Genomic DNA, 57,671 nt, shown 5'->3' on the forward strand with positions numbered 1-57,671 from the left:
AATGATTTCGCGGGAGCGATTGGGGCGATCGACCGGTGAGGAGTCGATATTCATGCCGTCACTGAGAATGCCGTCGGCGCTGCGAAAGAGGACGTTGCTTCGCCAGTCACCCACAACGCCGCCGCACGTCGGGTCCGAATTCAATCCGACCGTATCGCCGAAGACCGTCAGAACCTGGCCTGCGCCGTTGTCCCACATGATCCCGAGATCGGTGCCGAGCACATTGAACCGTTCGACCGTCTGATTGGGGCTGAGCGCTCCGGTGATGTATTCGACCGCAGACGTGCGGCCTTGCATGTCGGGGAGATTCCCGTCGGTTCCGTTGAGCCACGGAATCGGGTTGGTCGGCCCACCTGACTTGTCGAAGATCGCCGAGATATTGCAACCCCACGGCGAGGCCTGGGCTGTTGTTGTGACAACGCCGGCGGGCACAAAGGCACAGGCCAATGCGACTACCGGCAATTTCCATGACTGTCTCATCGCTCCCCTTTCGCGGGGAGGATGCCCCGAAGAGAGGCGAACGTAACTTCGCTTCTATTCCGCGGCCTCTACTCGGGCACCGACGGCGTGAAGTATCACGATGTGCGGACCCCAGGGCACCAACGCGTCGACCGCACGCTCGAGGTCGTCGACAGGCGGCAGATCCTGCGGTCCCAGTACTTCGATCACCGCGGTGTGCGCCTGCCACGTGACGGACCCGACTTGAACGCCCGGAACTCCGGCCAGCCACTCTTCGGCGGCATCATGGATCTGGCTCGCCCACAACGAAGCCAGAGAATTCACCACCATCGGGATGGCAACAACAACCAAGGCCGACGCCAACACCAGGTAGACCCGTCGATGTCCCGCGGCAGCTGCCCCTGATTCGCGCGCATAACCGGCGATCACCAGCACCACCGTCGCCGTGATCACCATGGCAACGACATTCGACGCAAACAGGATCAGCGCACCCAACGCAAGCGACGGTGCACCCGAACCGAGACACACACCCACAACGGCAAGGGGCGGAACCAGTGAAATCGCGATCGCCACGCCGGGGAGCACGTCACCGACATCGCGCCGGGTAATCGCGATCGACCCGGCAAACCCTGTGGCGATGGCCGCCGCGAGATCCGTCAACGTCGGGGTGGTTCGTCCGGTCACCTGAGAGTTGGACAGCACACTCGTCGGGTTGAGCAGAACAAGGGAAAACAGAAAACCGAGAGCAACGACAACAACGAGCCCACCCGCGACGTACACAACACTGCGGGCAATGAGCGCGCCCCGACCGGTAACGATGCCGAGGCCGATCCCCAGAATCGGCGTGGACAACGGAGCGACGATCATCGCCCCGATCACAGTGGCCGTCGAGTCACCCACAACCCCGGCGCTCGCGATCATCCCGGAGAGAACGAGCATTATCCAGAACGCGGAACGTTTGGCCGCCTTGTCTCCGGTGGAGAGATCCAGCCGATCATCGAGTTCTTCGAGGCTGCGACGCTGGCTGTCCGGAATCAGAAATGAGCGCATAGCCGATCCTTTCGGACAAGAACCCGGACATTCTCCACACCGTAAGCCTTGCGCGGCTGCTCCGGGCCTACCTGGCCGAAATCGACTTCAGCCACCTGTCCATGACCGTCGCGGCAAACTCGAGTCCTTCGGTTTCCGCGGATGCCAACTGCTCGATGAAGATCCGAGGTCCGTCGGCGCCCAGCGAAGTCAGCAGCGACTCGCGATACTCGTCCAACTCCATCCAATCGCGTGCCACCTCACACGACGCTTCGAGGTGAAACTGCACGCCGTAACTCTCCTTGTATCGGAAGAGCTGGTTCGGGTACTTGGAAGAACCTGCAAGATGCACGCCACCCTCCGGGATCTCGAAAGTATCCGAATGCCATTGCATGGCAGGAAAAGTGACGGGCAGACTCCCCCAGATAGGATCCAGTGTGCCGGCCTCGGTCAACGTGATGTCCTCGACGCCCACCTCCGGGACTGCCCCCGTGTACACGCGAGCACCAAGCGCTGCCGCCAACAATTGCGAACCGAGGCACACTCCCCAAACCGGAACATCTGCGTCGACGAGCGCACGAATGTACGCGATCTCGGAAGCCAACCACTCGATGTCGTCTTGATCGCCGACGCCCATCGGACCACCCATGACGATCACCGCGTCGAACTCGACATGTGTGGGAAGCGGGTCGGTTCCCAACAGGACGGTCTGCACATCGCCATACGTGTCCAAGACCGGAGAGTACGCAGCCGGGGGCTCGCATTGTGCGTGTCGAAGTTCCAAGAATCGCATGTCGCTGATTATTCCTCGCATTCCTCCCGGATGAGTTCCAGCGCCGATTTGTCGGCTGCGCACCAATTATGCGGAAAACCTCACGCCGAACTCGATTGCTTTGTAGTGTGACCGAGCTGGACGTATGTCCAGCGCATTCGGAGTGCCCCGCCGTCCACTCCGGTTCACGAGAAACGAGCCGTTCATGGTGTCCACATCCGCTCACGACGCTTCGCCCCGGCGTGCACACGTCATTCGCACGATCCTCGCGGTACTGGTGATCGCGCCACTCTCGATTGCCGCCTTCTACATGTGGGCTTTGTGGGACCCGGGCGACACTGTGAACCGTCTGCCCGTGGCCATCGTCAACGCCGACAAGGGCACCGATCTCGACGGCACCCACATCGTTGCGGGAGACGACGTGGTGGCCGCACTGGTCGACAGTGGCGACGTCGCCTGGAAGGTCGTCACGGCTCAGGAAGCGCAGACGGGCGTCGACGACGGCACGTACTACTTCTCCGTCGTCATACCCGAGTCGTTCAGCGCCGATGTGGCAAGTGCGGCTTCCGGTTCAGGACGGAAAGCCCAATTGCAGGTGGTCTACAACGACTACAACAGCCTCGTCGCAGGACCCGTGGGTGAGAGCATCATCGCGCAGGTACGTTCGGCCGTCTCCGAATCCATCGGCGAGCAGTCCATCGACCAGGTTCTGGTGGGACTCGGCGAACTCGGAACCGGCTTCGGAGACGCAGCCGCTGGTGCACAACAGCTTTCCGACGGCTCCGCCGCCGCACTGGCCGGCACCAACCAGCTCTACGCCGGCAGTACGGAACTCGCGGCCGGTCTCGGCGAGGCGAACCAGGGCGGACAGGAACTTGCGACGGGAGCGGACGAACTCGCCGCGGGCACAGACGAAGCCGCAGCCGGGTCTAGAGAACTCGCGACTGGAATGCAGCAATTGGTCGGCGGCGCTGACGAACTGGGCGCCGGGGCACGCCAGATCAGTGAAGTGGTCGACATGGTGACCACGCCCATCCTTGATGTCGCCGACTCGGCAAGTGCTGTGGTCGGTCAGATCGACACGTTGACGAATTCGCTTCGGCTCGCAGGGGATCCCGTGTCCGCAGGACTTGTCGACGCGCTCTCCACGTTACGAGCCTCCCTCACCGCACAACCTGCAGATGACGATGTGATGGGCCAACTCAGCCAACTACGAGACGGCGCCCGGGAAATCACACGCCAACTCACGGATCCGGCTAGTGACTATCGCGGCGGATTGAACGCCGCTGCCGCCGGTGCCGGCGAATTGAGCACCGGCCTCGGGCAACTGTCCGATGGTGCGCACCAACTTGATGCGGGAGCAAACGAACTGTCGTCCGGCCTCGGCCAACTGGCAGCAGGCAGTGTCGAACTCCGCGACGGTCTTGGCGAGTTGAATGTCGGCATGGGTGAACTGAATGCAGGCTCGGGCGAGCTGGCCCAGGGACTCACCGACGGCGCCGCTCAGGTACCACAGTTCACCGACGAGGAACGCGCCACCACCGCCAACCTGTTGTCGGCACCGGTCGCAGTTGACGCTCGAAACAACTACCCGGCGGCCGGATTCGGACCTGGCGCTGTGCCGGCAGTGATGTCGGTGGCCCTGTTCCTCTGCGGAATTCTCACCTGGTTCGTAGTTCGCCCACGTCGCGGACGCTCACAGCAAGTGCATGGCTCGATGCTGCGTGAAGGTCTGCGCCGCTACCGCATTCCGGCACTCGTCACCCTCGTCACGGCTTTGATACTGTCCGTGATTGCGCTGACCGTCGCGGATGTGGACCCACCCAGCGTGGTGGCGATGGTCTCCGTGATGATCCTTGTCGGTGCAGCTGCAGTTGCCTGCGGACGCCTGTTCACCGTTGTATTCGGCGCCGTCAACGGAACGTTCATCGCACTGAGCGCCTTGATGATTCAGATCTTTGCATTCGGCGCGGTGTATCCCATCGAACAGATGCCTGCCCCGCTGCGGTGGTTGCACGCCCTGATGCCACTGACCTGGGCGCGCAACGCGATGCGCATGGTCCTGGTCGGCTACTACGGGCCGAGGTTCTGGCTGGCCGTCGCTGCCTTGGCAGCTCTGGTGATCGGAGCCGTCGTGTTCACCATCTGGTGGCGGCGTCGACAAGAGCCGCCGTTTGACGACGCGCCGATCACAGAGGAGATCGTCTATCTGCAACCGGCGCAGACCTAACCGGCGTCAGCGAACGAGTGTCGTGCGCATCAGCATCACGTTGTAGTCGGCCCAGGTGGTGGCAAGGAAATACAGATCCGAGCCGTTGGACCACGGGTGGATGTATGCGGCGTAGATACCGGGAACCTCGACCAGATTGACCAGCGTCTCCGGTGCGGTCCACGGTCCAGCGGGACTGGACGCGGTTCGCATCACGATCGAACTGAACACGTCGGTGTACATCGCCACGAACTTGCCGAGGAACTCGTTGTACTGAACGGAGATCTCGCCGATACGGCCATCCATGACGGGGACGGCCGCAGCGGGATCGGCGCGGATCCATCCATTTCCGTTCCAGTATTCGTACGAGGCGAGGTCGAGTATCGATCCCTCGGAAACCCGAGACAGTCGAACCTCGCCGGCCCGTCCGGCAGGCGTGCCGTAGTTGTAGACGAACCCACCGTCTTTCACCATCGAGTTCATCTGAAAGTTCTCATTGCCCGCGGCGGGGCCAACCCCGACGGGGAGAACACCACCGATATTGGGGCGCAGCGTTTCCGGGCGCGTAGCCCACGTCTCGCCGTTGTCGGACGACGTTGCGATCTGTGAGTAGTTAGTACTCCATTGGCCGGCGTCGCCCCAATTCCGCACCGACATGTAGCTCAGATATTGCACACCGTTCACCGCAATGCCGCCGGTGGGGATACTGGACGCTTCGACGCCTGGAATCTTCATCGCAGCAATGATCTCGCGTGCTTGACCTGAACCGTCCATCGGCCCGCTGTCGAAACGCATTCCGTCCGCGAGCACGCGGTCGGCGCTACGGAAAAGGACATTGCTTCGCCACTCACCGACAAGACCGTCACAAATAGGATTGCGACTGTGCCCGGTGGTATCGCCGAAAGCCGTCAGAATCTGACCGGCGCCGTTGTCCCACATTATGCCCAGATCAGTCCCCAGAACGTTGAAGCGTTCAACGGTGTTGTTGGGACTGTATGTCCCCGTCACCTTTTCGATCGCGGCGGTTCGCCCGGAGAGACCAGGTAATCCTCCCGTATTGCCGTTGAGCCACGGCACAGCATTGCCTGGTCCCCCAGTACTGCCGACACCACTGACCCCGGCACATCCCGGCGCCGCGACTGCCGTCGGCGCCACCATGGTCACGGCCGCACTTGCAACGGCAGCACCTGCCGTGAACACTCCCAACGATCTTCCCGTGCGAAACATGACTCCCCCACGCCGGGGATTGTTGGTGTTGTCATCGATCCCCCCGAACCCCCGACAATCTAGCAATTGAAGTAACAGATAATACAATCGGACAAAACGCGAGTTTGCCTGAAAGTCTTAGTATTTCAGACTTTCAGGCCAACCCGGACAGTTCGGTATCGTCTACCGATCAGCGCGCTCCGCTGGTTCCACCATCGAGGGGAATTACCGTCCCCGTCAAGTAGGCGCCGCCGCGTGAGGACAAGAAGATTGCAAGACCCGCCGCATCCTGTGGCGTTCCGATCCGGCCCAGCGGAACCGAATCCGCCACCGCCTGCGCGCTCTCCTCGTTCTCGAGCAAGAAGGCCATCATCTTCGACGGAAAGGGTCCAGGCGCAATGGCATTGACCGTGATCCGTTCGCCGGCAAGCGTCGCCGCCAACTTGCGGGTCAACATGTGCACTGCGGCCTTACTCGCTCCGTAGGAGAAGTTTTCCGAGCCTGACACCACAAGACCGTCGATCGATCCGATGTTGATCACTCGGGCGGGATCGTCTGCCGTCGCCGCAGAACGCAACTGTGGCAACAACTTCTGCGTCAACAGGAAGATCGCCTTGACGTTGATGTCGAAGATCTTGTCGAAGCCGGCCGCCGGGAAATCGTCGACGGGGGCGCCCCACGTTGCGCCGGCATTGTTCACCAGCACGTCGAGTGTCGGCGAAATCTCGGCGACCTTCGCAGCGAGGCTCTCGATTCCCTCGTCCGTGGACAAGTCCGCCGGGTGCGAGATGCAGGTGCCGAACTCGGAAAGCTCTCGCGCTGCTTCATCGCACGCTTCCGCTTTACGGGCCGAGATGACTACCGTCGCACCGCCTTCGACAAATCCTCGAGCGATCATGTAGCCGATTCCGCGCGAACCACCCGTCACGACGACAGTCTTGCCACTGACGTCGAACAATCCCTCCAGCAAGCTCATGCGACCTCGAAAAGCCCGGCAGCACCCATGCCGCCGCCGATGCACATGGTGACAACAACCAGCTTGGCGCCGCGGCGCTTCCCTTCCAGGAGAGCATGGCCGACCAACCGCGCACCCGTCATCCCGTACGGATGTCCGACGGAAATTCCGCCACCGTCGACGTTGTACTTGTCGGGGTCGATGCCGAGCTTGTCGCGGCAGTACAGCGCCTGAGAAGCAAATGCCTCGTTCAATTCCCACAGATCGATGTCGTCGATCTTCAGTCCGTGCAGGTCGAGCAGACGCGGAATCGCGAATACCGGACCGATTCCCATCTCGTCCGGTGCGCAACCGGCAACAGTCATTCCGCGGTAGATGCCAAGAGGAGCCAGGCCGCGACGTTCCGCCTCACCAGCCTCCATCAACACCGATGCCGACGCGCCGTCGGACAGTTGTGACGAATTTCCGGCGGTGATGGACGAATGCGCGCTGACGGTACCGTCGGCCAGCACCGGACGCAGGCTCGCGAGGCCCTCCAACGTGGTGGACGCACGATTACCTTCGTCGCGAGTGAGTGTGACCGACTCGGTGCCGATCTCGCCGGTCTCCTTGTTCTGAACCTGCTTGACCGACGTCAGCGGCACGATCTCGAGATCGAAACGGCCTGCTTCCTGAGCTGCTGCAGTGCGCTGCTGAGACACCAGTGCAAACTCGTCCTGCTGCTCACGCGTGACGCCGTAGCGTTCGGCCACGATCTCGGCCGTATGCAGCATCGGCATGTAGATCGACGGCTTGTTCTCCTTCAGCCACGGATCTGCCGCACGGAAGTTGTTCATGTGATCGTTCTGGACCAACGAGATCGATTCGACGCCACCACCGATCGCGATCTGCATACCGTCGTCGACGATCTGCTTTGCCGCCGTCGCAATGGCCATCAGTCCGGACGAGCACTGACGGTCGATCGTCATTCCGGACACCGAGTCCGGAAGCCCGGCCCGCAGCACCGCTTGCCGTGCGACGTTTCCACCCGTCGATCCCTGCTGCAACGCTGCGCCGAGGATGACATCCTCAACTTCGCCGCCCTCGAGCCCGGCGCGCGCAACGGCATTCGAAATAGCATGTGCAGCAAGCTCTTGAGCCTGTGTGTTGTTGAACGCGCCGCGGTACGCCTTGCCGATCGGAGTGCGGGCGGTGGACACGATGACAGCTTGTCTCATGAGGACCTTTCCAGTGTTGTGCGATTCAGGGTTGGAACACGACTCGGCCGACCGTGGTGCCGTCGCCGAGGCGACCGATACCGTCGGCAACGTCCGTCAACGACAACCGCTCACTGATCAGGGGTTTGACCAAGCCTGCGTCGGCGAGCCTGGTGAGCTCGACGTGGCAATCGTCGATGGCCTGCTGGTTGTACGCCTTGTAGAGGCCCCAGTGCAGACCGATGATCGAATAGTTCTTGATGAGAGCATGATTGAGAGCCGGTTGCGGAATCGTGCCACCGGCAAATCCGATGATGACGATCCGACCTTCGAACGCGATGCACTTGGTCGACTTTGCGTACGCATCGCCGCCAACCGGGTCGAAGACCACGTCGGCGCCCTTGCCGCCGGTGAACTCCTTCACCGCGGCAACAAAGTCCTCACTGTGACGGTCCACTACGAGGTCCGCCCCGAGTTTGCGCGCGTACTCGGCCTTCTCCGGTCCGCCGACAACACCGATCACCTTGGCACCGGCAGCTTTGCCGAGTTGCACTGCGGCACTGCCCACGCCACCTGCGGCGGCATGAACCAGCAGGGTCTCACCTTCGAGCAGTTGTGTGCGACGGTGCAGCGCGAACCACGCCGTCTGATAGCCGATGCTCAGCGCGGAGGCTTCGGCGTCGTCCAGGGCCGATGGCGCCGGAAAGGTGTTGTTCTGGTCCAGCACCGAGAGTTCGGCAAAGCCACCCGACGGCAAGCTCGGATTGCCGATCACGCGATCACCTACCGCAAACTTCGTGACCGAATCACCCACGGAGACAACCTCACCACACAATTCCACACCGGGAGTGAAGGGCAGCGGCGGCTTGATCTGGTACTCACCACGGCACATGAGTACGTCGGGGAAGTTCGCCGGTGCTGCGAGCACCTTCACCAGCATTTCCGTGGCACCAGCTGTGGGCTCCGGCACCTCCTCCAACGAGAGGACATCGCGGGGTTCACCGAGTTGATTGACGCGCCAAGCCTTCACAGTGTTTTCTCCAGTTTCGGTAGTGAGGGTGGTTCAGGACGAGATGGGGAGGTCGACGAGCTCGGCAAGCCGCGCCCGGTGCTGATATGCAGTTCCCAGCGTCAATTGGTCACTCTTGGCTCTCTTGAGATACAGGTGCGCCGGATACTCCCACGTCATACCGATCCCGCCGTGAAGCTGTACACATTCCTCCGCCGCATGAACCGCGACTCCGCTGCAGTACGCCTGAGCGAGCGTCGCAGCAACTGCCGCGTCGGAGTCACCGCGTGCATAGGTATCAGCCGCATAACGCGCGGCCGCACCCGCAGAGCTGACTTCGAGCCACAGGTCCGCCAGACGATGCTTGATCGCCTGATACGAACCGATTGCGCGGCCGAACTGCTTGCGTTCCTTCACATAAGCCAGCGTGGTCTCGAGGCACCACTGCGCCACGGCGAACTGCTCCGAGGCCAGAAGTGCACTTCCGCAGAGCAATGCCTCCTCGACAGCCTCAGCGGCATTGCCACTGTCGACGCGGATCGATGGCGCCTCCGTGAACTCGACGTCCGCCAATCGGCGCGTCATGTCCAGGGACAGGATCGGTGTCACAGTAGCGTCAGCGATCCGCACGATGTGCAGCTCCACACCACTCTCACCGGCAACCGGAACAACAAGAACATCGGACTCGACGACGCCGGCAACCGTGGTGACGCTGCCGACGAGTCCGCTTACCGTCGCTCTGACCGTGGGCGCGAAAGTACCTGGTGCAGTGGATAACGGGACGATCAGAGCAGCCGTCGAATCCCCGGCTGCCAATCGACCGAGCACCTCGGTTTCGCCGGCTTTCAACAGCGCCGTCGTCGCCAGCACCGCACTCGTGAAGAACGGAACGGGAGCGACCGCGCGGCCGATCTCCTCCATCACGACCGCCGCCTCACGCGTCGACGCGCCGGCCCCGCCCAGCTCCTCAGGTACCAGCAGTCCCGCCAAACCGAGTTCCGACGCCAGGGACTTCCACAGCCCGGTGAAGTCGGCGGACACGTCGTCGTAGGCAGTGACCACGGTGTCGGCACCTGAGCGCGCACTCAGCAAACGTCGGACACTGGCACGCAGGTCTTGTTCGGTCTCGGAGTACAGCAGATCGGCGCTCATCGGGGCAGGTCCTTCCAGGCGATGTCCTTGTCGACGCGATGCTCGGGCGGCAACCCGAGTACACGTTCTGCGATGACGTTGCGCAGGATCTCGGACGTTCCGCCCTCGATCGAATTGCCCTTGGCTCGCAGATACCGGTAGCCGGGTTCACGCCCGGTGAAGTCGACAAAATCCGGACGACGCAGCGTCCAGTCGTCGTACCGCAGCCCGTCTTCGCCGTGCATTTCCAGCTCGAAACCTGAAATCTGCTGGGCCAAACCGGCAAACGCGAGCTTCATACCCGAGCCTTCGGGGCCTGGTTGTCCGGCAGCCAGCTGTTGGCGCAGTCGCTCACCGGTCAGACGCGCAACTTCGGATTCGGTCCAGAGCCGCATCAACTCGTCGTGCATCGCCGGGTTACGCAGCTCAGGCTCGTCGCGCCAGGCCTGCGCGACCTTTCCGATCATGCCGCCCTCACGAGGGGCACCGGAACCGATGGCCACCCGTTCGTTGTTCAGGGTGGTGGTTGCAACCTTCCATCCCTGGCCTTCGCCGCCCAGCCGGTTGGCATCCGGAATCCTGACGTCCGTGAGGAATACCTCGTTGAACTCAGCCTCACCGGTGATCTGGCGGAGCGGCCTGACATCAACTCCGGGATCGGTCATGTCGCAGACGAAGTAGCTCAATCCTGCGTGTTTGGACCGCTCCGGATCAGTCCGGGCAACAAGAATCGCCAACTGAGCGTTCTGAGCCCCCGACGTCCAGACCTTCTGCCCGTTCACTATCCAGTCGTCGCCGTCGCGGACAGCCCGGGTGGCGACGGCAGCCAGGTCCGATCCTGCGCCCGGCTCACTGAAGAGCTGGCAGTACACTGTTTCGGATGTCCACAACGGCCGCAGGAATTTTCGTTTCTGCTCTTCGGTGCCGAACGCTGCGATGGTGGGCGCAGCCATGCCGAGGCCGATACCGTTCTTGCCGGTGTCCGGCCCGGGGGCTCCCGCTGCCGCCAATTGCGCGTTGATCTGTCGCTGAAAGCTCTGTGGCAGATCAAGACCGCCGTGGCCTTCGGGAAAGTGAACCCACGCCAGTCCGGCGTCGAATCGTGCGCCGAGGAAATCCGATACCGATACAGCATTCGGATCATTTTCCGCGAGAAGCGTGTTCACCTTTTCGGTGAGGTCACGCGATACTGCCTCTTCGTCGAAAGCCATGCCCATTCCTTCGGTTCGAGCGGTGAGCGGACAGTCAGTCCTTGGGTCCACCGGCGACGTAGACGACCTGACCGGAAACGAAGCCTGCGCCTTCGCTGACGAAGAACGACGCGGTGTGCGCGATGTCCTCGGGCTGTCCGACGCGGTTGACCGGAATCTGCGAAGCGGCAGCGGTCTTGAAGTCCTCGAAGCCGACTCCCATGCGCTCGGCCGTTGCGGCGGTCATTTCGGTTTCGATGAATCCGGGGGCAATGGCGTTGGCGGTGACACCGAACTTGCCCAGTTCGAAGGCCAGTGTCTTGGTGAATCCCTGCATTCCGGCCTTCGCTGCGGAGTAGTTGACCTGTCCGCGGTTGCCGAGGGCCGACGTGCTCGAGAGGTTGACGATACGGCCGAACTTCGCTTCCACCATGTACTTCTGCACCGCGCGCGACATGAGGAACGCTCCGCGAAGGTGGACGTTCATCACCGAGTCCCACTCGGCAACGCTCATCTTGAACAGAAGGTTGTCGCGGGTGATGCCTGCATTGTTGATCAGTACGGTCGGCGAACCGAGTTCTGCTGCCACCCGCTCCACTGCTGCGGCGACCGACTCTTCGTCGGAAACGTCAGCGCCGACGGCCAGGGCTTGCCCGCCTGCGGCCTTGATCGCGTCGACGGTTCCGGCACACGCTGCTTCGTCGAGGTCGAGCACGGCAACGGCAAAGCCGTCTTCCGACAGTCGCTTGGCCACTGCCGCACCGATTCCGCGTGCTGCACCCGTGACAATTGCGGTTCTACGTTCCTGGCTCACTGGCCCTCCATAATTTTCGTGATTCGACGGACACCGGACGATCTCGTCAGATCCCGGCTTGATCTGCAATTTCCCTGGCCTTGGCCACCAAGGCGTCAATACGTTCCACGGTGGGAGTTCCGCTCTCGGCGGCATTCTGCGGTTCGTCGCGGGCACGACGCATCACGCCTTCGGCGATCACCGCAATCTTCCACAGGCCCAAGGTATGCCAGAACTTCAGCGCAGCAGGATCTCTCCCGGTAGCGTCGAGGTAGATTTGAGAGATCTCGTCTCGCGACGGGAATCCGGGGAGCGCCGACGCCGGGAAGTCACCGCCCGTGTTCTCCCCCGCCGCCGGCCAGTACGCCAACAAGCTTCCGACGTCTGCCAATGGATCGCCGAGTGTGCAGAGTTCCCAGTCGAGGGCCGCGACCACTTCGCCGTTGCTCGCCGAGGTGATCACATTGCGTAGGTGAAAGTCGCCGTGCACCAACGTGGTTTCGGTGTGAGCCGGCTGAGCTGCAATCAGACGTTGCGTAAGATCGTCCAGATCAGGGCATTCTCGTGTCTTCGACTGTTCCCACTGTCCACCCCAACGCTTCAGTTGTCTTGCAGCGTAGGGCTTGTGGCTTGCCAGATCATCGAGCCCGGCCTGCTTCAGGTCGACGGCATGTATCTTCGCCAGCGTCCGAGCGAGCGAGATGCCGATTGCCCGGCGACGATCCTCCGACAACGCCTCGGCAAGTGGCATCCGGTCGACAACTTCGCCGTCCACGAACTCCATGAGCAGCAACGGAACTTCGGTGACAGCCGGGTCCTCGGTCAACCCGAACACGCGCGGCGACGGTACATCCGTGGATTCGAGAGCTCTCAGGATTCGAGCTTCGCGCGCTACGTCGTGAGCCGAAGCCAGCAGGTAACCGAGAGGTGGGCGTCGTAGCACCCAGCGGTTGCCGTCCTGATCGCGTACCAGGTACGTGAGGTTGGACTGCCCCAGGCCGATTCGATCGAAGGACAGCGGCCCGGTGGAGTCGATCCCCAGGCCTGCTATCCAGCCGGTGACCGCTTCGGTATCGAGTCCCACGACGTCGACGCTAGCCACCGAAGGACGCTCCTTGCCTGAACGACGTGACGTCGCCGAGCAGCTGGCCTCCGTCGATTGTCATAATCTCACCGGTAATCCACTGGGCTGCATCCGAAACCAGGAAGGCGATGGCAGCAGCGATGTCTTCCGGTTCACCGATGCGTCCGAGTGCAGTCGACGCGGATACCGCTTCTTCATGCTCTTTCCACAGCGCTTCGGCGAGTTTGGTTCTCACTACTCCCGGCGCCACTGCGTTGACACGAATCTTCGGTGACAGTTCGAGCGCAAGCTGTTTGGTGATGTGTATCAGCGCGGCCTTCGACGCGTTGTACGTGCCGATTCCGGCCTCGAACGCCATGCCGCCGATCGAGGCGGTGTTGACCACGGATCCACCGTGCTCGCCCATCCAAGCCCTCGCTGCCAGGCCGGTCCACAGGACTGGAGCCCACACGTTGACGTCGAAGGTCTTGGCGAAGCGCGAGTGATCCTGACTGATGATCGGCCCGAACGACGGGTTGGTGCCCGCGTTGTTCACCAAGATGTCGAGACTGCCGAAACGCTCGATTGTCTGCTCGACGCACTTGCGGGCAGCATCCTCGTCCGTCGCGTGAGCGCCGACGCCGATCGCGTTGCCGTTCACCTGTGCGGCAGCGGCATCTGCGGATTCCTGTGAGCGCGAGGTCAGTACGACGTTTCCGCCCGACGCCGCAATCGCCTGCGCGGTCGCGAGGCCGATGCCACGCGATGCGCCGGTGACGATCGCAGTCTTGCCTGTGAGGTCCAGCCCTGCCATGTCAGTTCGCCTTGACTTCGCGGTACTTGCTCAGCTCCTGCTTGGCGATGGCGCGCTTGTGTACCTCGTCCGGGCCGTCGGCGAGCCGAAGGGTGCGCATGTGGGCGTATGCCATTGCGAGCGGGAAGTCGTCCGTCACGCCGCCGCCGCCGTGAACCTGGATGGCGCGGTCGATGATCTTGAGCGCGATGTTCGGGGCCGCAACCTTGATGGCCGCGATCTCGGTACGTGCTTCCTTGTTGCCCACCGTGTCCATCATGTGTGCGGCCTTGAGCGTGAGTAGTCGAACCATTTCGATGTCGATGCGCGCCTCGGCGATCCAGTCCTGGATGTTGGCGTTGTCGCTGACGGGCTTTCCGAAGGTGATGCGGGTAGATGCGCGCTTGCACATCAGTTCCAGTGCGCGCTCGGCCATTCCGATGGCACGCATGCAGTGGTGGATGCGGCCGGGGCCGAGGCGGGCCTGGCTGATCGCGAAACCTTCACCCTCGCCGGCGAGGATGTCCTTGGCCGGGACGCGTACGTCCTCGAAGGTGATCTCGCCGTGTCCCTCGCGGTCCTGGTAACCGAAGACGGGCAGGTTACGCACGATGGTGACGCCGGGAGCGTCGATCGGCACGACCATCATCGACTGCTGGCGGTGCGTCGCGGCATTGAAGTCCGTCTTGCCCATGACGATCAGAACCTTGCAGTTCTGGTGCAAAGCGTTGGAAGCGAACCACTTACGGCCGTTCAGTACGTACTCGTCGCCATCTCGATCCATGCGGAGCTGGATGTTGGTGGCGTCGGAGCTGGCAACTTCGGGTTCGGTCATGGCAAAGGCAGACCGGATTTCACCATTGAGCAGCGGCTTGAGGTACTTCTCCTTGTGCTCGTCGGTGCCGAAGAGCGTGAGCACCTCCATGTTTCCCGTATCCGGAGCGGCGCAGTTGGTGGCTTCGGAAGCCAGGTGACTGCGGCCCATGATCTCCGCGAGCGGTGCGTATTCCAGGTTGGTCAGGCCAGGGCCCCATTCGGGGTGCGGGTGAAAGAGGTTCCACAGCCCACGCGCCTTGGCTTCCTTCTTCAAGTCGTCGATGATCGGCGGCTGGAAGTGCGGGTTACCGGACTCACGCATCTGCGCTTCGTAGACCGCTTCGGCCGGATAGACGTGCTTGTCCATGAAGTCGAGCAGTTCGGCCTGGTACTTCTTCGTGCGATCCGAGAACTCAAAGACTGACATGTGAACTCCTGACAGAGAGGGAAGGAAAATTAGGTGGCCGACGCTCCAGATGACTCGCGACACCTTCGACAACGTCCGGTCCGCGAAATGCGTTGACCATGAGCGTTTCCGCGCGCTGCGTGGATTCGTCGAACGTGCCGGTCTCGTCGGCGCTCAGCTGGGATTTCATGACGGACAACGAGGTCGGCGAGCAGTTGGCCGCGATTTCTGCGGCGTAGGCAACCGCTGCTTCTACGACATCACCGTCGACCAGGTGGTCGATCAGTCCGATGCGGTAGGCCTCGTCGGCTCCGACCATTCGACTCGACAGCAGTAAATCGGTGGCCCGACTCCGGCCGACAAGTCTAGGCAACATCCATGAGATGCCGTACTCGGCGATCAGCCCGCGCTTGGCAAATGCGGTGGTGAATCGTGTTGCAGACGAACCGAATCGAACGTCGCAGTACAGCGCTTCCACGAAACCAAGTCCGGCCGCTACTCCGTTGATGGCGCCGATCAACGGCTTACGTAGCGACGTGGGAAACTCGCGAGGCCGAGGCCTCACCAGATCCTCGTCGGAAACGTCGCCGACGTTCTTCAGGTTGCTCAGATCTGCACCCGAGCAGAATCCGCGACCCGCACCCGTGATCACGATTGCCCGGACGTCGGGATCGTCGTCCGCGGCGGCCAGTAGATCGAAGTACACGTCCTCGAGTTCGTTTGTCCAGGCGTTCAGGACATCCGGACGATTGAAGGTCAGCAGTAGGACGGGCCCACGCTGCTGCGAAAGTACAAGTTCCGGAATCATCGCGTTCCGGCGAGCAACGACGCCTGGTAACGGCGCATTCCGCTGAGCCAGCGATCGTAGTCAGCGCCCTTCTGCCGGTACATGTCCAGTACCTTCGGGTGCGGGAGGATGAGGAAGTGCTCGGCGTCCATTGCAGCCAAGACGATTTCGGCGCACTGGTCGGGCTCGATCACCTCGCCGGCCGCAAGGACAGCTCCCGTCGCAGCGACTCCGAGAGGATCACCGGTCTCTTTCCCTTCGTAGAGGAGCTTGGTGTTGACACCCATCGGACACAGACAGCTGACTCGGACGCCCTTGTCTCCGTATGTCATCGACAGCCACTCGGCAAAACCCACTGCCGCATGCTTGGTGACCGCGTACACCGCCGAACCGACCTGCGTGAGCAGGCCGGCAGCCGAAGCGGTGCTGACGAAGTACCCTTCGCCGCGCTCGACCCATCCGGGAACCAACAAACGAGCAGCGCGAATGTGGGCCCGCACATTGATGTCGAAGGCTACGTCCCAGCCGTCCTCGTCGACGTCGAGACCGAGGCCGCCGGTGATACCGGCATTCGCGAAGTAGAGATCAACGGGACCGAAAGCCTCCTCGGCCTGCGCGATCAACCCCTCGATCACACCGGCGTCGGACACGTCGCCACCGGCGGAGACCGCCGATCCTGGGTGCCCTGCGTTGACCGCGTCGGCCACAGCGGCAGCTGCATCGGCATTGAGATCGGCCACAACTACGCGGGCGCCCTCCGCCGCCAACTTCCTGGCGAGCGCTCCCCCGATACCGCCGCCACCTCCGGTGACAATTGCAACCTTCTGGGCGACCTTCATTGGCGATTCCTCTCGCTTGCATTCACCGAAAGCTTTTACCGTGATCCACGTCTCTTGTCATGTATAGTTGAATCCGGCGTCAACTTCAACCGTCGCCAGTGGAATCTATTTTCCAACCTCCTGAACTGCGAGTAAAGGACCACGATGACTGAAGAGCAATTGCCCGTCCGCCCGTCCACGTTTGCCGAGCTCGAGAAGTTGATCGGCCAGGAACTGGGCCCCACCGAGTGGTACGAGATCACGCAGGATCGCATCGACGCTTTTGCCGCGGTCACCAACGATCACCAGTGGATTCACGTCGACCCAGAGCGTGCGGCGGCGAGCGCATTCGGCACCACCATCGCGCACGGACTTTTCAGTCTCTCACTGGGTCCACAGTTCTCCTCCCAACTCCTGGCCTTCGACGGCTTTGCGCACAGCCTCAACTACGGATACGACAAAGTGCGCTTCCCCGCACCGGTCCCCGTGGGCTCGCGACTGCGGATGCGCTCAACCGTGGTGTCCGCCGAGCAGTTGCCTGGCGGTATCCAGGTAAAGACGCGCCAGGTGCTCGAGCGCGAAGGTTCCGACAAGCCTGTGGCCGTCGCGGAAGCGGTAGCTCGCGTCGTCGAGAAGAGCTGAGACGATTCTCGAGGCGCGCCCTGAGCACTCTCGACCAGGGCGCGCTTCGTCAGCTCCGCCTCGGGAACTTCAGCGCATTGGCCCACAGATCCGTCACGGTGCCGACAATCTCGTCGAATTCGACCGGCCTTCCATCCACTCGCCCGTCACTCAACGTGAATACACTGTGGGCAAATCGACTCACCATGCCGGACAATGCCATTGACGTAAGCAGCGGATTCAAGCCGGGATCAACGACACCACGTTCTTGCAGTTCGGCGATACCTCGCGCGTTGCGCAGAATAAATGCGTCTGCCCGCTCGTTGCGAATCCTGCGGAACTCCGGGTCGATACTGGCAACTTGCTCCATCAATCCCATCAACTTTGCATTCCGTTGATATGCCGCAAGATACGCCCGATTACTTGCCTCCAGAACGGCATATGGATCGTCAGTGTCCGCAACCCTACCGATGCCCGGATGCATCATTTCTTCACGAGCTACCTCGAGGACGGCCGCAAAAACTTCTTCCTTGTTGGCAAAATAGGTGTAGAAGGAACCGGTAGCACACCCAGCTTCCTTCGCTATATCTATCAATCGCGCATCCAAATAGCCGGCCCGCTCGAAAACCACACGTGCAGAGGCGATCAGAGCAGCCCTGGTGCGAGCACCCCGTTCGGTGCTCGGCGGATCACGATGCCCCGCCGGCGGGGCAAGAGGCAGTTCGGATATCCGCGAGTCGTCATCCACCACGCTACTCACCTTTCCGAAGTTCACTGCTACTGAGGGATATTCGCGACAAACTCAATGTTGACACCGAGTTCAAGTGTACGCTCGGCAAGGACATCAGGACACACAATCGGTCGATTCTCCTGAAAGGCATATCCATGGTCAGCGTTCTCGATCCGGTAACCCGTTACGCCGCAGCCACACCGGACAACATCGCGATTCGCGGTTCCGGCCGGGACTGGACATACCGACAACTCCACGACGCCTCCCTCTCGTTTGGCGGCCGAATCCGTGCTGCCGGATTGAGCGAAGGAGATCGGGTGTTGCTCGCCGCTCCGTCGGTTGCGGAATTCATCGTGGCGTACATGGGAATTCAGGCTGCCGGTTGCGTTGTCGTCCCGGTCAATACAATGTCGGCACAGCCCGAGATCGAGTACGTGCTCGACGACGCCGATATCTCACTCGCCATCGCATGGCATCAACTCGGGCCGGCGACCCATGACGCCGGCGCCGCCCGCGGCGTTCCGGTCTGGACCCTCACCGAAGAATCGGCGAGAACCGACCAGGAACCGACAGCCATTGCCGACCGAGATGTACACGACACCACTGCGATTCTCTACACCTCCGGCACCACCGGGCGCCCGAAGGGTGCTCAGCTAACCGTGGGAAACCTGTTGTCGGCCGGCGAAATCGGAGCCGAGAGTAGCCGCGGAAACTCTTCGGACCGAACGGGAACGGGTCTACCGCTGTTCCACATCTTCGGGCAGGGCTCCGTGATGATGGCAACCTTCACCGGCGGTGGATCGCTCTCCCTGCTTCCGCGTTTCGATCCGACCGCCATGCTCGATCTGGTCCGCAAGGACAAACTCACCATAATGGCCGGTGTTCCGACAATGTGGAATGCCATGCTCCACGCAGCAGCCGACGTGGACAGCTCCGACTTCGAGCAACTCAGAATCGCAATCTCCGGCGGAGCCTCCCTTCCAGGTGAGGTAGCCCGCGCCTTCGAAACTCGGTTCGCCTGCACGATCCTCGAAGGGTACGGCCTCACCGAGACAAGCGCGTTCGGAACGTTCAACAGCATCGACCGTCCGCCGAAAATCGGCTACACCGGCCGGGCCGTCCCGAGAACCGAAGTCGAGGTTCGCGATCACGACGGAAATCCTTGCTCCGCAGGCACAGTCGGAGAGGTCTTCATCAAGGGCCCCACTGTCATGAAGGGCTATTGGAAACGCCCGGACGATACCTCGGCGGTACTCTCCCCAGACGGGTGGTTCCGCACCGGCGACCTCGGTGAAACCGATGCGGACGGCGACCTTCGCATAGTCGATCGGGTCAAGGATCTGATCATCCGCGGCGGTTACAACGTGTACCCCGGCGAAGTAGAGGAGGTGCTGTATCAGCACCCCGACATCATCGAAGCTGCAGTGATAGGTATCCCGGACGACTACTACGGCGAGGAAGTCGCGGCAGTCGTAGCGGTGCGATCGGGTAGCGTCGTCGATGCTGCCGGCGTGACTGCATGGGCACGGGAGCGCCTGTCGGCGTACAAAATTCCTCGGGTTGTGCAGTTCATCGACGCACTGCCCAAGGGTTCCACCGGCAAGATCCTCAAACGCTCGATCGACCGCACCGGACTGGTCACTCTGAAACAGAGCTGAGTTCGCAGGAGAGCCCCGGCAGAATTGTCTGCCGGGGCTTACCTGTCTAGCTACGACGCATACAGATGCGCACCGGGGATCGCCTCCGGATCGTCGCGGACTTCCTTCGGATTGGTCTCGGCAAGCGCCCACGCACTGAAGAAGGTCACCAATCCCATGAGTGCGACGAACACGGCAACCAGGGTCGTGGTTCCCGTCTTCGCGATCAGCGCCGTCATGATGAACGGTGTGCCACCGCTGACAGTGATCGCTGCCAGTTGATAGGCAAGAGACGCGGCGGAGTAGCGGACATTCGGGGCGAACAACTCGCCCATGTATGCCGCGATGGGCCCGTATGTCATCGACTGGAAAACGCTGCCGACGGTGACAGCAACAAAGAAGAGCGGTAGCGACTTGGTGTTGATCAGCCAGAAGTACGGAAAGGCCCAGACAACGATCGCGGCCGCACCGATCAAGATCATCGGACGACGCCCGATCCTGTCCGACATCTTTCCCGACCACAGCACCACTCCGACGGTCAGGAGCGCGCTGAGGAGAGAGATGATCAGAAGAGAATTCCTCTTTAGGCCGAGTTCCGTTGTGCCGTAGCTCAAAACACCGGCAATGCTGATATAGAAGAGCGAGTTGGTAGCAGCCAGAAGACCACAGCCGAGAAGAATCTTGCGCCAATGAGTTTTGATCGCTTTTGTCAGCGGCGCCTGCACCACTGCATCCTTCTTGTTGCGAGCCGCTTCTTTCTGCAACTCCAGAAATTCCGGAGTGTCTTCAACCTTGGTCTGGATGTACAGGACGACTGGGAAGAGTAATGCGCTGGCGAAGAAGGGAATTCGCCATCCCCAGCTCAGGAATGCTTCGTTCGAGATCGTCGCGGTGGCGATCAGAAATACGACGTTGCCGAGAACCACGCCGAACGAAACACCCATCTGTCCAAAGGTTCCGGAGAATCCCCGCTTCTTCGGACTAGCCGACTCCGTGAGAAGCAAGACTATGCCGCCCCACTGCCCGCCGCAGGCGAGACCTTGAATGAATCGCAAGGTGACCAACAGAATTGGAGCAGCGACGCCGATTGCCGATGCACTCGGAATCGCGCCGATCAGGAACGTCGCCAATGCCATCAGGAGCAGGCAGGTAACCACGGCAGGCTTACGTCCGTACTTGTCCCCGAAATGGCCGGCAACGATCCCACCGATCGGCCGAGCTACGAATCCCGCCCAGAACGTACTGAACGAGAGCAACGTACCCATGAGGGCGGACGAGTTCGGAAAGAATACATGCGGAAAGACAAGCGCTGCAGCCGTTCCATAGAGAAAGAAGTCGTACCATTCGATCGAGCTGCCCAGAAGTCCGGCGCCGAGAAGCTTGCGATGTGCACGCTTCCTGGTGCGCTCTTGATCGGATACGCGCCCTGCGGGCCCTCCCGAATTCACTACCGATCTAGTCATGCCTACTCCTCGATGGGTCGTAGCGATTGCACCCGAACGAAGCGCCGCCCCGACAGTAGAAACTGACGCCAACTTCAAGTTCGGATGATGTGACCAGTGTGCGGCACCCACGGAGTGATGTCAATCACTGAATAGCATTGTTGCGCACAATATTTGATGCAGTTCAGTCAAACACGACAACTGCCGGCCCATCACGATTCGATGAGCCGGCAGTCATTGGAGTGTGGAATTAGCGCGGAACCCTCAATTCACGGCGAAGAATCTTGCCGCTCACGGTCTTCGGAAGGTCACTCATGACCTCGATGATGCGCGGGTACTTGTACGCGGCCAGACGGACCTTGCAGAATTCCACCAGTTCATCCGGCGTCGCCTCCAGCCCCTCCTTGAGTGAAACGAAGGCTTTCACGGTCTCTCCGCGATAGGGGTCCATGACACCCACTACTGCAGCCTCACGAACGGAAGGATGTTCGTAGAGAACATCTTCCACTTCGCGCGGCCATACCTTGAATCCCGAGGCATTGATCTGATCCTTCATCCGATCGACCACGTAGAACCATCCGTCGGCGTCCATGAAACCTACATCGCCGGTGTGAAAACGGCCGTTGGGCATGGCGTGGGTGGTCTCTTCCGGCTTGTTCCAGTATCCGAGCGCGACCTGCGGGCCGCTGACAACTATCTCCCCGTACTCCCCGACCGGTACCGGATTGTCGTTTTCGTCCACCACCTCGGCATGCGTACTCGAGACAGGCACGCCAACCGCTACCGCACCCGACGCAGGGTCGACCGGCGCTTCTCGTGAATGCGGCACAACGATTGCAGGACTGTTGGTTTCGGTCAAACCGTAGCCGTTGTGGATGTAGTGACCGAACTTCGCCCGAAACGACTCGAGCGCTGCATGCGGAATGGGCGCGCCACCCGAGTAGACCGATTCGAGACTACTGAGCAACTCTTTCGATACCGCCGCATTATCCGTCCAGGCGATGAAAACGGTAATTGCACCGATGATCGCTGTGGCGCGATGCTCCGAAATAGACTCCGCCGCAACAACGGGGTGGAATCTACACGTGAGAATTGTAGCGGCCCCCGATAGCAGTGGCGCCGCGACGTGTCCGATCAAACCAGTGATGTGAAACAACGGGGCTACGGCAAACATCGCGCCACCCGGGCGCAGGCCCACCCAGTCCCGATAGATCTGCGCTGCGAACACCACACTGGAGTGCGTGTTCATAGACCCCTTGGGCGGACCCGTCGTACCGGACGTGTACGGCAGATACGCAAGATCGCCCGGCTCGAGGTCAACGGGATCGGGTGCGGCGCCGCGGTTCTCCTCGATCAACTCCAGCAGGTCGTGGCAACCCTCGTACCTCATTCGGCTGACAGACCCGAAAATCCTTTGATCACTTCGTGATTGAAAATCGAGTTCCGACGTAGTGATAACACATCCAACATCCGTACCCACAGACGCCGTCACCACCGTCTCGGCCGAGGACTCGAGGCAGATCGCCGCAACGGCACCGCTGTCGAGCAGGACCGTCGCCAACTCACGGTCGCGGTACATCGGATTGACCGGAACCACAACGGCTCCCAACTTCCAGACAGCCAGAGTCGCGACAAAGAACTGAGGCACATTCTGCAGGACAAATGCCACCCGATCGCCGAAGCCGATACCGTCGCCGGCGAGAGCCACTGCCAAAGCGTCCGACATCGTGTCGAGCTCGCCGAACGTGAGAGTCGCGTCGAAGTATCTGATTGCGGGAGCATCAGCGTCGCGGGCCACCGACGCACGGAACATCTCCAGGGCATTGGTGTATTCGATGTCAACGGTTGGCGCAGTACCACTGTCGTAGCGCGCAAGCCAAGGACGTGGCACCGACAGCTTGCCCGCATACCCGTCGTCCATGATCAGCTCTCGAAATATCGACGCGGATTGTCGACCAGCATCGTCGTGATCTGGTCTTCGGTGACGCCTCGCTCCAACAAGGTCGGGATGACGTGATCGCTGATGTGCGTGTAGTTCCAGTTCGGCACAGCGGCAGCCTTCGCCTCGCTGGAGAACCAGTCGATGAAGCACGACGCGTCGTGGGCGAGAACCATTTTCTCCGCGTAGCCGCGACGAGCCATCTCCACCACGGTGTTCACGCGCTCCTCGAACGGCAAGAGCACATCCAGACCGAAGCGGTCCATGCCCAGTAGGGAGCCGGCGTCTGCGAGCGCACACAGATAGTCGAGATCCGTCGAGTCACCCGAATGACCGATCACGACCTTGGTCAGATCTGCGCCCTCGTCGGCCAGGACTTTCTGTGCAACGAGCCCGGATTCGGTGTGCGGGTCGGTGTGGACGGTTATGGGAACACCGGTTTCGACCTGCGCAGCTCCAACTGCGCGCATCACTCGCTCGACTCCGGGAGTCAGCCCCGGCTCTTCGATGGCGCACTTGAGGAATGCCGCGCGAATACCAGTGCCGGCGATGCCTTCTCGAATGTCTTTGACAAACAGATCGACCATCGGCTCTCGCACATCGAAGAGTAATCCCGGTCCTGTGTGATGGAATTGGAACGGAATGTCGTTGTAGGTGTAGATGCCCGTGGCGACGATGATGTTGAGATCGACCTGCTCGTTGATTCGCGCGATGCGCGGAATGTATCGGCCGAGTCCGATCACGGTGGGATCGACGATTGTGTTGATCCCGCGGGACTTCAGTTCGGTCAGCTTGGCAACTGCGTCCGCCACCCGCGCCTCTTCGTCCCAAGGCTCCGGGTAGTCGGGATAGTTCTGGCGCATCTCCTCTCCGAGAACAAAGACGTGCTCGTGCATCAACACCTTCCCCAGATCGGCGCTGTCCACCGACCCGCGAACGGTCTGTACTGAACTCATCGACAAAACCCCTGACTGTGATCGGCATCACTTAGCTGAGACAATGAGCTAGTGTGTCTCACCTAGGCGGGTTCGTCAATAGATAGCCAGAGCCGTACACAGACCCGAAAATCGACACACCGGCCCACCGGAGAGAATGCCTGTATGCCATCCGACCGCGACCGCCGGCGCGCCATCGACACCGCCGCGAGCATGTATCTCGCCGAAGAGGCGCTCGACATGTCACTACTTGCCGAGCGCCTCGGAGTAGGCCGCGCGACGCTCTACCGATGGGTCGGAAACCGCGACGAACTACTGGGGACGGTGTTGGCGGAAGCCACCGAGCGCACGTACCGCAAGGCGATGTCGCAAGCTTCAGGCAAGGGCCCGGAATACGTCATCGACGTATTCGATCGAGTTATGCGCTCGGTAGAGGCGTCGACAGAACTTCGCGCGCTCACCAAGAGGGAACCGATGGTGTTCATCAAGCTCGCGTTGATGCCCGGTGCCATTGAGTCAATCTCCGCATCCATTGCCGCCGAAATCCTGCAGTCACAGGTCGATGCCGGCCAGTTGACCCTCAGCTTGTCGCCACAAGTGCTGGGCCAGGCACTTGTTCGTATCTGCGACATCCACCTTTACGCACCTCTACTAGGTCGAGAGAAGGCAGAGATCGAGACAGCTCTCGATTTGATCGCACTTCTGCTCGGGGTCCCGCGCGTGTGAGTGCCCATCGAACACACCCGCTAAGGGTTAGTCCTCAGACGTCTGATGACTTGTTACGCTAGGCGAATTCGATTCGAAAGGTAGCAATGACCGACGACCACGGTGGTTTCGTTCTGCGCAGCGGTCCCCTGGTGCCGCAGATCGAACAGATCTTCCGGTCGAAGATCCGCCAATCGGTATGGCTGCCGAAGCAGCGGATCCCGAGCGAAGCCGCACTCGCCGTAGAACTGGGAGTCGGGCGTTCGTCCATCCGCGAAGCGATCCGGCTTCTAAATCATGCCGGGTTGCTGGAGGTACGGCACGGGGTCGGAACGTTTGTTGTCGCGGCGGAGGATCTGGAACACGCTGACGAATTCACCCGGCTACTACGACGCTCACAGATGCTCGAGGTTTTCGAGGTGCGCCGGGCGTTGGAGGTCGAGGCCGCCAGACTTGCGGCGGAGCGCGCACAACCGGAAGATCTCGAGCGTCTCCGACGGCGACTTACGCTCCGCCACAGCCACTTCGAAAGGGATGTCGAGAAGTTTGTCGACACCGACCTCGATTTCCATACAGAAGTCGTTCGGCTCTCGGGAAACGCTGTCCTGCTGTCACTGTTCGAATCGGTGCGTCCGCTTCTCCGCAAGACTCTCATCGACATGGTGGACATCGAAGAGGGAGTTCCCGATACTTCACAGGCCCACGACAGACTGCTCGACGCGCTATGGGATTCGGATCCCGACGCCGCAGTAGCTGCAACACGCGAAAACATCGACACCGTCCTCCGTCAGCTACGCATTCTCGATTCATAGAGAGGCTTCATCCGTGGAACACTCCAGCGGCACAGTGCTGTCGACCGAACATGTCGACTTGGTCCGAGACGGCCGGTACTTGTTGCAGGACATCAACATTTCGATCGAGCCCGGCCAGCATTGGGTATTGCTGGGGGCTAACGGTGCGGGAAAGAGCACTCTGCTGAGCCTGTTCGGGGCAACCGCACACCCCACCCGCGGCTCCGTCTTCGTTCTGGGCCACAAGTTGGGCCGTGTCGACATGCGTGAGTTGCGGATGGACATCGGGCATGTCAATCCGCGTCATACGATCGGTATTCCGATCACCGTCCGGAACGTCGTGATCACCGGACTCACCAACACCACTGAGTTGATGCCTCGCTGGTCACCCACTCCGGAGCAGGAAGCACACGCCGACGCCTTGATCGACCTGCTTGGCATGAGCCAACGATCGAATGCACTGTGGCCCAATTTGTCTCAGGGAGAGCGCGGGCGCGCACTGATCGCCAGAGCGCTCATGGTCGAGCCACGATTGCTTCTTCTCGACGAGCCCGCCACCGGTCTCGACTTGGCAGCCCGCGAACAGCTGTTGAGCGCGCTGGATGACCTACGTAGTCAAAACCCTTCCCTGGCAAGCATTCTTGTCACCCATCACATCGAAGAAATTCCGACTACTACAACACATGCGCTACTGATCAAGGACGGCGTTGTCACGGCAACCGGACTTGCCGACGATGTGATCACGTCGGAGAACATCAGCGACTGCTTCTCACATCCCATCGAGATCGAACGACGCAATGGACGTTGGAATGCCAGGTCCCACCCTCGCCAACGGAACCAACTGAGCCAACTGATCTGACAGTTCGTCAGATCCGGCGAGCGCCCTGCCCGCCCAGACCGAGTTCGTCTCCCGGATTGAGCAGGTTGCAGGTTTGCAGTGACAAGCACCCGCACCCGATACACCCGGTCAACTCCTCCTGGAGGCGCGCGATCGCCTGTTTACGATCCTCTAGCCGCTGATTCCAGGCTGTCGAGATCTTTGCCCAGTCCTTCTTGTTGGGTGTGCGGCCCTCTGGCAGGGAGGCGAACACTTCCCCGACCTCCGACAACGGAATGCCGAAGCGGACGGCCAACTGGATCAACGTCACTCGCCGTATGGCATGCCGCGGAAACTTTCGCATATTGCCGGCAGTGCGAACGGCAGGAACCAGACCCAGGGTTTCGTAGTACCGCACGGCCGACACCGCAACGCCTGTGCGGGCCGACACCTCGCCGATAGAGAGGAGTTCGTCGCTCTTGCGAATCATCCTCGCCTCCCGTCTGGCACCCGAAGTTGACCTCAAGCGCACTTGAGACTCTACCTTCATCGACATGCATTCCCCTACTGATGTCTCCGCCGGCACGTGGCGCCAGTTACTGAGCGGGCGGCATCTCGGGACCGCTACCGTCCTGGCGGGAGGAGTGGCGCTGTATGCCACGAACGTCTATCTCACGACCAGCTTGCTTCCGACGGCAATCGACGACATCGGCGGGCAACGGTATTACGCCTGGACTGCAACAGTTTTCCTCATTGCCTCAGTCATCTCCTCGATGCTGGTCACCCGGATCCTCGGCGCGAAAGGGCCTAGAGGCGCGTATCTGATTGCGCTTGCGATCTTCGCGATCGGCACGATCGTCTGTGCGCTCAGTCCTACGATGGAAATGCTTCTGGTCGGCCGTGCTGTTCAAGGAGCAGGCGGCGGACTGCTGGCGGGTCTCGGTTATGCCGTGATCAACGCCGCCCTACCCAAGCAGTTGTGGACGCGCGCATCGGCACTCGTATCAGCAATGTGGGGTGTCGGCACGTTCGCCGGGCCGGCCATCGGTGGAGTGTTCGCTCAATTCGGCGCTTGGCGCTGGGCATTCGGTGTCTTGGTGGTCGCGACAATCGCGGTTGCCGCGCTCGTCCCCAGCGCGCTGCCGGCACATACTGCAGGCAGCACCACCAGCAGTCCGGTTCCGATTCTCTCGCTGGCCCTGCTGACCGCAGCAGCGCTGTTGGTCAGCGTCGCGGGAATTCTGTCCAACCTTGCGGTGACCGCCACACTGGTTCTTGCGGCAGTGATACTACTGATTGCTTTTGTCGCAGCAGACCGTCGCGCGAGCCATGGAGTACTCCCGCCGTCGACCTTCACCGCGTCGTCCCTCAAATGGGTGTACCTGACCATCGTCGCCTTGGCCCTGAGCTCGACGGTCGAAACGTTCATTCCGCTGTTCGGTCAGCTCCTTGCCGGTATGACACCGTTGGCCGCCGGTTTCCTCGGCGCCGCCCTCGCCCTCGGCTGGACCCTCGGCGAAATTCCGAGTGCCTCGGCAACGTCACCTCGCGCTGTCCGCACAATCGTTGTCGGCGGACCTGTTCTGGTCGCATTCGGGCTTGCTCTGACGGCCGCGTTCCTCACCGATCAGGCCGGCGCCGGCGCAATCGCAGCGTGGATCGTCGGACTGGTCATTGCCGGGGCGGGTATCGGCATCGCCTGGCCACACCTGGCTGTCGGTGCGATGAACTCGGTCTCGGAACCAGGCGAAGGAGCAAAAGCCGCCGCGGCGATCAATACCGTGCAATTGATCGCCAACGCGTTCGGCGCCGCTCTCGCCGGAGTTCTGGTGAATCTCGGCGCACCCTCGACTTTGCGTTCCGCACAATTACTCCTGATCACATTTGCCGTCGTAGCCTGTATCGGTGTGGCGATCGCAGCGCGCGCCTTCCCGTCGTCTCGAGGAGATCAACCGTGACCGAATCTCAGTCAGCACAGCCCGGCGACGGTTTCCCGAAAACCAGCGCGCCTGCAACGCGGGCTCTCCTTGCCGCCGGTTACACCGAGTTGTCGCAGCTCGCATCGGTATCTGAATCGGAATTGGCAAAGCTTCACGGAATGGGCCCAAAAGCCCTTCGCATTCTGGGTGAGGCACTCGCCGAACGAGGGTTGTCGTTCGGCGACTGAAGAAGCCTTCACACGATGCTGGCACGCACCTGATTTCCACCCTCACGTTTGGCTTGATACATAGCCGAATCGGCCACCCTGAACAGTGCGGAAACAATCTCGTCCACGGTTTCGTCCACTTCTCGGGGCGCCGTACGAATCGCGATTCCGATACTCGAACTGATTGCCGGTACGTCATTGTCACCACTCATGAATGTGGTGATCCGCGTCGACAGTTTTGCCACCGAATTGAAGGGCGCCCGCTCGAGCACTACAAATTCGTCACCGCCGACTCGAGCGATCAGAGCCGACTGCGACGTCCAGAGCCTGATGCGCAAACCGGTCCTGATAATTGTGTTGTCGCCGATATCGTGTCCGTGGAGATCATTGATCTCTTTGAATCGGTCGAGATCGATCACCACAACCAGAAGCGCATTGTGTTCGTCTATCTGCTCGCCCACGATGTCCGTCGCCCGACGTGAAAGCCCCCGTCGATTGAGAAGCCCGGTCAGCGGATCGAATTCCGATGTGGTTGCATCGGAACTAAGCATCGCCAACATGATCTGTGAGACGACGGGAATCACATAGACGGTCGCGAGAGTGACACCTATTTTGGCAATTCCCAATCCTGGATCCGTGTTGTCACCAAACAGCAGCGGCCACCCCGCCATAATCGTGACCAGGGTGGCGAATACCAGGTGCCCGAGCTGCAACGTGGGGTTGTGGAAAAACGCGATGTAGCCACCGATCGAGGCAAAAACCACACAGCACAACAATCGTGCCAGCGGATCGACGTCCGAGAACGACGCCGCCGCGATAGCAATATCGGAGCCGACAACAAAGGTGTAGGACCACAGCCGGGTTGGCGGAAACAGCCACCAAATGAGGGCAGCGATCAGGCAGGCTGCGACCACAATCAGGTTGACGGATCGCCAGAACGAACCTTGCGGTCCCACAGCACTCCACCTCATGAGGACGAGGATCACCCCCATCCCGAACGCAGTTCCGCCGACCAGGATTCGGCAAGCCGACACAAGACCACGGTCTTCGAGGTAACGCATGAAACTCTGATACTGATCGGGCAGACGCCACCACTGCGCGATCAGGTCGATCAACGCTTTCACGACGGAGCCTCGATCATTCGAGGGCAAATCTCTCGCTTCCCCCAGGGTGGCCCACACTTGCCTGATTTCCCCGAAAATTCGGCCATAGCGTGCAGCATAGCCAAAACGGACGGTCCGACCAACACGTTGCGCTTGCAATATCGCCTGGTCAGGCAACTATCCAGCTACGGACCGTCCCGAATCAGACAATAGATCAGTCACCGCATCAAACCGTTAGGAGATTCTCAGGGCAATGACTAATTTGCATTCGGGTGACAATGAATCCGGAACTCGCATCCCGCGCCCCTTCTGGTTGGATGAACACCGGAAGTCGACGCACCTAAGGGGTAGCAACAGTGGTTTCAGATCCCATCTCGGGCCTGCAGATGGAACTCGCCGATATGTGGCAGCGCGGGCGCGCTCGCGCCCGTAAGTACGCGCGGGCCATCCACCCCAAACTCGATCCGGCGCTCTACTCCGTCCTGGTTCTACTGAACCGTTCGAATGCGGTTCCGATGTCGGATCTCATTGCTGCGCTCGATATCGAGAAGTCGACATTGACCAGACAAATCGATTCGGCCGAGCGCCTCGGACTGGTACAGCGGATCCCCGATCCCGATGACGCCCGGGCAAAGTTGGTTGCCCTGACACCCGAGGCCCGGGAACGTGTGACCACCGTCCAGAATCGTCAGGCCGACGAGTGGCGTGCACGATTGGCGACGTGGGATCCCGAGGACGTCATCGCGCTGACGTCGCTTCTGCATCGACTGGGCAGCATGGAAAACTAATCGCAAAACCGTTGCGTTCTACAACCAACTTAGCCTAATGTTGCATGTGTCAACTAACTAAGTGGGGTCGCCGTGGTCACGCATGAAGAAGTCGGATCGATCCGCCTGCAGGAGGCCCCCGCCGCTCCGATGTCGCACCGGCAGAAGATCGAGGCGCTTGTCGGACTTCTCCTCGGAATGTTCGTGGCCTTCCTATCCTCGACCATTGTCTCGAATGCCCTGCCGACCATCATCACCGAACTACACGGAACCCAAGATCAGTACACCTGGGTCGTGACGGCAACTCTTCTGGCTTCCACAGCCACAACGCCCATCTGGGGCAAGTTCTCGGATCTCGTGAGCAAAAAACTGCTGGTTCAACTCTCCATCCTGATCTTCACCATCGGATCCATCCTGGCCGGACTCGCACAATCCGTCGGCATATTGATCGCCTTCCGAGTAGTGCAGGGCCTGGGACTCGGTGGCTTGCAGGCACTGGTCATCATCGTGATCGCAGCCATGTTCAGTCCTCGCGAACGTGGCCGATACCAAGGTCCGATCGCAGCCGTCATGTCGATTGCCACCATCGCCGGTCCACTCATCGGCGGCGTCATCGTAGATACCAGTTGGCTAGGGTGGCGCTGGACCTTCTTCGTCTGCGTCCCGTTGGCAGTGATCGCACTGATAGTCGTACAGCGCACCCTCAATCTTCCCGTAGTACGCAGAAAGGTCAAGATCGACTACGCCGGTGCGACTCTCATCGCCGGCGGCGTAAGCACCCTCCTCATCTGGGTGACTTTGGCGGGCAAGAACTTCGAGTGGTCCTCCGGTATGTCGTTCTTCCTGTGCGGTCTCGGAATCGTGCTTATCGCCGCGGCAGTCTGGGTCGAGAGCGTGGTGGAGGAACCCATCATTCCCCTGCGGCTTTTCCGTGACCGCACCACCTCGCTCGCGACCTTCGCCAGCATCACCGTCGGTGTTGCCATCTTCGGCGGCGCGGTATTCCTCGGACAGTACTTTCAGATCGCACGCGGTTACTCACCCACTGTCGCAGGGCTTCTGACACTTCCGATGGTGATCGGATCCACCCTGTCGTCCGGCATCTCCGGCTCACTCATCACCAAGTTCGGTCGATGGAAGATCTTCCTCGTTGCCGGCGCGAGCACGATGACACTCGGATTCTTCCTGCTCGCCACCATCGACCACGCCACCTCAGTCGTCTGGATCGGCGTGTTTTTGTTCATCGCAGGCACCGGCATGGGCATGGTGATGCAAAATCTTGTTCTCGCAGTGCAGAATACGGTCGATGCGAGCGATCTCGGAGCGGCCAGTTCAACCATCACATTCTTCCGCTCGCTCGGCGGGGCAGCCGGAGTCTCGATCCTCGGCGCCGTTCTGTCGACACACGTGGCACATCTGACTGCTCAGGGCTTGAGCGCAATCGGCGTCGACGCAACGGGAGGCGCCGGGCTGTCCAATCTCAATGAACTGCCCGACGCCCTTGCCGACGTCGTCCGCATCGCGTACGGCGACGCCACCGCACGCCTGTTTCTGATTGCCGGAATTCTGGGACTGCTCAGCCTTGTTGCCGTCGCCTTCATCAAGGAACGTGCTCTGCGCACCCAGAGCGGTGACGAGCAACTGCTGGCCGAAGCAGAGTTGATCAAGTCGCAGCAATAACGCCGGCGACAAGCATTCTGCCTGCCACCGCAACCCTGAAGTCGATCATCGCCCGCTCGACATGGTTGGCGCTCGACACCACGACAACGCCGGTTGCTCCGCGGTCGGCCAAGATCTGCGAGGTGAACTGCGCGTTCTGCACTGTCGAACCCGATCGGCCTTCCTCGGTTATGCGGCCCGGGTGAACGCCATTGGCCACCAGCCAATCCCGCATAGCCCTGGCTTCGGTGACACCCGACTTGGGCGCACCGCCGCTGGTGATGATCGGTGCGGCTGGATACCTCTGCGCGAGGTACAAGGCAGCTTGCAGACGGTCGATCAACATATCTCGCATGGTCCCGTCGTCGAATAGCCCGGCGCCGAGCACAACGATGTTGGTTCCGACCGGATTCAGATCGAGGAGAAGCGGCGACCGCCTGGTCAACGTCTCTGCGCCCGTGCAGAACACGATCAATTCACGAATGGTGGTTTGACACCCACCAACTGTGGACAGAACGCCGTTGACCAAAGTAACGGGCGTGACATCAGCGCTGGCTGTTGCCGGCGAGAGTCCTACTCCTGCTACCGCAACCAACGAGGCTGCCACAATTCCCTTCAACACCGATTTACGCACAGTGACCATCAAATTGGACCCCCTGAAATGTCGGATGTCCGGTCACGTTAACGAGAATTTTGTCTTATTTACCCGTTTTGGCAGGATTGTTATTCAGGAAAGATCCTGGATCAGCTGTCAGTTCCAGTCGATCTTGACCGCCGAGAGCATCGAACGCAGCAGCTCCGGCAACTGCGCGATCATGCCCTGACCCGCAATCCGTTGAGATACCGGGGCACTCAACGTCTCGCGCCACAGGACCGGTTGATCGTTCATGAGATCGCGGTAGACGGGAAGCAATTGGTTGGTGATGTATATCCAGCGCCCGTCTCGATCCGCCCAGTTGAAGTCCGGCAACGGAGTCGCGATTCTTGCTGCGCCAACCTGGAACTCGAGCGAATCGGACTCACGCGGTGGGATTACACCCGGCATCGACGGCGACGCGGCAAACGTGGTCAAGTACGTCAGAGCCCGACCGACGCTTCCGCGATAGTTCTTTGCCTCGTCCCATTGATCGCCGACGGATTGGTACTGCTCACGTCGAAGCAGTCGCACATTACCGTCAAACACGGCTTCCGGATTACCGGATGCAATGTTGCGCCAGGCAATTCGCGCATTTTCGTCGAGCAGTCCGGCCCGGTCCAGTTCGCCTATCCCGTCCGCCCCGTTGTGTATCCACGCCATATGCATGGGGATCAGGTCCGAGAAGATGTGCTTGCTCATGGCAATAACCTTGCCCTGGAACCACATCACATCCTCAGGTCGAATTTCGTGCCCCACCTGGAGCAACGCCTGGAGGTCTTCGGGCGCTGCAATCGACTGCGCGATGGGTGTGCCGACACGATCGAGTTCGCGCCACACCACGGCCATAGCGTCGCTGATCGCTCGGATGTTCAGAACAACCCGCCCGAAATCCACGTCGAGTAGTCCCGCTGCAAAAGCCGGACCAACCATCCCACCCATTCCAGCCCACTGTAATTCACTGTGTTCGAGTTGGAGGCGCTCGTAGAACGCAAAGGTATCGGTCAGGTTGCCGAGATTTGCGTGAACACCGTCGAATGGAGTCCAGGAGGCAAGGTCGATTCCCGCGGATTCCGTTCCGACTGCAAGCCAATACTGCTTCAGCAATACCTGATACCGCCGCGGATCCACCCCCACCGATCTGGCCTCGTCGAGCAGGACACGAAGTTTCGCGGAATCTGAGGGCAGAGTCGGATGAAGCCCACCTGCGGCTTCGGCATCGGCGTTGACCGCGGCGAGATCGAGGTACCGATCCACCTCGCGCGCCGAAGCAGTTGTTCCTACCGCCATCGCGCTGCCAAGTGCAACCGAGCCCACCATAACGGTGCGGGCAAAATCTCTACGTGTCAAAGGCTTTCGGATCATCTACTTACTCTCCGCTTCATCGAACGCCGCATCCAACCAGGCGACGTCCTGCATCCCGAGCTGATCGGTAACCGTCTTGTACAGGTTGGTGACATAGTCGAGAGGCCCACACTGCGAAGGAATCAAATCGACGTCACCACCGTCGGCGCGATACGTATCCGCCAATTCCTGTGCCTCACTGAAGGGCACGAGAAAATCGTCTTCACAGGACGAGATAAGCAACTTCGACTTCGGTGCCTGCTTGCCCAAGGTGTTGTCCTCGTAGGCGGCCGCCAGCGCCGGAATGGTTCGGGGCGCTGGGTTGGTCAACAGAACATCGAACGGAACGAACGGAAGCGCCAAATACAGTGCTTGACAAGATGTCCGAAAAGCCGCAGCAACGTCGCGGCCAACCGGAGTGAAGTGATCGTCTAGCTTGATCTCCGGATACCCGGCATCAAAACCGAGGACGGACGAGAAGACAAACCCGGAACCGATGCCGCCGGCTGCAGTTGCCTCGAACGTTGCCGGATCGATCATCATCGCCTGGATCGCACTGGCCGTCACGTTCAGCTCTGGCGCGTAGGTATGGGCCTGCTCCGCCGCAAAGCCCGCCGCGACACCGCCACCGGCAACTCCGTAGATGCCAACCGGTGTATCGGATGCCAATCCGGCCTCGGGAAGCGCCAGCGCCGCTCGTACACCGTCGAGGGTGGCCTTGCCCGAGAACTGACCGACGGAGAACGGGTGCGGCGAGGTATCCCCGTCGTTTCCGACATCGCTCATCATGACGGCCCAACCGCGTCCGAACATCTCCGCAACGGGTCCGAGTGCCGAGAACATGGCCGGGTCGCTCTGATTTCCACCGGTCCACTGGTGACTGGGAGCGCAGTTGGCCCCGAGGCTGTCGTTCGCCTCGGCATAACCGATGATCTTGCGGTCAGCGGGAGCGGTGCCATCCTCGGGAATCATCAGGATTCCGGTGCTGATCACCCGACGTCCGAAATGATCGGTTGTCGTGTACATGAGCTGGTAGGCGCTGACCGCGTCCGGTCGCACCTGATAGACCTGCACGCTCACTGGGCGGGCTTTGAGTAGGATTCCCGGCGCTGTGTCGCCGCTGAGTTCTGGTTCGTCGAACCACGGATCATCCGACGAGAGTCCCAGTGGAGTGAACTCCCCCGAGATCTCACCACCCTGGAGAGCTCGCACAACCAGCGGATTGAACACCTCGGACAGGTCGACGGCTTCCTGCGCCCCGGCCGGTGACCCCGCCGCGATCAGGGCAGCTGCCAGGACAGATGCAGCGCCGACGCACACTGCTCGTCGTCGTGACGTCGAGTTCACCATCGCCTACGTCTTCCTTACTTCCGAGTAATATTGTCCGTTACATAACCATTGACCGGCACGAACCGACAAGTCGCACTGCGTTCCCCTGCTCAATTACACAATCACGCCTAGGCTGACGACACCTATCCGGCACGTCTGGCTTGGGAGGTTTTACGAGTGAGTGTTCCGACCCGCGTACCGCACGCCGGTGCCGATTCAACACGGTCACGCCTACGCCCGTCGAACGTCACGTGCAAGATTCTGATGGCAGTGACGGGGCTGATCTTTGCGGCGTTCGTGGTCGTCCACATGATCGGCAATCTGAAGGTGTACACCGGCGCCGAACACTTCGACGACTATGCACACTGGCTACGAACCGTCTTCGAACCGTTCCTTCCCTACGAAGGATTGCTCTGGATTCTCCGCATCGTTCTACTGGTCTCGCTGATAGCCCATGTGTGGTGCGCGTGGCTTCTCACCCTCCGCGCGCGCAGAGCCCGAGGACCGTTCCGCCGCAAGGGGTTAGGACTTTCGTCGTTCACCGCCCGGACAATGCCGGTGACCGGAGCAGTTCTCCTGCTGTTCATCGTCTTTCACATCCTCGACCTCACAACCGGCACCCGCCCGATCGGCAGCACCGAATACGAAGCGGCCACCCGATCGCAGAGTTACGCCTACGACAATCTCGTTGCCAGCTTCGAACGCCCCGCTGTCGCTGCCTTCTACATACTCGCGATGGCCCTGCTCGCCATGCATCTGGCCCACGGATTATGGAGTGCCGTCAATGATCTCGGTGTGACCGGTCAGCGGTTCCGCCAAGTTGCGGTCGCACTCGCCGGCATCATCGCACTGGTTGTCATGGTGGGAAACATGTCGATCCCCATCGCCGTTCTCACCGGACTCGTCTCGAAAACAGGAGCGTGATCAGATGAGCAGCTTCGACGCCGACGACCTGCGAACCATCGGTACCCCGATTGACGGTAATGTACCGCCGGGAGATCCGTCGAGGGCCTGGCCGAACCGCAAACTCGACTACAAACTCGTCAGCCCACTCAATCGCCGCAAGTTCACGGTCATCGTTGTCGGTACCGGACTCGCCGGCGCGGCCTGTGCCGCATCGCTCGGCGAATTGGGTTACCACGTCGAGTCGTTCACGTTCCACGATGCACCGAGACGCGCACATAGCGTCGCCGCTCAAGGCGGCATCAACGCAGCCCGCGCCCGCAAGGTCGACAACGACAGCCTCGATCGATTTGTCAAGGACACCGTGAAGGGCGGCGACTTCCGTGGACGCGAGGCGGACTGCTTCCGGCTAGCCGAGGAATCCGTGCGGGTGATCGACCATATGAATGCCATCGGCGCTCCGTTTGCACGCGAATACGGCGGCACGTTGGCCACCCGATCGTTTGGTGGCGTCCAGGTTTCGCGCACGTACTACACGCGTGGGCAGACGGGCCAGCAGTTGCAGATAGCGTCGTCGCAGGCACTGCAACGACAAATCGCTGCCGGCACCGTGAACCTGCATACCCGCACCGAGATGCTCGATCTCATCGTCGCAGACGGACGCGCCCAGGGAATTGTGACGCGCGACCTCGTGACCGGCGAAATCAGGTCCACCACAGGACATGCGGTTGTCCTCGCGTCGGGTGGTTACGGCACGGTCTTCCACAAATCGACTCTTGCCAAGAACTCCAACGCCACTGCCGCGTGGCGAGCGCACCGGCGCGGCGCATTGATGGCGTCTCCGTCCTTCATTCAGTTCCATCCCACCGCACTTCCCGTCAATTCCGAGTGGCAGTCCAAGACCATCCTGATGAGCGAGTCGCTCCGCAACGACGGCCGCATCTGGGTACCAGCACAACCGGGAGACAGTCGCGAGCCCGGAGACATCCCCGATAGCGAGCGCGACTACTACCTCGAACGCAAGTACCCCGCCTTCGGCAATCTCTCACCCCGCGATGTTTCCTCGCGCGCCGCCCGTGAGCAGATCGATACCGGTCATGGCGTCGGCCCACTGAAAAACAGTGTGTACCTGGATTTTCGAGATGCGCTCGCGCGATTGGGTCGAAAGACCATCGAAGAGCGGTACGGAAACCTCTTCTCGATGTATCGCGATGCCACCAGTGAGGATCCCTATACAGTGCCGATGCGTATTGCACCGGGCGCGCATTTCACCATGGGTGGCCTCTGGAACGACTACGACCAGATGACGTCGATCCCAGGCCTGTTCGTCGGCGGCGAAGCCGGCTGGGGGTACCACGGAGCAAACAGGCTCGGCGCCAATTCCCTGCTCTCCGCCTGCGTCGACGGGTGGTTCACCCTTCCCTATGCAATTCCGAACTACCTTGCACCCCTGCTCGGTACTCCCGAACTCAGCCTCGACGACGAGGCGGTGGTGTCGACGCTCAACGACGTACGAGGACGAGTCGAACTCCTGTTGTCTGTAGGTGGCAAGCACGGCCCCGACAGATTCCATCGCCGACTCGGCGAGATCCTGTATGCGGGTTGCGGAGTCACCCGTTCGGCAGAAGGGTTGACAAAGGCCATTACGGAGATCCGGGAACTGCGCGGCGAATTCTGGTCGGACCTGCGGGTTGTGGGAACCGGAAACCAGTTCAACCAGGAACTCGAACGGGCTGGGCGGGTTTCTGATTTTCTCGAACTCGCCGAATTGATGTGCGTCGACGCGCTCGACCGGGACGAATCATGCGGAGCGCATTTTCGTGCCGAGCACCAGACGTCGGATGGTGAAGCACTACGCGACGACGATCGCTGGTGCTTTGTCTCGGCCTGGGAAACCGCCAAGGACGGTCGGCACATCCGTCACGACGAACCGTTGTCCTTCACCGCTGTTCCGCTGCAAACGAGGAACTACGCATGAAAATCACTGTGGATGTGTGGCGCCAGAACGGACCTGAATCTTCCGGCGCCTTCGATACTTATCAGGTTGACGACGCGAGCGTCGAGATGTCGCTGCTCGAACTTCTCGATCGACTCAATGATCAACTCGTCGAAGAGGGCAAGAGCCCCATCGCGTTCGATTCCGATTGCCGCGAGGGTATTTGCGGTTCGTGCGGTATCACCGTCAACAACACCCCGCACGGGCCGGTGGCCAACACGCCGACGTGCCGCCAGCATCTTCGTAGGTTCTCGGACGGTGATCGAATTGTTTTGGAGCCGTTCCGTTCTGCGGCGTTTCCGGTGGTACGGGATCTGGTGGTCGACCGGTCGGCTATGGATCGCGTTCTCGAGGCCGGTGGCTATGTTTCCGTCAACGCCGGCACGGCACCTGACGCCGACAGTCAACCGCTCTCCCATCAGAATGCCGAAGCCGCGCTGGACTTTGCGGCCTGCATCGGATGCGGCGCCTGTGTTGCCGCGTGCCCCAACGGAGCGGCCCATCTGTTCACGGGTTCCAAACTCACCCATCTGTCGCTGGTAACGCAGGGTCGCAACGAAAGAGGCAAGCGCGCCCGCGCGATGTCCGATCAGATGGAAGCCGACTTCGGGCCGTGCTCGACCTACGGCGAATGCGCAAAGGTGTGTCCAGCCGAGATCCCGTTGACGGCAATCGCCGCCGTCAACAAGGAATCCATGCGGTTCAGCTTGCGCCGCAAGGACAACTGATCACCAGGCACCGATCACTTTCATCCACGCGCCACCGATGATCGTCCAGATGAGGATGAGCACAACGCTCATGACAAACCCGATTCGGAACCACTCGGAGGTCTTGATGTACCCGGAGCCGTAGACAACTCCGGCGGGTCCGGACGCGTAGTGCGAGATACCGCCGAACAGGCTGCCGATGAATCCGAACACCAAGGCCGAGAACAGTGGTGGAGCGCCCGTGGCAACCGCTGCGCCGAGGAACACGGCGTACATCGCGACGATCTGCGCCGTGTTGGAAGCAAACAGGTAGTGCGCGTAGAAGTAGACCAGTGTGAGAATCGCGAATGCCCAGATCCACGGCAGCCCGTCGACACTGGACGAGACCTGGCCGCCGATCCACGCGATCACGCCCAACTCTTCGAGATGACCTGCCATACCCACCAATACAGCGAAGAAGACCAGCGTCTGCCATGCGCCTTTATCCGTCACCAGGTTGTTCCAGCTGAGCACCTTCGTGACAAGGAGGATCGCGATGCCGACAAACGCCGTGGTGGTGGCGTTGACGTTGAGTTGTGTACCCAGGCACCAGAGCACAAGCAGCAGAATGAACGTTGCGGCCATGATCTTCTCGTCGCGGCTCACGGGACCGGCCTTGCGTAGCTCGTCCCTGGCCTGCTCCGGAGCTTGGGGGGTTTTCAGCATGGTCGGCGGGAAGATCTTGGACATCACCCACGGGATCGCGATCAAGCTGGCAATTCCCGGCACCGAAGCCGCCAATGCCCATTTACCCCAAGATATCTCGATACCTAGCTTGGCGGCCGCGTCGACGGCTACCGGATTACCGGCCATGGCGGTGATGAACATGGCCGAGGTGACCACGTTGACCTGAAGTGAGGTGAGCAGCAGATACGCGCCGAGCTTCTTCCGGGATTCCTCCGGTTCCGGATTGGAATCCTCGAGTTTGCTCAGCGAGACGATGATCGGATACACCACGCCGCCCGCTCTCGCGGTATTCGACGGTGTTGCCGGCGCAAGAATCAGATCGGTCAGCGCCATCCCGTAAGACAGTCCAAGACTTGACTTTCCGAGTTTCGTGACGAACATCAACGCGATCCGTTTGCCCAGACCGGTGACCAGAAAACCTTCGGCAATGAAGAACGAGGCCACAATCAGCCAGATCGTGGTGTTACTGAAGCCGGCCAGCGCCTCCGAAGGCGTCTCCGTCTGTGTGATCATCGCAATCGACAAGCCGACGAGGGCAACTGATCCGGTGGGCAGCGGTTGCAGGATCAACGCGACGATCGTGCCGACGAAGATGCCGAGCATCTGCATACCTTTGGGATCGACACCATCCGGCACAGGCAGGAAGAAGATGATCAAACCGAGGATCACGGGCACCGCAGCGGGGTAGTACCGCTTCATCATCGACGGCTCGGGTTCAACTACAACATCGGTGTGCTCGGATTTGGCCTCGGACATTTGCATCTCCTCGACTTGTCGCCTGACGGTGATTGTCCCCCACTTGCCCAAATTTCGTGCGGTCAATCGCCACAACACCTCTCGACATGTCCCGGCGCGCAGGCAATTATCGAAGTTACCTATTGTCGACGACCGGGAGACCGCATGCGCTCACAACGAATCACGACCAACCTCAAAGTTCCCGATGTAGAGACCGCAAAGAGTTTCTACGCCGACTTCCTCGGCCTGAGCACCGAGGAGTTCAACATGGGTTGGGTGGCACGCTTCGCGTCTCCCGACTCCGATGCGCATGTACAACTCGTCACGCATGATGCGACCTCCCCTGAGGACTCGGTCATCTCCGTCCACACCGACGACGTCGACGGCGCGTACGACGAAGCCCGGAAACTCGGATACGAGATCGTGCACCCACTGACAACCGAAGTGTGGGGTGTGCGCCGGTTCCTGGTCCGGGCCCCGGACGGCAACGTGGTCAACATCGTGGCTCATCGGGACTGACACCGGGACCGTTCGACGTTTTAGGTCATTTGACCTAGAGTTGGCTGCATGACCGACACACTGCGCCACGACCCAGACGGCGCCATCCTCGTAGCTGGTGGATACGGAACCGTCGGCAGCGCGCTGACCGCCCTGCTTGCACCTGACTTTTTGCTACTCCTGACCGGACGTACCCCCGAGAAGGGCGCCGAGTTGGCCCGCCGGCACGGAGCTTCGGTCCGCCGCTGGGACCTCACCGATCCGACGCCTTTCGACGCCTCGGCACGTGCGGTCGTGTCGACCGTCAACGATCCACACGATCGTGTGTTGACTGCCGCGGTCCAAGCGGGAATACCGTACGTGGACATCACCCGCTGGACTACGAGGGTAGCCCGCGCAGCCACGTTGGCAAGCCAGATGTCGCCCACCGCACCGGTTTACCTGTCGTCCGGCTGGATGGGCGGTGTCACCAACATCGTTGCCGCCGCGCTCGCGGAAGAGCTCGGCGGCGCCGAGCTGATCGACGTCTCGATTCGCTACGACGTCAACGACATTGCCGGCCTCGACTCCGTCGAGTTCATGGACCGTCTCGGTCAGGACTTCGAGGTTATGCAGAACGGAAACCCGATCACCGTCAGCCCCTTGACGGATACCCGCTGGGTGGATTTCCCGGGATCGCGCACCAAAGTCGGAAGGATCGACACTCCCGAGCAATTCACGTTTCCCATGACCCTGAACGTCGACACTGCAAGCACTCGAATCGGTTTCAGCTCGAATGCTTCCACGACAGCACTGCTTGCCGCCAAGAAGGTCGGTCTGTTTCGGTGGGGACGCGGAGAACGCTTCACCTCGCTACGACGCGGCTTGCTGTACTCACCCGGCACAGGCGGTAGCGCTCAAGTACGAGTCGACGTCACCGGTGCCAACGGTGCTACAAGCGCAACAATTGTCGATCCGCAAGGCCAGGCGCATCTCACAGCAGTAGGCGGTGCACTCGCAGTGCGGCACGTCCTGAGCGACGACGCACGTCCCGGAGTTGCTTTCCCCGAATCAGTTCCGAATCCGGGCCACGCTATCTCCGAGCTGGAGAATCTCGGCGTGGCAGTATTGCGGACATGACCCCGACCAAGGGCGCCATCCGCGCGGCAGCACTCCTCGACGCTGCAGAACAGGTACTGACGACGCAGGGCAACGCAAACGCGGCCATGCGAGATTTTGCCGCCGCGGCCGGTGTGCGGGTGGGGCACCTGCAGCACTACTACCCCACTCGCGCCGACCTGATCCGCGCAGTCATGGCGCGCGCGTTGACCCGTTCGCTCGACCGGCTGGCCGCCGTGACGGACACACAGCAAACAGTGTCCCGCGAGGAATCCGAGCAGTTCGTCAGAATCCTGCTCGGCGAACAGGACGATCCTGCCACTGTTCGGCTGTACGTCGAGGTGTGGGCGCTATCCGCCGCCGACGAAGAAGTCTCCGTTGTGGTCCGAGATTTCTACGCGCAGTACATCGCGCACGTGGAACAGGTTGTCGCGCGCACACAACCAGATCTTGATGCGGCGGGGCGAACAGCAACGGCGCAGACGATTGTCAGTCTGCTCGAAGGTTCTGCGGTTCTCCGCTCGGGAATCGCGGGCCGCAAGTCCGAGGATTCGGACCGGGCACTGGTGAGCACGCTGCAGTACCTGATTCACGGGTCCTGACGCGGACGTATCGTAAAGCCCATGAGCGTTGCAGACGAATGGGGTCGAATCACCACCTGGTGCCGCACACACGCACCGGTGACGGCTGCCGCGTTTCAACCAGGACTCAGCGACAGCATCATCGACGAGTTCGAGGCGTCGACCGGTGTTTCGTGGCCCCAGGATCTGCGTGACCTCTATCGAGTCCAGAACGGCAGCCTGACTCACGACGACAGGACCGGACTCTTTCTCGGAAGCGTTCTTCCCGACAAGTTCTTGTACCCCATCGACGTCGCGACGGAGGTTCGTCTCACGCTGCTCGAAACGTGGGACGAGACGATCTACGAGAATCCCGACCTCTATCCCGCAGACGAGATGGATCGACGCGATCGGGACGATGCGGGTACTGCTGCAAACATGTTCATTCCGACGTTCATTCCCTTTGCCGGACTGGACGAGTACCACTTTTTTGTGGACACCCGAGGCGGAGCCCTGCACCATTGTGTCACCGAATACGCGTCGGACGGGACCGACAACGGCGGACCGATCTGGGCGTCTGTCTCGGTCATGTTGGCGGCCCACGCCACCGCACTCGAGACGGGCGACACCATCGGAGTGTGGAAACCCGTTGTGAGCAAGGGTGTTCTGGAATGGGAAGTTGACACATGACGCCAGCGCCCGGTCCGACGCGTCGTACGCTGGCCGACGGTCGGCACATCTTCTACTTCGACGACGCGGGCACCACCCACACGCGGACCGCCCGCGATCTACGCGAACTGCCTTCCGCCACAATCGAGTCGCAGATGCGCTACGACGTACTGACCGGCGAGTGGATCACGATGGCGTCGCATCGTATGACGCGAACGCACCTGCCCATCACAGCCGAATGCCCGCTCTGCCCCACCACTCTAGCCGGCGCGCCCACCGAGATACCCGAGGCGAACTACGACGTCGCAGTGTTCGAGAACCGGTTTCCCAGTTTTGCGCCCGCGCAAGACGAATTATTGTCCGCCAACCGCTTCGGGCCCGATGATCGGCGCGCGGTCGGCCATTGCGAGGTGATGTGCTTCTCGAGCGATCACACCGCGTCGGTGGGCGAACTACCTGCCGAACGCCTGCGCACTATCGTCGGCGCGTGGATCTCGCGGACCGAGGAGTTGTCGGCGGATCCGTCGGTGGAGCAGGTGTTCTGCTTCGAGAACCGCGGAGAAGAGATCGGTGTGACTCTCACTCATCCCCACGGCCAAATCTACGCCTACCCCTACGTCACACCGCGAACCCAGGCAATACTGGCTCAGGCGGACAAGCACTTTCAGAGCACCGGACGCTCACTCCTCGCGGACGTCCTGGCCTTCGAACGACAAGACGGCGCCCGGGTGGTGTACTCCGGGAAGCATTGGAGTGCCTACGTCCCGGCCGCCGCGCGCTGGCCCATCGAGATTCATCTGGCACCGCACCGCGATGTTCCCGACCTCCCGTCACTGAATACCGAAGAGCGCGAAGAGCTTGCGTATGTGTATCAAGACCTACTCCAGCGCGTCGACAGCTTCTACCCGGGAATCGACCGCGTGCCGTACATAGCGGCGTGGCATCAGGCCCCGATCCGCATCGACCGGCACCTCGGGCGGTTGCACCTGCAGTTGTTCTCGATCCTGCGTGCACCCGGCAAGCTCAAGTATCTCGCCGGGTCCGAATCGGCGATGGGCGCCTGGATCAGCGACACGGTGCCGGAGGCAGTTGCGACCCGCCTACGTGAGCTCGCCTGATGAGTTCCGTATCGAAAGATTCTGTACTCCATCAGTTCCACAACGCGTACGGATATCAGGCAACCGGCGTGTGGTCGGCGCCGGGCCGCGTCAATCTGATCGGCGAGCACACCGATTACAACAGCGGGTTATGTCTGCCCGTCGCTCTCGAGCAGCGGACGCTGGTAGCAGTTGCCCTGCGCGACGACCAGACCGTTCGCATACACAGCAGGCAGTCCGACGAGACGTATGTGGGAGCCGTCGGCGAGATCGGAGCAGGCTGGGCGGCTTATCCCACGGCAGTCCTGTGGTCACTCGCCCGCGAAGGCATGACTGTTGGTGGCCTCGATCTGGTCATCGACTCGTCGGTTCCGGTAGGGGCAGGTCTGTCCAGTTCAGCGGCCCTGACCTGTTCGGTTGCACTGGCGGTCAATGATCTTCAGGGCGCAAGCCTTACCAGGGATCAGCTGGTGCAGGTGTGTATTCGAGCGGAGAACGACGGCGTCGGCGCACCGACCGGCGGCATGGATCAAACCATCGCGATGTTCGCCAAGCCGTCGACCGCCCTGTTGCTCGACTGCCAGGACGGATCTATCGAACACATTCCCTTCGACCTCCGCGATGCCGGATTCGAACTCTTGGTCATCGACACGCGCGTGAAACACTCACTCGCGGACGGACAGTACGGGCTGCGCCGCACCCAATGCACAGATGCAGCAGCGCTTCTCGGCATCACCAGTCTACGAGAAGCCACCGCGGAGCAGGCTGAATCCCTGAGCGATCCGATACTCCGGGCGCGGGCACGGCATGTGGTTACAGAAATCAACCGAACGTTGTCGGCCGCAGAACTTCTGCGCATCAGAAGATTCGGCGACATCGGTTCACTGCTGAACAGCTCCCACGCTTCGCTGCGCGATGACTTCGAAGTCTCGTGCAATGAACTCGACGTCGCGGTCACCGCCGCCCGACTCGGCGGCGCTGTGGCTGCCCGGATGACCGGCGGCGGATTCGGCGGATCAGCCATCGCACTGATGCGGGCGGGGAAGTCCGCCGCTGTCACCGCGTCCATCTGCGAGGCCTTTACAGCGCGAACCTGGCAACCGCCCCGTTTTCTTCACGTCGCCCCGGGTGGTTCGGCCACCCGCCTTTGAGCGAACGTACCTCTCATCGCCTCAGATGCGCCGAGAGGTACGTTCGCTCCCTCGAGATCCCCCTCACATAAATAGTCATCTCAGATGCGAATTATGTAGATTCAGGTCATGCAACTGACGCAGTTCACCGACCTGGGATTGCGCGTCGTCATGCGGCTTGCCGTACTCGACGCCGACGCCTCCCCCAGTACGCGGGTAATTGCCGAGCAGCTCAACGTGTCGTACGCCCACGCAACCAAAGTGGTCACACGACTGGGTGAACTGGGCATAGTCAACACCAAACGCGGGCGCGGCGGCGGGCTCTCCATCACCGAGCTGGGTCGGACCGCCACCATCGGCTGGCTCGCCAGACGCCTCGAAGGGCCTGGAGAGGTTGTCGACTGCGAAGGGGATAAACCGTGCCCTCTGCGCGGCGGATGCCTCCTGCGGAGTGCACTCCACGACGCGCAAGAGGCATTTTTTGCCTCACTCGACGGAGTCACGATCGAAGACGTGACGCGCCAACCGTCCAAAAATGTTCTGCTTCGCCTCACCACTCGGAGCGACGAAGCAGGCTGAACAACCGAATTTCGACCGAACGGAGCATCTCATGCTTTCCAATGCGTCAACCGAGGTCATTCGCGCCACCCTCCCCGTGGTCGGCGCCGCCATCGGAGAAATCACAACGCTGTTCTACCGCAAGATGTTCGAGGCCCAGCCCGAACTCGAACGTGATTTGTTCAACCGTGGTAATCAAAAGCAAGGCGAACAGCAGAAAGCCCTCGCCGGAGCGATCGCCGCCTTCGCGACACTCCAGCTCGAACCCGACAGCGCCAAGGTCGATCTGATCCTTTCGCGTATCGCTCACAAGCACGCGTCGCTGGGAATCACCCCGGACCAGTACGCAATTGTGCACGAGCACCTGTTTGCCGCAATCGTCGAAATACTCGGTGATGCAGTCACTCCCGATGTCGCGAAGGCGTGGGACGAGGTCTACTGGCTGATGGCGGAAACGTTGATCACCATGGAACGTGGGCTCTATCAACTCGCCGGCGTCGAACCCGGAGACGTCTGGCGGACGGTGCGAATCACCGAACGCGTATTGCAGTCTGCCGATACCGCGTCACTGACACTCACGTCACTCGACGGCAGCATTCTCCCCACATTCGCTCCCGGACAGTATCTTTCAGTCGGGGTAGTCCTGCCCGACGGCGCTCGGCAAATCCGGCAATACAGCCTCTGTTCCGTGCCGAGTAGTGCCGACTGGCGCATCAGCGTGAAGAGGATCTCGGGCACGCCCGACGGCGAAGTATCGAACTTCCTCTACAACAACGCTTTCGAAGGTTCCGAACTGTCGGTAACCACACCGTTTGGCGATCTGATGATGCCGGAGGACGATTCGCCGCTCCTGCTCGCGTCTGCCGGAATCGGATGCACGCCGATGATCGGCATGCTCAATCACCTCGTGGATACCGGCGCTCAGCGCTCGGTGTCGGTGATTCACGCGGATCGCTCCATCGCTGATCACGCTCACCGAGCTGAACTCAGCGAGCTGGTAGGCAAGATCCCGGCCGCAACACTGCACCGCTGGTACGAAGACCTCGGTTCGTTAGCACCCCTCGGCGCTGTTCACGAAGGACGTGCCGATCTGCGTGAGATCGAACTCGAGCCGAACACACAGGCATTCCTCTGCGGTCCGATGCCGTTCATGCTGTCCATGCGTGAATCGTTGATAGCACGCGATGTTCCGGCGCAGAATATCCACTACGAGGTCTTCGGGCCGGACAGCTGGGCAAATATCTGAAGTGACGGCGAGCTAGCCCACCACCGGGAGCTGCAGCGGACCTGAGGCGTCGGCAAAGATCGTCACCGGCATCCCGGCCAGACCGCCCCGGAAGCTGATGTCTCCCCCTGTGATCGCCAGTCGCACAGCATGACCGGGTTCGAAACGATGGACAATCGCGGGCATGGTCACCGGCACCGGTTGCGACGGATCGCTGATCCTGATCGGCGCGATCAAACCGTTGATCAACGTCGAGCTTCCGTCGGGCGCCACGTCGTACACCTTGGCGAACACCACCGGTTGTCCAGGCGCCGCGACCCGCAACGTGACAGTCGGCGAACCGACAACGTCCATTGTGTCGGCCAACGGAGCCGAGGTCCACAAGGCCTCGGTTCCGGGGATCTGCACATTCGGAATATTGCCTGCCGGAGAGATATTGAGCGGTTCGATGCCAGTCGGAAGACCCGCTGGAGCGGTGACTACGGTGTTCGCTCCGGGTACCGGCGGTACACCGCCTGGCAGCAGTGCGCCATCCGCGGAGAGATGGAAGTCCCGGTTGCTGCCGACATTCACGGTATTCGACGTCGCATAGGCCGGCGCAGCATTTCCCTCGTAGTCGATCCAATTACGGAAGTAAGCAAATTCCGGCCCGGTTTCGGTGTTCTCGTCCCGAAGATAGTGGTCGAACCAGTCGAGGAATCGGCCTGTTTCGTACTGAGTTTCGGCGTCCGGAGCACTGAAGCTGAATTCGCCTGGCGCAGCAGCCAAGTGACTGTGCCCCCACGAATGCCAGATCATCTTCACATCCACACCACGGCTTTTCAGCGCTTCATAGGTGGCCGTCGCCTCGTTCAAATCGAACAGAGTGTCCTGCTGCCCCTGCGCGAGCAACACCGGGATCTTGATCTGATCAATGTAGGACGCGACCGACGACGCCCGCAGATCCGCGACTATCTTCGGACCCACTTCACCTGTAACCACTGCCTGCGCAATGGCATTGCACATGTACGACACGTAGTTCGGGCAACCCTCGAGCCGCGCGGGATCGGCGACATACCCGTCGACACCAGGATTCGTGACTCCCAATCCGAACAGCAACGACGCGAACAGCACCTTGGACGCACCGGGTTCCACCGTCGAGACGCCGGTGACGATGCCAGTACTGTTGGGCGCCAACGAATACGACAGATCGTTCCACGTGATCATCGGGATGATCGTGTCGATGCGCGGATCGACACTGGCAGCGGCAAATTGAATACCGCCACCGTACGATCCGCCCGACATACCGACGCGAGGATCGTTGATCGACGGCGCTCCGTTGTGGTCCACCGAGTCTCGAACCACCACGTCTAGAGCCGGAAATGGTTGCGTCAGACCAGGATCAGTGAAAGCAATTCCTTCGCTGCCGCCAAGGAAGCTGACCAACTGTGACGCGGCGATGCCGTCGTATGCGGGAGCATCGAGGGTGATCTTGCAGGTGGTTCCGCCGAAGCCGAGGCCTGAATACGTAAGACCCACGTACCCGTTCTCGGCAAGAAATTGCACCATCGGTATCTGGTCTTTGTACGATCCGCCAAAACCATTGGTGGTCAGGATCGCCGGTGCCCGATTTCCGGCACTGACGCCGTCAGGGATGGTCAGCTCGCCGACAACCGTGCACTGCGTTGCCCGATCGGGGCCGACCTGAACCGAAAAGTACAGAAGCTGCGACGAATACGTACTGTCTGCGAGCGCGGGCGGCGCGAAGCCGAAGGCGCAAACCACTAACGTGACGATACTGATTACCAGTCTCCGGCGCACCCGCATACCGTACACCCGGAACTGTTTCCGGGCCGGTTATTTACGGCAAAACGCATCTCCCCGACTGAGCGAAAGTACCTTTCGGCGCATTGAAGGCGACCAAGATACCTTTCGCTCGGAAGGGGGGCTCATCACTTCCTCTCAATCCTCCACGGTCAAGGTCCCGTGCATGTCCGAGAAATAGGTGCAGTGGAACGCGTAGGACCCTGGTTCCTCGGGCGCGGTCAGACGTGCGACTTCGTTCTCGTTGACAATGACGTCGAACAACCCTGGTGTATCAGACGTAACGGAATGCTCGTCATCAGTGTTGTTGCGGACCGTGACAGTTTGACCCGGCATCACGGGGGCCGGTGTGGAGTATTCGAAGCCGTTGATCACAATTTCCGCTGCCTGTGCGTTTGCAGCTGTCACTCCCATCTCGGCAGAGTGATTGCCGTGGGAATCGGTGCTGGTGTCACCACACCCGATCAAGGCAAATGTCGACAGGAACAGCGCCGCGATTGCGGCGACGATCCTTCTCATGGGTACCGCCTCCTGGTCGAATCCCCCCGTCATCCCCCAATGCGATGATTACCCCTGGGCACAGGCACCAAACGGCGAGGAGATCATTGGTGACATTCGACGTACTCGCATTGGTTGCTTTCGCCGGGCTACTCGGGCCGCTGCTGGCGGCACGCGAAGGCTGGCATATCCCGGTAGTCGTAGGCGAGTTGGCGGCAGGTGTCATTCTCGGGGTCACCGGATTCGGATTGCTCGATGCGACTGACCACACTTTCACGTTCATGGCCGATATCGGTTTTGCGTTGACGATGTTGGTGGCAGGCTCGCACGTCCCCGTTCGCGATCCTGCGGTTCGGTCGGCGATGGGTAAAGGCGCGGTCCGCGCAGTGATGGTCGGGGTTCTGGCCGCTGTCGCCGGGTACGCGGTGGCATCGGTTTTCGATACCGGTCACGCCGCTCTGTACGCCGTGCTCATCGCGTCTTCGTCTGCAGCACTTATTCTTCCGATCGTAGATTCACTCGAGCTCGGCGGAACGTCCGTTCTGCAGATGACGGCACAGATAGCCATCGCCGACACGGCATGCATCGTGGCGGTGCCGCTCGTAATCGATCCCGGGAACGCGGTGCGTGCGGGATTCGGTGCATTCGCCGTCATCGCCGCTGCGGTCGTGCTCTATTTCGGGCTCCGGTCATTCCACCGCTCCGGAGCGTGGCGGCGGCTCCACAAGTTCTCGGAAAAGCGAAAGTTCGCTCTCGAACTGCGGATCAATCTGGTGATCCTGTTCTCTCTGGCGGCGCTGGCAACCAGTACTCATGTATCCGTCATGCTCGCGGGCTTTGCTTTCGGTTTGGTCCTTGCGGCGATCGGTGAGCCCCGGCGCCTGGCGAAACAGCTCTTCGCCGTCACGGATGGCTTTTTTGCGCCGCTGTTCTTCGTGTGGCTCGGCGCTTCCATCAATCTTCGGGACCTCGTCAGCAATCCGTCGTCCATCTGGCTCGGTGTGTCTTTAGGCATGGCAACGCTCGTAGTGCATGCCGTGGTTCGGGTAATGGGTTTACCTCTTCCGCTCGGCATATTGTCTGCTGCGCAGCTCGGTGTTCCCGTTGCCGCGGTAACGGTTGGCTCGCAGCTCGGCGTGCTCGGCGACGGTGAGCCTGCAGCAATTCTGCTGGGCGCGATGATCACCGTCGGTGCCGCGACATTGGCCGGTGCACGTGCGGCACGGTCGGGTCGATTACTGGCAGGGAAACGGTAAAACCTTCATCGCCGCAACCTATTTTCGGTTCTCATGAAAACGCGCACAAAGTCAGTTATCCAAAGTATTAAGGTACTTGTCCCCCGCGACTCTCCGAACAAATCAACCTGGTGATTGTTAGTTTTTCTTCGCTGGAATTCAATGCCAAAATAGGTGTCATGCGCACCCCTGTCCATCTACCAACAGGGGGTAACTCATGGAATTTGCTCAATGAGTGGTACCACGAGGAGCACGACTACGAATGGATGAAACGCCACCGCTCCAGCCGCGCGATTCAGCCTCTCTGTCGCGCCTTGCTCGGCATCATGTCGATGATCTTCGGCCTTACCGCGCTCGTTAAACTCGTCGGGCCCGACGCGCCGCCGACAACACTCGGGAAATACCTGGGGGCGATCGTTGTCGCCAGTTGTTTTGTCATCGCGGGGCTTTGGTTCACTCGCCCCTTTCCCGGACAGCGTGGGCTTATCGCCTTCGCAATTTTTGCCGACATCGGTCTTGCTGGGGCGGTTCTCATGGTGACTGATCGCGATTCAGCGACTTTCGGCTGTATCGCCTTTGCCGTGAGTGGCACTTACGCGACATTGTTCGTCAGCGCTAAATGGCTTCTGGGCCACGTGGCCTGGGCTACCGGCGTCAGCATCATCGTTTTTGTTCTCGCTTTCGGCGCGGGAACAGTCGACCACAGCACACTCCTTGCCCGCGCATTGGTCCTCTTTGCCGCAGTAACACTTCTCCCGATCTTCTCGCATCTGACGTGGCGCATGATGTATCGAGATGCCCGCGAATCGGACCACGACCCCCTGACCGGTCTATTCAACCGTCGTGGACTCGACGCGGCAGTTACGGTTCTGTTCGATCAGGCCCGCGATGATGCGTGGTGTCTTGCATTCATCGTGGTCGATATCGACAAGTTCAAGTTGGTCAACGATGTACACGGGCACCCCGCAGGCGATCGGGTAATCCAGAGAACAGCCAACCGACTCAGCGCTCACCTCGGTCAGCGGGCCGTAGTCGGTCGAGTCGGCGGTGAAGAGTACCTCGCAGTCATATCGGGGCCACCCGAGATGATCATTACGTTGACCGAAGGTATTGTTCCGGCACTCTCCGATTACCCGGACCCGATACGCACAACGGTGAGCGTCGGAGTGGCGATCATGCCAACCGAGTCGAAGGCATGGACGGGTGGATCGTCAGCAATCTCGGTTGCGTCGAACGTCGCCGATTCGATGATGTACCAAGCGAAGGCTGCCGGAGGAAACGGCGTCCGAACCACCAGTATCTGAGCTGAAACTGCACTGAGGGACTGATTGCCATGCCTTCCCGATCTTGAATGCGAGAATGAACCACATGTCCAGTTCGGAAAGCGTGCGTTCGAGGAACACCTCGTGGCGCACGCTCAAGGAATGGTTCGACGAACCACACGATTACGAGTGGATAAGTAACCAACGATCAAGTCGCGCTATCGCGCCGATCTTCCGTGGCCTGCTTGGCGTAATGACTGCCATCCTCGGATCGGGCGCATTCTTCAAATTGATCGGACCCGATGCACCGACAGCCAGTGCCGGAAAATTCCTGTCGGTCTGCATGGTCATCGGATCGCTTATCGTCATGACCTGTTGGTTCACGCTGCCATTTCCCGGTAGACGCGGACTGCTCGCATTCGGCATATTCGCCGACCTCGGAATCGCGTCGGCAATTCTTCTTGTCCCCGACCGCGACTCGGCATTGTTCGGGTGCATCATCTTTGCGATAAGCGGTACCTTCGCAACGCTGTTCGTCAGTGCGAGATGGCTTATGGCGCACGTAATCTTTGCAACGTCGATCACCACCCTCATCCTCGTGCTCGCCTATCAACAAGGAACCGTCGACCCCACGACCATCGCGGCACGCGCCACCGTTCTACTTGGAGCCGTAACCGTCGTGCCGATTTTCTCGCATTTGACGTGGCGAACCCTCTACCGCGATGCCCGCGATTCCGATCGTGATCCTTTGACCGGACTGTTCAACCGCCGCGGCCTCGACGCTGCGGTTATCGATTTGTTCGATTCGGCCCGGGTACAGGAAAAATGCCTGGCATTCATAGTCGTCGACATCGACAAATTCAAAATGGTCAACGATCTTCACGGGCATTCCGAGGGCGACCAAGTAATTATTCGCACTGCCAACCGCTTGAAGACGCATATAGGAGATCAGGGCGTCGTAGGGCGGGTGGGCGGCGAAGAGTACCTGGCTGTCATTTCAGGATGTCACGAAGAAATTGGCACGTTGATCGACGGCATCACTTCTGCAATTTCGGATCATTCCGATCTCGTCCCGACCACCGTGAGCGTCGGGGCAGTGATAATGCCGGCGGGGTCGAAGGCCTGGACCGGTGGATCGTCCGCAATATCTGTGGCATCGAATGTCGCGGACTCGATGATGTATCAAGCGAAGGCCGCCGGAGGAAACAGTTTGCGGGCTACGGAAATCTGACGAATGAATGAATATGGCTGCCTGATTCAGTCTTCGTTGCGGCAAAATATTCTTCCAAATTCGCCGCATCCAGGGGCTTGCTGATGTAAAAGCCCTGAACAAGTTGGCACCGCGCGGCTTGAACACGTCGCAATTGCACTGCCGTTTCGACGCCTTCAGCCAACGACTTCATCCCTAGTGTTCCGGCAAGTTCGACCACCGATTGCACCACCGCCATCGGCTGGTCGGCACAGTCGACGATAAACACGCGGTCGATCTTGAGGACGTCGATGGGCAGCCTCTGCAAAGTCGCGAAAGACGAGTATCCGGTACCGAAATCATCCAGAGCTACGGTGACCCCCAGCTCGCGCAATCGGTGCAGATCTGCGACAGCCCGATCGTCGACGACCCCGGTCTCGGTAATTTCGACCTGCAACAAATGCGGTTCGAGTCCGGTGGTTCTCAATACATCGACAACGGTGGCAAGAAAGCCCGTGGACACCAGCTGAACGGATGAGACGTTGACGGTGACCGCGATGCCGTCTGGCCAATTCGCGGCAGCCGTACAGGCAAGCGCCAAGGCCCGAGCCCCGAGCGGAATGATCATCCCGGTTTCTTCAGCCACTCCGATGAACTGGCGTGGTCCGAGCTGACCTCGCACAGGATGGTTCCACCGAATCAATGCCTCGAACGCCACCACCTGACCGGTCACCGCGTCTACCTGGGGCTGATAGTGAAGTTCGAATTGGTCGGCCGCGATTCCACGGGCGAGCTCCTGTTGAGCGGTGGCACGCTCCGATGCCCGCGCCCGCAGCGCCGGGGAGAATCGGCCCACCCGGTTCCGTCCTGTCGACTTGGCCTCGTACAGGGCAAGATCAGCGAGCATGACCAATTCGTCGACGTCGGCGGAGTCATTCGGGTTGGTCGCGAAGCCGATGGTCGCGCGTACCTCGATCCGGTTGCCGTCGACGAAGAACGGATCGTGCAGGACGTCGAGATATCGTTCGAATGCGCCTCGCTCGCTCTGGCCTGCGGGCATCCGGGCGATGAATCCGAACTCGTCACCACCCATGCGCGCGCACACATCCGAATCCGCTACGGCACACAGTCGCTCGGTGACCGCGAGCAGCAACCCGTCTCCCACCGGATGTCCGAGCGTGTCGTTGACGGATTTGAAGTTGTCGAGGTCGAGGATCGCGACGTGCACCTGACCTTCCGCACGGTCCGCGATTGCCTGCTCCAGCGCTTGTCCGAATGCTCGCCGGTTTGGCAGTCCCGTCAGGGCGTCGGTCTCCGCCTGCCGCAAAATATCCTGTTCGCGGACATACCACTCGGTGATGTCGGAACCGACGCCGCGCCAGCCGAGCATTTCACCGTCCTCGCGGATTCGTGGCTTTGCGGAGAGCGACCACCAACGGCAAACGCCGTCGACGCGGACTGACACCACCAGATCACCGAAGGGCACCTGGCGTTCGAACTTGTCGACCAACAGATCAACTGCCTTCCGGCCCTCCGCGCTGGAGGTGATGGCAAGTTGGTCGAGCATCTGATCGAAAGTCCTGTCCTGTAGCTCGCCAACCGCTAACCCCGTTACCTCGGCGAACCGGGGCGACGTGTGGGTGAAGCGTCCCGCAGCGTCGACTTCCCACAGCCAGTCGCGTGATCCACCTTCGAATCCGTCGAGCAACAAGGCCACTGTCTGACGTTCCGATTCGGCTTGCATCTCGGCGAGCCACCTCCGCTTGAACGACGCGGACAGATACAGCGCACCGATTGTGAGTGCAAACGTGTAGATCACCAGTTGAAGCATCAAGACCGAGAGATACGGCTTCGTGTGGGACAGGAAGATGATGAACAACCCAGCACCGTGGATATATATCCAGGTCAGACTGGCTGAACGAAGCGTATAGAAATTGATGGTTCCGGCGCCCATGAGACCGGCCATTGTCGCGATCAGGATCACGTCATCGGTTGCCGTCTCGGAAAACAGCAGCGCGAACAGAACGACGTCGAGGACTCCGAGAACTACAACCTCGAACATCAGACCGATGTAGTCCCGGCGAACAGATCGTTGCGCTCGCTTCTGGCGCAACGAGACCCACGTGTAAGTCGAGTTCAGGAAGACAAGAAGAATCGCCACCGCGCCGACCCAGCGAATCAGGTGCTGCTCCGGAGGAATGACAAACACGAGCACCGAACTGATGCCGGCCATGATGGCAAAGTTCGCCAACGGTGCGACGGTGACGGCCTCGTCTACCTGGCGGCGGAAGAAGTCGCTGCGCTCGGATTCCGGCAATGCGGCCCGGCGACTTGTTTGTCGGACAGAACTCAACATTCAGGCGGCCTGAGACCGTGGCGGATCGCAGCCGGACGCTGGTGTCCGGGCATCGGTTCCTCCTTTGTCGCCATACCGATCGGATTGCCGGTTGAATGGAGCTTTCCAGACTTTTTGGCTGTTTCTTCGCTCGACGTTAGCCGACTGCGAGTTTCCAGTTCCCGAAGATCGCCATTTCTCGACGTGAACGACGCAAAGCAGTTGTCAGTCGGAGGCAGGAATTCCGCTCGTTCGATCGTCGGACCCGACCGGTATCCGCGGAATCCGGCCGGTCGCGAACAGCGCCGCGACGGCAAGGAACGCTGCGACGGCAAAAGCAACACGCAGAGCTTCGAGTCTGGCCTCGGAATTGACGTCGACGATCGCCGCAGAAGTCTGCTCGTTCACGCCGGCCTGCGCCAAGGAGTCTTGAAGTTGGGTGGTCGAGAGGAATGGAACACCGGACACCATATTCGTCGTGGCTTGTTGCTGTACCGCTGCTGGAACAGCCGGATTGTCCTCGATCCCGGCAATTGCCGACGTTGTCAGTGTTGCGATCAGCACCGATCCGATCAACGCCGTTCCCAGCGACGCACCGAGGTTGGTTGCAGTGTTCTGTAATCCACCTACTTCTGCGCTCTTGTCGTCCGGCAGCGCCGACACCGTGACGGCTCCGAGTTGTGACGACAGCGCCCCCAAACCGAACCCGAGGAACAACATCGGAACCATCACGATCGCGGCATTTGCGCCCGGATCCATCCCGGCAACCAACAACAGGATGCCGACAATCATCGACAACAACCCGATGCGGACGACGCGACGGGGATTCGCCGTCGGCCGGAGCTTCGGAATTCCGATCGCGGCCAGTACCAGGGCTGCCGACAACGGCAGGATTCGCACCCCGGTCTCGAGTGCGCTCAGTTCGAGAACCACGGACAGGAAAAGCGGCACCGCAAAAAACACGCCCGCTTGAACGAGGAATTGGGCAAAGAACATCGAAAGCCCACCAGTCAGTTGCCGATTCCTCAGCATGTCCGGATCGACAAGTGGTTCCTTGCCTACACTGACCAACCACGCTTCCCAGCGGAGGAAGCCGTAGACAACCAACATCCCACCGAGCAACAACCACACGACCGGCGACATCCCCAGCATCTCCGGCCCTTGAGGTTTGGCCTGCAACCAACCCCATTCACTCGAACGCAGAACACCGAAAACGATCATGCCGAGGCCTGCCACTGACAATAGGGAACCCACACCGTCGAGGTGGCCCTTGGTGGGGGCAACATCGGCAACCTTTCGCAACACCAACAAGATCGCAACTACAAGGACGACCTCGCCGAGGAAGACATACCGCCACGACGCGAAAGTTGTGACAGCGCCCCCGATCAGTGGTCCGACGGCAACTGCCATCGCTCCGGCGGCCGCTACCAATCCGTATGCTGCCGGACGCTTTTCCGCCGAGAAATTTGATGCCACCAGCGCCACGATCGCCGGCATGATCAATGCCGCACCGATCCCCTCGAGGAGCGACCATCCGATCAGCAACACGGCAAGATTGGGCGCGATCGCCGTCGTGAACGACCCGACCCCGTAGATGACCAGCCCCAACCCGAAGGCCCGCCGCCGGCCGATCATCGAACCGACCTTGCTGCCCGTGATCATCAGGGTCGCCATCACCAGGGTGTACAGCGTGATAGCGGTTTGGATACCGGTAATTGTGGTCCCGACATCGGCGGCCACGGTCGCCATCGAGACGTTCATGACCGAACTGTCGAGAGTCATCAAGAATTGGCCGCATGCCAACACTGCGAGGACCAAACCAGAACCTGCTTGTGTTGCCGATGTCTGCGCACGGGTCATCGCGAGGGAATACCCGAACATGTGTTCTTTCAAGCAGGGCGATTTTTGTCTGCCCACGCACCTACGTCGCCGCGTTCCAACGCCACCGCGAGTAACTCCGGGAACTTGTCCGGCGTACACGCAAAAGCAGGAATGCCCAGCCCGCCCAAAGCGGCGGCGTTGTCGTGATCGAACGAGGGTGCACCGTCGTCGGAGAGCGCCAGCAACACCACCACCTGCACTCCTGCTGCTTTCATCGCGGCCATTCGTCGAAGCATCTCGTTGCGAATTCCGCCCTCGTACAGATCGGAGATGAGCACGAACATCGACTCGGACGGCCGTGAGATCAACGACTGGCTGTAGGCGATCGCTCGGTT

Annotated in this window: 54 protein-coding genes (2 of these 54 running past the window's edge); 24 read left to right on the top strand and 30 right to left on the bottom strand. The window is 60.7% G+C overall.

The window, feature by feature from the left end; all coding sequences use genetic code 11:
* From R4P64_RS01465 to R4P64_RS01475, 3 genes are all read right to left on the bottom strand, one after another.
* Nucleotides 1–480 carry the 5' portion of a DUF4185 domain-containing protein gene (locus R4P64_RS01465; RefSeq protein ID WP_317818972.1) on the bottom strand. Its footprint begins 681 nt before the window's first position, so only the first 480 of its 1,161 coding nucleotides appear in the window; its start codon is at nucleotides 478–480; its stop codon lies beyond the left edge, outside the window.
* 54 nt (nucleotides 481–534) lie between these two features.
* Entirely contained in the window at nucleotides 535–1,509 is a 975-nt protein-coding gene (locus R4P64_RS01470) for a TIGR00341 family protein (protein WP_092804499.1), read from the bottom strand.
* A 67-nt stretch (nucleotides 1,510–1,576) separates the two neighbouring features.
* Nucleotides 1,577–2,221, bottom strand: coding sequence for a type 1 glutamine amidotransferase (locus tag R4P64_RS01475; RefSeq protein ID WP_317818974.1), 645 nt, complete (start codon nucleotides 2,219–2,221; stop codon nucleotides 1,577–1,579).
* 244 nt (nucleotides 2,222–2,465) lie between these two features.
* On the opposite strand from R4P64_RS01475, the gene R4P64_RS01480 reads away from it, so the two are divergent.
* Nucleotides 2,466–4,490, top strand: a complete 2,025-nt coding sequence (locus R4P64_RS01480) for a YhgE/Pip domain-containing protein (protein ID WP_317818976.1) — start codon at nucleotides 2,466–2,468, stop codon at nucleotides 4,488–4,490.
* A gap of 6 nt (nucleotides 4,491–4,496) precedes the next feature.
* Here the strand turns inward: R4P64_RS01480 and R4P64_RS01485 are convergent, their stop codons facing one another.
* The 12 genes from R4P64_RS01485 to R4P64_RS01540 all read right to left on the bottom strand — a co-directional run bounded on the left by R4P64_RS01485 (nucleotide 4,497) and on the right by R4P64_RS01540 (nucleotide 16,653).
* Entirely contained in the window at nucleotides 4,497–5,696 is a 1,200-nt protein-coding gene (locus R4P64_RS01485; RefSeq protein ID WP_317818978.1) for a DUF4185 domain-containing protein, read from the bottom strand.
* A gap of 169 nt (nucleotides 5,697–5,865) precedes the next feature.
* Complete coding sequence (locus tag R4P64_RS01490; protein WP_317818980.1) at nucleotides 5,866–6,651, bottom strand: RhlG family 3-oxoacyl-ACP reductase; 786 nt, start codon at nucleotides 6,649–6,651, stop codon at nucleotides 5,866–5,868.
* The gene (locus R4P64_RS01495; protein ID WP_317818981.1) at nucleotides 6,648–7,847 is read right to left on the bottom strand and encodes an acetyl-CoA C-acyltransferase; all 1,200 of its coding nucleotides are present in this window, start codon (nucleotides 7,845–7,847) and stop codon (nucleotides 6,648–6,650) included. Before R4P64_RS01495 ends, R4P64_RS01490 begins: the two co-directional genes overlap by 4 nt.
* Nucleotides 7,848–7,872: 25 nt before the next feature.
* On the bottom strand, nucleotides 7,873–8,856 hold the full coding sequence (locus R4P64_RS01500) for an NADPH:quinone oxidoreductase family protein (protein WP_317818982.1): 984 nt from the start codon (nucleotides 8,854–8,856) through the stop codon (nucleotides 7,873–7,875).
* A gap of 33 nt (nucleotides 8,857–8,889) precedes the next feature.
* The gene (locus R4P64_RS01505) at nucleotides 8,890–9,987 is read right to left on the bottom strand and encodes an acyl-CoA dehydrogenase family protein (protein ID WP_317818983.1); all 1,098 of its coding nucleotides are present in this window, start codon (nucleotides 9,985–9,987) and stop codon (nucleotides 8,890–8,892) included.
* Complete coding sequence (locus tag R4P64_RS01510) at nucleotides 9,984–11,177, bottom strand: acyl-CoA dehydrogenase family protein (protein WP_317818984.1); 1,194 nt, start codon at nucleotides 11,175–11,177, stop codon at nucleotides 9,984–9,986. The genes R4P64_RS01505 and R4P64_RS01510 overlap by 4 nt, the downstream gene beginning before the upstream one ends.
* A gap of 34 nt (nucleotides 11,178–11,211) precedes the next feature.
* Nucleotides 11,212–11,970: a 3-oxoacyl-ACP reductase FabG gene (fabG, locus tag R4P64_RS01515; protein ID WP_033233624.1), complete on the bottom strand. Its 759-nt coding sequence runs from the start codon at nucleotides 11,968–11,970 to the stop codon at nucleotides 11,212–11,214.
* A gap of 46 nt (nucleotides 11,971–12,016) precedes the next feature.
* The gene (locus tag R4P64_RS01520) at nucleotides 12,017–13,051 is read right to left on the bottom strand and encodes a phosphotransferase family protein (RefSeq protein WP_317818986.1); all 1,035 of its coding nucleotides are present in this window, start codon (nucleotides 13,049–13,051) and stop codon (nucleotides 12,017–12,019) included.
* Nucleotides 13,044–13,826 (bottom strand): SDR family oxidoreductase, encoded by a 783-nt coding sequence (locus tag R4P64_RS01525; protein ID WP_317818987.1) that lies wholly within the window; start codon nucleotides 13,824–13,826, stop codon nucleotides 13,044–13,046. Before R4P64_RS01525 ends, R4P64_RS01520 begins: the two co-directional genes overlap by 8 nt.
* Nucleotide 13,827: 1 nt before the next feature.
* The gene (locus R4P64_RS01530; RefSeq protein ID WP_317818988.1) at nucleotides 13,828–15,048 is read right to left on the bottom strand and encodes an acyl-CoA dehydrogenase family protein; all 1,221 of its coding nucleotides are present in this window, start codon (nucleotides 15,046–15,048) and stop codon (nucleotides 13,828–13,830) included.
* Nucleotides 15,035–15,835 (bottom strand): enoyl-CoA hydratase-related protein, encoded by an 801-nt coding sequence (locus tag R4P64_RS01535; RefSeq protein WP_095887348.1) that lies wholly within the window; start codon nucleotides 15,833–15,835, stop codon nucleotides 15,035–15,037. Before R4P64_RS01535 ends, R4P64_RS01530 begins: the two co-directional genes overlap by 14 nt.
* On the bottom strand, nucleotides 15,832–16,653 hold the full coding sequence (locus R4P64_RS01540; RefSeq protein WP_317818990.1) for an SDR family oxidoreductase: 822 nt from the start codon (nucleotides 16,651–16,653) through the stop codon (nucleotides 15,832–15,834). The genes R4P64_RS01535 and R4P64_RS01540 overlap by 4 nt, the downstream gene beginning before the upstream one ends.
* A 144-nt stretch (nucleotides 16,654–16,797) precedes the next feature.
* Here R4P64_RS01540 and R4P64_RS01545 point away from each other — a divergent pair, with 144 nt between their 5' ends.
* On the top strand, nucleotides 16,798–17,274 hold the full coding sequence (locus R4P64_RS01545; protein WP_233365813.1) for a MaoC family dehydratase: 477 nt from the start codon (nucleotides 16,798–16,800) through the stop codon (nucleotides 17,272–17,274).
* 49 nt (nucleotides 17,275–17,323) lie between these two features.
* Here R4P64_RS01545 and R4P64_RS01550 read toward each other — a convergent pair whose 3' ends face one another.
* Nucleotides 17,324–18,004, bottom strand: coding sequence for a TetR/AcrR family transcriptional regulator (locus R4P64_RS01550; protein WP_317818991.1), 681 nt, complete (start codon nucleotides 18,002–18,004; stop codon nucleotides 17,324–17,326).
* Nucleotides 18,005–18,138: 134 nt separating this feature from the next.
* On the opposite strand from R4P64_RS01550, the gene R4P64_RS01555 reads away from it, so the two are divergent.
* A complete protein-coding gene (locus R4P64_RS01555) occupies nucleotides 18,139–19,641 on the top strand; it encodes an AMP-binding protein (RefSeq protein ID WP_317818992.1) in 1,503 nt (500 codons plus the stop codon).
* Nucleotides 19,642–19,691: 50 nt separating this feature from the next.
* On the opposite strand, the gene R4P64_RS01560 is transcribed toward R4P64_RS01555, so the two are convergent.
* From R4P64_RS01560 to R4P64_RS01570, 3 genes are all read right to left on the bottom strand, one after another.
* Complete coding sequence (locus R4P64_RS01560; protein ID WP_045065472.1) at nucleotides 19,692–21,083, bottom strand: MFS transporter; 1,392 nt, start codon at nucleotides 21,081–21,083, stop codon at nucleotides 19,692–19,694.
* Nucleotides 21,084–21,312: 229 nt separating this feature from the next.
* On the bottom strand, nucleotides 21,313–22,983 hold the full coding sequence (locus tag R4P64_RS01565; protein WP_317818993.1) for an AMP-binding protein: 1,671 nt from the start codon (nucleotides 22,981–22,983) through the stop codon (nucleotides 21,313–21,315).
* Between the two features lie 2 nt (nucleotides 22,984–22,985).
* Nucleotides 22,986–23,957, bottom strand: a complete 972-nt coding sequence (locus tag R4P64_RS01570; RefSeq protein ID WP_095887351.1) for a phosphotriesterase — start codon at nucleotides 23,955–23,957, stop codon at nucleotides 22,986–22,988.
* A gap of 144 nt (nucleotides 23,958–24,101) precedes the next feature.
* Between R4P64_RS01570 and R4P64_RS01575 the strand changes: the two genes are divergently transcribed.
* The 3 genes from R4P64_RS01575 to R4P64_RS01585 all read left to right on the top strand — a co-directional run bounded on the left by R4P64_RS01575 (nucleotide 24,102) and on the right by R4P64_RS01585 (nucleotide 26,291).
* Complete coding sequence (locus R4P64_RS01575; RefSeq protein ID WP_317818995.1) at nucleotides 24,102–24,662, top strand: QsdR family transcriptional regulator; 561 nt, start codon at nucleotides 24,102–24,104, stop codon at nucleotides 24,660–24,662.
* Between the two features lie 86 nt (nucleotides 24,663–24,748).
* Nucleotides 24,749–25,453, top strand: coding sequence for a FadR/GntR family transcriptional regulator (locus tag R4P64_RS01580; protein WP_317818996.1), 705 nt, complete (start codon nucleotides 24,749–24,751; stop codon nucleotides 25,451–25,453).
* A gap of 13 nt (nucleotides 25,454–25,466) precedes the next feature.
* Nucleotides 25,467–26,291, top strand: a complete 825-nt coding sequence (locus R4P64_RS01585; RefSeq protein ID WP_092804532.1) for an ABC transporter ATP-binding protein — start codon at nucleotides 25,467–25,469, stop codon at nucleotides 26,289–26,291.
* A gap of 7 nt (nucleotides 26,292–26,298) precedes the next feature.
* Here the strand turns inward: R4P64_RS01585 and soxR are convergent, their stop codons facing one another.
* Nucleotides 26,299–26,739 (bottom strand): redox-sensitive transcriptional activator SoxR, encoded by a 441-nt coding sequence (soxR, locus tag R4P64_RS01590; protein ID WP_033233647.1) that lies wholly within the window; start codon nucleotides 26,737–26,739, stop codon nucleotides 26,299–26,301.
* 64 nt (nucleotides 26,740–26,803) lie between these two features.
* Between soxR and R4P64_RS01595 the strand changes: the two genes are divergently transcribed.
* Together R4P64_RS01595 and R4P64_RS01600 are read left to right on the top strand one after the other, a co-directional pair.
* Entirely contained in the window at nucleotides 26,804–28,207 is a 1,404-nt protein-coding gene (locus R4P64_RS01595; RefSeq protein ID WP_045065485.1) for an MFS transporter, read from the top strand.
* Complete coding sequence (locus R4P64_RS01600) at nucleotides 28,204–28,416, top strand: DNA-binding protein (RefSeq protein WP_033233649.1); 213 nt, start codon at nucleotides 28,204–28,206, stop codon at nucleotides 28,414–28,416. Before R4P64_RS01595 ends, R4P64_RS01600 begins: the two co-directional genes overlap by 4 nt.
* 8 nt (nucleotides 28,417–28,424) lie before the next feature.
* Here R4P64_RS01600 and R4P64_RS01605 read toward each other — a convergent pair whose 3' ends face one another.
* Nucleotides 28,425–29,519, bottom strand: coding sequence for a GGDEF domain-containing protein (locus R4P64_RS01605; protein WP_317818998.1), 1,095 nt, complete (start codon nucleotides 29,517–29,519; stop codon nucleotides 28,425–28,427).
* A 335-nt stretch (nucleotides 29,520–29,854) separates the two neighbouring features.
* On the opposite strand from R4P64_RS01605, the gene R4P64_RS01610 reads away from it, so the two are divergent.
* Nucleotides 29,855–30,286: a MarR family winged helix-turn-helix transcriptional regulator gene (locus R4P64_RS01610; protein ID WP_033233651.1), complete on the top strand. Its 432-nt coding sequence runs from the start codon at nucleotides 29,855–29,857 to the stop codon at nucleotides 30,284–30,286.
* A 129-nt stretch (nucleotides 30,287–30,415) separates the two neighbouring features.
* Nucleotides 30,416–31,945 (top strand): MFS transporter, encoded by a 1,530-nt coding sequence (locus tag R4P64_RS01615; RefSeq protein ID WP_317819729.1) that lies wholly within the window; start codon nucleotides 30,416–30,418, stop codon nucleotides 31,943–31,945.
* Here the strand turns inward: R4P64_RS01615 and R4P64_RS01620 are convergent.
* From R4P64_RS01620 to R4P64_RS01630, 3 genes are all read right to left on the bottom strand, one after another.
* On the bottom strand, nucleotides 31,929–32,567 hold the full coding sequence (locus R4P64_RS01620) for a YdcF family protein (RefSeq protein WP_317543140.1): 639 nt from the start codon (nucleotides 32,565–32,567) through the stop codon (nucleotides 31,929–31,931). The genes R4P64_RS01615 and R4P64_RS01620 overlap by 17 nt on opposite strands.
* Before the next feature lie 108 nt (nucleotides 32,568–32,675).
* Nucleotides 32,676–33,923: a Tat pathway signal protein gene (locus R4P64_RS01625; RefSeq protein WP_317819002.1), complete on the bottom strand. Its 1,248-nt coding sequence runs from the start codon at nucleotides 33,921–33,923 to the stop codon at nucleotides 32,676–32,678.
* Entirely contained in the window at nucleotides 33,924–35,252 is a 1,329-nt protein-coding gene (locus R4P64_RS01630) for a lipase family protein (protein ID WP_287161976.1), read from the bottom strand.
* Nucleotides 35,253–35,408: 156 nt separating this feature from the next.
* Between R4P64_RS01630 and R4P64_RS01635 the strand changes: the two genes are divergently transcribed.
* From R4P64_RS01635 to R4P64_RS01645, 3 genes are read left to right on the top strand one after another with little or no spacing between them, the layout of a single operon-like run.
* Nucleotides 35,409–36,155: a succinate dehydrogenase cytochrome b subunit gene (locus R4P64_RS01635; protein WP_045065493.1), complete on the top strand. Its 747-nt coding sequence runs from the start codon at nucleotides 35,409–35,411 to the stop codon at nucleotides 36,153–36,155.
* A gap of 4 nt (nucleotides 36,156–36,159) precedes the next feature.
* A complete protein-coding gene (locus R4P64_RS01640; RefSeq protein ID WP_033233656.1) occupies nucleotides 36,160–38,112 on the top strand; it encodes a fumarate reductase/succinate dehydrogenase flavoprotein subunit in 1,953 nt (650 codons plus the stop codon).
* Nucleotides 38,109–38,858, top strand: a complete 750-nt coding sequence (locus R4P64_RS01645; protein WP_317819003.1) for a succinate dehydrogenase/fumarate reductase iron-sulfur subunit — start codon at nucleotides 38,109–38,111, stop codon at nucleotides 38,856–38,858. Before R4P64_RS01640 ends, R4P64_RS01645 begins: the two co-directional genes overlap by 4 nt.
* On the opposite strand, the gene R4P64_RS01650 is transcribed toward R4P64_RS01645, so the two are convergent.
* Nucleotides 38,859–40,319 carry an anion permease gene (locus R4P64_RS01650; protein ID WP_033233866.1) on the bottom strand — a complete coding sequence of 487 codons (1,461 nt, stop codon included), beginning with the start codon at nucleotides 40,317–40,319 and terminating at the stop codon, nucleotides 38,859–38,861.
* A 144-nt stretch (nucleotides 40,320–40,463) separates the two neighbouring features.
* Here R4P64_RS01650 and R4P64_RS01655 point away from each other — a divergent pair, with 144 nt between their 5' ends.
* From R4P64_RS01655 to R4P64_RS01690, 8 genes are all read left to right on the top strand, one after another.
* The gene (locus R4P64_RS01655; RefSeq protein ID WP_033233658.1) at nucleotides 40,464–40,817 is read left to right on the top strand and encodes a VOC family protein; all 354 of its coding nucleotides are present in this window, start codon (nucleotides 40,464–40,466) and stop codon (nucleotides 40,815–40,817) included.
* Between the two features lie 48 nt (nucleotides 40,818–40,865).
* Nucleotides 40,866–41,915, top strand: a complete 1,050-nt coding sequence (locus tag R4P64_RS01660; RefSeq protein WP_033233659.1) for a saccharopine dehydrogenase family protein — start codon at nucleotides 40,866–40,868, stop codon at nucleotides 41,913–41,915.
* Nucleotides 41,912–42,496 (top strand): TetR/AcrR family transcriptional regulator, encoded by a 585-nt coding sequence (locus R4P64_RS01665; RefSeq protein WP_172937083.1) that lies wholly within the window; start codon nucleotides 41,912–41,914, stop codon nucleotides 42,494–42,496. Before R4P64_RS01660 ends, R4P64_RS01665 begins: the two co-directional genes overlap by 4 nt.
* A gap of 21 nt (nucleotides 42,497–42,517) precedes the next feature.
* Nucleotides 42,518–43,144 carry an SMI1/KNR4 family protein gene (locus tag R4P64_RS01670; protein WP_172937084.1) on the top strand — a complete coding sequence of 209 codons (627 nt, stop codon included), beginning with the start codon at nucleotides 42,518–42,520 and terminating at the stop codon, nucleotides 43,142–43,144.
* A complete protein-coding gene (galT, locus tag R4P64_RS01675; RefSeq protein WP_317819005.1) occupies nucleotides 43,141–44,241 on the top strand; it encodes a galactose-1-phosphate uridylyltransferase in 1,101 nt (366 codons plus the stop codon). The genes R4P64_RS01670 and galT overlap by 4 nt, the downstream gene beginning before the upstream one ends.
* Nucleotides 44,241–45,371, top strand: coding sequence for a galactokinase (gene galK / locus R4P64_RS01680; protein ID WP_317819006.1), 1,131 nt, complete (start codon nucleotides 44,241–44,243; stop codon nucleotides 45,369–45,371). The genes galT and galK overlap by 1 nt, the downstream gene beginning before the upstream one ends.
* Nucleotides 45,372–45,479: 108 nt before the next feature.
* Nucleotides 45,480–45,929: an RrF2 family transcriptional regulator gene (locus R4P64_RS01685; protein WP_033233664.1), complete on the top strand. Its 450-nt coding sequence runs from the start codon at nucleotides 45,480–45,482 to the stop codon at nucleotides 45,927–45,929.
* A gap of 31 nt (nucleotides 45,930–45,960) precedes the next feature.
* On the top strand, nucleotides 45,961–47,154 hold the full coding sequence (locus R4P64_RS01690; RefSeq protein ID WP_317819007.1) for a globin domain-containing protein: 1,194 nt from the start codon (nucleotides 45,961–45,963) through the stop codon (nucleotides 47,152–47,154).
* Between the two features lie 12 nt (nucleotides 47,155–47,166).
* On the opposite strand, the gene R4P64_RS01695 is transcribed toward R4P64_RS01690, so the two are convergent.
* Entirely contained in the window at nucleotides 47,167–48,939 is a 1,773-nt protein-coding gene (locus tag R4P64_RS01695) for a CocE/NonD family hydrolase (RefSeq protein WP_411742627.1), read from the bottom strand.
* A gap of 135 nt (nucleotides 48,940–49,074) precedes the next feature.
* Entirely contained in the window at nucleotides 49,075–49,455 is a 381-nt protein-coding gene (locus tag R4P64_RS01700) for a cupredoxin domain-containing protein (RefSeq protein ID WP_033233666.1), read from the bottom strand.
* Nucleotides 49,456–49,544: 89 nt separating this feature from the next.
* On the opposite strand from R4P64_RS01700, the gene R4P64_RS01705 reads away from it, so the two are divergent.
* From R4P64_RS01705 to R4P64_RS01715, 3 genes are all read left to right on the top strand, one after another.
* Nucleotides 49,545–50,690, top strand: a complete 1,146-nt coding sequence (locus R4P64_RS01705) for a cation:proton antiporter (protein WP_317819010.1) — start codon at nucleotides 49,545–49,547, stop codon at nucleotides 50,688–50,690.
* Nucleotides 50,691–50,848: 158 nt separating this feature from the next.
* The gene (locus tag R4P64_RS01710) at nucleotides 50,849–51,973 is read left to right on the top strand and encodes a GGDEF domain-containing protein (protein WP_317819011.1); all 1,125 of its coding nucleotides are present in this window, start codon (nucleotides 50,849–50,851) and stop codon (nucleotides 51,971–51,973) included.
* A gap of 64 nt (nucleotides 51,974–52,037) precedes the next feature.
* Nucleotides 52,038–53,162: a GGDEF domain-containing protein gene (locus R4P64_RS01715; protein ID WP_287162006.1), complete on the top strand. Its 1,125-nt coding sequence runs from the start codon at nucleotides 52,038–52,040 to the stop codon at nucleotides 53,160–53,162.
* On the opposite strand, the gene R4P64_RS01720 is transcribed toward R4P64_RS01715, so the two are convergent.
* From R4P64_RS01720 to R4P64_RS01730, 3 genes are all read right to left on the bottom strand, one after another.
* Complete coding sequence (locus R4P64_RS01720; RefSeq protein WP_317819012.1) at nucleotides 53,149–55,476, bottom strand: putative bifunctional diguanylate cyclase/phosphodiesterase; 2,328 nt, start codon at nucleotides 55,474–55,476, stop codon at nucleotides 53,149–53,151. The genes R4P64_RS01715 and R4P64_RS01720 overlap by 14 nt on opposite strands.
* Nucleotides 55,477–55,680: 204 nt before the next feature.
* Nucleotides 55,681–57,315: an MFS transporter gene (locus R4P64_RS01725; protein WP_317543175.1), complete on the bottom strand. Its 1,635-nt coding sequence runs from the start codon at nucleotides 57,313–57,315 to the stop codon at nucleotides 55,681–55,683.
* Between the two features lie 29 nt (nucleotides 57,316–57,344).
* Nucleotides 57,345–57,671 carry the final stretch of a VWA domain-containing protein gene (locus tag R4P64_RS01730; RefSeq protein ID WP_095887360.1) on the bottom strand. The gene runs 831 nt beyond the window's last position, so only the last 327 of its 1,158 coding nucleotides appear in the window; the start codon falls outside the window, past its right edge — the gene reads right to left on this strand; its stop codon occupies nucleotides 57,345–57,347.

Origin of the sequence: Rhodococcus sp. IEGM 1366 (assembly GCF_033142425.1) — a bacterium.
GTDB classification, from domain to species: Bacteria; Actinomycetota; Actinomycetes; order Mycobacteriales; family Mycobacteriaceae; genus Rhodococcus_F; species Rhodococcus_F globerula.

Excerpts from the sequence above, each read along its gene's own strand:
- R4P64_RS01470 (WP_092804499.1), bottom strand. The coding sequence starts at position 1,509 with ATGCGCTCATTTCTGATTCCGGACAGCCAGCGTCGCAGCCTCGAAGAA.
- R4P64_RS01480 (WP_317818976.1), top strand. The coding sequence starts at position 2,466 with ATGGTGTCCACATCCGCTCACGACGCTTCGCCCCGGCGTGCACACGTC.
- R4P64_RS01485 (WP_317818978.1), bottom strand. The coding sequence starts at position 5,696 with ATGTTTCGCACGGGAAGATCGTTGGGAGTGTTCACGGCAGGTGCTGCC.
- R4P64_RS01490 (WP_317818980.1), bottom strand. The coding sequence starts at position 6,651 with ATGAGCTTGCTGGAGGGATTGTTCGACGTCAGTGGCAAGACTGTCGTC.
- R4P64_RS01495 (WP_317818981.1), bottom strand. The coding sequence starts at position 7,847 with ATGAGACAAGCTGTCATCGTGTCCACCGCCCGCACTCCGATCGGCAAG.
- R4P64_RS01505 (WP_317818983.1), bottom strand. The coding sequence starts at position 9,987 with ATGAGCGCCGATCTGCTGTACTCCGAGACCGAACAAGACCTGCGTGCC.
- R4P64_RS01510 (WP_317818984.1), bottom strand. The coding sequence starts at position 11,177 with ATGGCTTTCGACGAAGAGGCAGTATCGCGTGACCTCACCGAAAAGGTG.
- R4P64_RS01525 (WP_317818987.1), bottom strand. The coding sequence starts at position 13,826 with ATGGCAGGGCTGGACCTCACAGGCAAGACTGCGATCGTCACCGGCGCA.
- R4P64_RS01530 (WP_317818988.1), bottom strand. The coding sequence starts at position 15,048 with ATGTCAGTCTTTGAGTTCTCGGATCGCACGAAGAAGTACCAGGCCGAA.
- R4P64_RS01535 (WP_095887348.1), bottom strand. The coding sequence starts at position 15,835 with ATGATTCCGGAACTTGTACTTTCGCAGCAGCGTGGGCCCGTCCTACTG.
- R4P64_RS01540 (WP_317818990.1), bottom strand. The coding sequence starts at position 16,653 with ATGAAGGTCGCCCAGAAGGTTGCAATTGTCACCGGAGGTGGCGGCGGT.
- R4P64_RS01545 (WP_233365813.1), top strand. The coding sequence starts at position 16,798 with ATGACTGAAGAGCAATTGCCCGTCCGCCCGTCCACGTTTGCCGAGCTC.
- R4P64_RS01555 (WP_317818992.1), top strand. The coding sequence starts at position 18,139 with ATGGTCAGCGTTCTCGATCCGGTAACCCGTTACGCCGCAGCCACACCG.
- R4P64_RS01560 (WP_045065472.1), bottom strand. The coding sequence starts at position 21,083 with ATGACTAGATCGGTAGTGAATTCGGGAGGGCCCGCAGGGCGCGTATCC.
- R4P64_RS01565 (WP_317818993.1), bottom strand. The coding sequence starts at position 22,983 with ATGGACGACGGGTATGCGGGCAAGCTGTCGGTGCCACGTCCTTGGCTT.
- R4P64_RS01570 (WP_095887351.1), bottom strand. The coding sequence starts at position 23,957 with ATGAGTTCAGTACAGACCGTTCGCGGGTCGGTGGACAGCGCCGATCTG.
- R4P64_RS01575 (WP_317818995.1), top strand. The coding sequence starts at position 24,102 with ATGCCATCCGACCGCGACCGCCGGCGCGCCATCGACACCGCCGCGAGC.
- R4P64_RS01580 (WP_317818996.1), top strand. The coding sequence starts at position 24,749 with ATGACCGACGACCACGGTGGTTTCGTTCTGCGCAGCGGTCCCCTGGTG.
- soxR (WP_033233647.1), bottom strand. The coding sequence starts at position 26,739 with ATGATTCGCAAGAGCGACGAACTCCTCTCTATCGGCGAGGTGTCGGCC.
- R4P64_RS01595 (WP_045065485.1), top strand. The coding sequence starts at position 26,804 with ATGCATTCCCCTACTGATGTCTCCGCCGGCACGTGGCGCCAGTTACTG.
- R4P64_RS01615 (WP_317819729.1), top strand. The coding sequence starts at position 30,416 with ATGTCGCACCGGCAGAAGATCGAGGCGCTTGTCGGACTTCTCCTCGGA.
- R4P64_RS01620 (WP_317543140.1), bottom strand. The coding sequence starts at position 32,567 with ATGGTCACTGTGCGTAAATCGGTGTTGAAGGGAATTGTGGCAGCCTCG.
- R4P64_RS01625 (WP_317819002.1), bottom strand. The coding sequence starts at position 33,923 with ATGATCCGAAAGCCTTTGACACGTAGAGATTTTGCCCGCACCGTTATG.
- R4P64_RS01630 (WP_287161976.1), bottom strand. The coding sequence starts at position 35,252 with ATGGTGAACTCGACGTCACGACGACGAGCAGTGTGCGTCGGCGCTGCA.
- R4P64_RS01640 (WP_033233656.1), top strand. The coding sequence starts at position 36,160 with ATGAGCAGCTTCGACGCCGACGACCTGCGAACCATCGGTACCCCGATT.
- R4P64_RS01645 (WP_317819003.1), top strand. The coding sequence starts at position 38,109 with ATGAAAATCACTGTGGATGTGTGGCGCCAGAACGGACCTGAATCTTCC.
- R4P64_RS01650 (WP_033233866.1), bottom strand. The coding sequence starts at position 40,319 with ATGTCCGAGGCCAAATCCGAGCACACCGATGTTGTAGTTGAACCCGAG.
- R4P64_RS01655 (WP_033233658.1), top strand. The coding sequence starts at position 40,464 with ATGCGCTCACAACGAATCACGACCAACCTCAAAGTTCCCGATGTAGAG.
- R4P64_RS01660 (WP_033233659.1), top strand. The coding sequence starts at position 40,866 with ATGACCGACACACTGCGCCACGACCCAGACGGCGCCATCCTCGTAGCT.
- R4P64_RS01665 (WP_172937083.1), top strand. The coding sequence starts at position 41,912 with ATGACCCCGACCAAGGGCGCCATCCGCGCGGCAGCACTCCTCGACGCT.
- R4P64_RS01670 (WP_172937084.1), top strand. The coding sequence starts at position 42,518 with ATGAGCGTTGCAGACGAATGGGGTCGAATCACCACCTGGTGCCGCACA.
- galT (WP_317819005.1), top strand. The coding sequence starts at position 43,141 with ATGACGCCAGCGCCCGGTCCGACGCGTCGTACGCTGGCCGACGGTCGG.
- galK (WP_317819006.1), top strand. The coding sequence starts at position 44,241 with ATGAGTTCCGTATCGAAAGATTCTGTACTCCATCAGTTCCACAACGCG.
- R4P64_RS01685 (WP_033233664.1), top strand. The coding sequence starts at position 45,480 with ATGCAACTGACGCAGTTCACCGACCTGGGATTGCGCGTCGTCATGCGG.
- R4P64_RS01690 (WP_317819007.1), top strand. The coding sequence starts at position 45,961 with ATGCTTTCCAATGCGTCAACCGAGGTCATTCGCGCCACCCTCCCCGTG.
- R4P64_RS01695 (WP_411742627.1), bottom strand. The coding sequence starts at position 48,939 with ATGCGGGTGCGCCGGAGACTGGTAATCAGTATCGTCACGTTAGTGGTT.
- R4P64_RS01700 (WP_033233666.1), bottom strand. The coding sequence starts at position 49,455 with ATGAGAAGGATCGTCGCCGCAATCGCGGCGCTGTTCCTGTCGACATTT.
- R4P64_RS01710 (WP_317819011.1), top strand. The coding sequence starts at position 50,849 with ATGCGCACCCCTGTCCATCTACCAACAGGGGGTAACTCATGGAATTTG.
- R4P64_RS01715 (WP_287162006.1), top strand. The coding sequence starts at position 52,038 with ATGTCCAGTTCGGAAAGCGTGCGTTCGAGGAACACCTCGTGGCGCACG.
- R4P64_RS01720 (WP_317819012.1), bottom strand. The coding sequence starts at position 55,476 with ATGTTGAGTTCTGTCCGACAAACAAGTCGCCGGGCCGCATTGCCGGAA.
- R4P64_RS01725 (WP_317543175.1), bottom strand. The coding sequence starts at position 57,315 with ATGACCCGTGCGCAGACATCGGCAACACAAGCAGGTTCTGGTTTGGTC.